Raw genomic sequence first — 57,671 nt, 5'->3', positions numbered from 1 at the left:
TCTGCGGCAATGTCGTGGAACAGACCTCCGACATCTTCTGGTTCACTATGGTATCGATGTAGTCCTTGAACTTCTCGTCTTTATGAATATTATACACTTCCATCCAGCCGCACCGCGAGCCGGGCCAGGGGAACTCTTTGGAGATGCCCTTCATGCTGATGCCGGGCACATCTTCGATGATATCTGCCAGGTTCACCGTTTTTTTCCCGTTGTAGACGATATTGATATACGTCTCATCAAAAATCAGGAAGAGGTTATACTCCTTGGCAATATCCACAATCTGTTTGAGTGTCTCCGGAGAATGCACAAAACCGGTGGGATTGTCCGGATTGATAACCAGAATACCGACGATTGCTTTGTGGCTTCGCACTTTCTGTTCGAGTTCACGGATATCCGGAGACCAGTCCCGATACGGATTCATCCGGTAGGTATTCGGCGGGAAGGAGGCGTGGAGAACTTCCGCCAGGAGATGGGTTGAATACGTCGGTTCAGGCATGATGATCCGTGCATCCACACGGATGGAACTATAAGCACGGGCGATCGCATCACCTAAACCGTTAAAAAATACGATATCGTCAGCGGTTATCTGCACGTTTCCCTTTTTATTCACGCGATCTGCGAGGAATTCACGGGTTTCGTCCACGCCTTTGGTGGGACAATATCCGTAGGAATGGTCGTCCCTGAGAATTTCAATGAGAACCTCTTTCATCCAGTCAGGTATTTTTTCACCTTTATGAATGGGGTCGCCAATATTTTCCCAGGTTACTTCTATGCCATACTCTTTTAGCTTGTTGGCCACATTGACGATCTGTCGTATTTCATACACCAGACCACTGCCGCCTTTCGCAATATCGAATCTCATACACACCTCATTGGCACTTTAAAAGCTAATATACATTTTTGTATAATACAGTTCATATAAAATAGCCAATATTTTTTGATTGTAAGGCTCTCATGAATGTTGATGCCAGGTATATTTACTCATACCTCAGGGCATCTATGGGGTTGAGAAGAGAGGCTTTGTAGGCGGGGTAAAATCCAAAGAATATTCCCACGAGTCCGGAAAAGCCGAACGCCATAAATATGGAGAGCAGTGAAACGATGGTGGACCAGCCGGCAAATGCTGCAATAATTTTTGAGCCGGTAACACCGGCGATAATTCCGATGATCCCGCCGATCAGAGAAAGGGTGAGCGCCTCAATGATGAATTGCAGCCTGATATCCCAGGTTTTGGCGCCGACGGACATCCTGATTCCGATTTCTCTTGTCCGTTCCGTCACCGAGACCAGCATGATGTTCATGATCCCGATGCCGCCGACCAGAAGCGATACCGAGGCAATGGCGCCCAGAAGAAGGGTCATCACCTTTGTCGACTGCTCTGCCACCTGCATAATCTGGGTCAGGTTGCGTACTGTAAAGTCATTATCCTTTTTCGGACCGATATGGTGCCTCTGCCGAAGCAATTCGATGATCTGTTTCTCCGCCGCATTCAGATCCTCCGAGCTTTTTGCCTTCACCATAATGGTACGGACCATACCGGGGAAAGTGGTCCCGAATATCTTTTTCTGTGCCGTGGTAACGGGGATGTAAATAGTATCATCCTGATCCTGCCCCTGCGGGGACTGACCCTTCCGATCCAGGACACCAATCACCGTAAAGGGGACCTTTTTTATCCTGATGACCTGGCCTACCGGGTCTATGCTTCCAAAGAGATTCTCCATAACAGTCATCCCCAGGAGACAGACCTTTGTGGCGCTCCTTACATCCTGCTCCGTGAAGGGCCTCCCTGAAGCAAGCGGCCAGTCTCTGATGTTCAGCATACCCGGTGTGGTCCCGTAAACACCTGTCGACCAGTTCTGATTGCTGTAGACAACCTGGGCGGCGCCGTTGAGGACGGGCGCCACATCTTGAACAGCCGAGCATTCCTTGAGGATGGCATCGGCATCGTCCTTGGTAAGGGTGGGCTGGCCGCCCGATCCCATTCTCAGACCGCCCGATGTTGTACTTCCCGGAAGGATAATGATGAGGTTGCTCCCGATGCTCGCAATCTGCTGTGATATTCTCTCGCTCGCCCCTGTGCCGACGGCAAGCATGGCAATGACTGCGCCCACGCCGATGATAATCCCGAGCATGGTAAGCGCCGAGCGCATCTTGTTGACCCTGAGTGCACGGAGGGAGATTTTTAATGTCGACGGAATGTTGATCATATTTTTTACCCGGTCATGATACCTTTTTCTTCGACAGGCTCTTTTCTTTCGTCGCTGACGACCCGTCCATCGAGGAAACGGATGGTTCGCCGACTATAGGTTGCGATATCCGGTTCATGGGTGACGAGGACGATTGTAATATGCGATTCCTGATTCAGCCTGACCAGGAGCTCCATGATCTCAATGCTTGTCTTTGTATCCAGGTTTCCCGTCGGCTCATCGGCAAGGATAAGGGGTGCGTCATTTACCAGTGCCCTGGCAATGGCAACCCGCTGCTGCTGCCCGCCGGAGAGCTGATTAGGGTTGTGATGTTCTCTCCCCTCCAGTCCCAGGGTTTTCAGGGCTTCCAGGGAGCGTTTTTTTCTTTCGCCGTGCGAAACATTATTATACAGCATTGGCAGCTCCACATTTTCAAGCGCCGACGTTCTTGGAAGAAGGTTGAACCCCTGGAAAACGAAACCGATCTTCGCGTTTCTGATAGACGCCAGTTCATCACGATTGAGACTGCCGACATCAATCCCATCAAGCAGGTATTGACCCTTCGTTGGTTGGTCAAGGCACCCTACGACATTCATGAAGGTCGATTTTCCGGAACCCGACGGACCCATAATGGCGACAAACTCTCCCTGTTCAATCTTCACGGACACCCCATCGAGGGCATGGACGGCAGTCTCGCCCAATTCATAAATTTTATATAGATCCGCTGTCTCAATCAGTGCCATTTTATCGTATAAATCCCGGACCGGCCGGCGGTGTGTTACCCTTTTTCCCGCCGCCTGTTTCTTCCACAATTATTTCATTACTCTCTTTCAAATTATCGGAAATGATTTCGGTATAATTCCCGTCACTGATACCTAAGGCCACACTGATTCGTTTTGGCTTTCTGTTTTCCAGAACCCATACACCGGGTCCCTTCTGGGCAAGTGCTTCCTTTCCTCTTTCAGCTCCTTTTTCAGCGGGCCTGAACCTCAGGGCCGCATTGGGTATTCTGAGAACCCCCTTTTTATCCGCCAGTATAATCGAGACATTAGCCGTCATCCCCGGCTTCAGTTTGAGATCGGGGTTGTCTACCTTGACCACCACGTCGTAGGTTACCACATTCTGAACGGTGGTAGGAGCGCTTCGGACCTCAGAAACCTTTCCTTTAAAAGTTATATCGGCGTATGCATCAACGGTAAACTCCACGGGCTGATCAACCTTGATTTTGCCGATATCCGCCTCGTCGACATTGGTGTCGATCTGCATCTTTGTAAGATCCTGGGCGATATTAAAGAGAGTCGGCGTTTGGAAACTTGCGGCTACTGTTTGGCCGACATCCACGTTTCTTGATATGACCGTCCCGTCCACAGGTGAGACGATCTTTGCGTACCTCAAGTTGATCTCCGCAAAATCGAGGGCTGCCTTTGCCTGCTCAGCTTGGGCTTTCGAGGCTGAAAGCTGGGCTACAGCCGATTGATGATTTGTTTCCGAAGTATCAAGGTCGCTCCTTGCAATGAAATTCCTGGCAAAAAGGACCCTGTTTCTTTCCATGATTCTCTTTGCATCAAGGCGGGCAGCCTCTGACTTCTGTACGTTTGCCTTCGCCAGGAGAACATTGGCCCTTGCCTGTTCGACCTGAGCCTGAAATGTTGCAGGATCTATCTGGGCCAGAATCTGGCCCTTTTTAACAGGAGAATTGAAATCGACGTAAAGGGTCTTGATCGTTCCCGAAACCTGTGTCCCGACGAGGACCGTTACGACGGCATTCATCGTCCCTGTCGCAGTCACCGTTGCCTTAATATCTCCTTTTCCCACCTTTTCCGTTCTGAATTTCGGGCCATTTTCTTTATTGTTAAAAAAGAAAAACGCGCCTGCTGCCAGTATTATAAGGACGATGGTGATACCAATGATGATTTTCTTTTTCATTTTCCTTCTCTTGCGCACCCTTTCTTATTTCTCGCCCATGGCTTTCTCCATGCTTGCCTGAGCGACCTTATAGTCATAAAGCGCAGCAATATAGGCTGTTTTCACGTTGGAGTGTGATACAAGGGCATCGGTGACCTCTATAGGACTGCCCACACCGGAGGCATACCTCCCATTGGCAAGCTCAATGTTTTCCGTTGCCTGCCGCACCGCGAGTTCGGCAGTGGAAATACTCTCACTTGCCTGCTGTAAATTCAGGTATGCCTGCTCCACATCGAGGTGGATTGCCTGCCTCAGAGACTCTTCATTGGCCCTCAGAATGTCCAGATTTGCCCTGGCTTCCTCTACCTGGTATTTTGTTGAAAGACCACTGAAAAGGGGAAACGTGAGTGTCGCCCCAACGTTCCATCCTCTATCAAGGGGAAACTCTTCCCCGCCGAAGCCATAGCCCGCATTACCTGATAACGTCGGATAGTAGCCTTTTTTTTGCAGTTCAATAGTTTTTTCCGAAGCTTCCTTTTTTGTAATGATAGACTGGAGGTCGGGTCGGCCGGCATAGGCCTGTTTCAGGGCATCATTGAAAGACATTTGATACTTCTGGAAGCCAAAGTCGTCGACTATGTTGTACTCCGGCGCCTCCGGAATACCGATTGCGTTGTTAAGATTCACTCTTGCGATTCGGTGAGCGTTTTCCCCTTTGATGAGATTCAGTTTCGCATTACTTAAATCGACCTCTGCCTTTGTCACATCAAATTTCGGCTTCGTACCTACCTCAAAAAAACCCTTTGCCTGGTCTAAATGCTGCTGGAACTGCTGAACCGTTTCTATAGCGACATCCCGGTTCCTTTTCGCCTGCAAAACAGTAAAATATGTTTGTTTAACACCGAAAACGATCTGACTTGAAACATTTTCAAGATCCCTTCGGGATGAATCGAGGTTCAGATTCTGAATCTTTACCTGGGTTGATGTCTTTTCAAAATCATAGATGTTCTGGCTCAGCGTCACGTTACTCTGATATTGGTCATAGGCATCACTTCCCCCGGAAAGGCGGGGCGAGACAGTAGCGTTTTTGCTGTAAATTCTGCTGTAATTGGATGACCAGTTGATCTGCGGGTAATAATTCGCTTTTGCTTGACCGATCCTGCTCTGGTAAATATTTACGCTCCCCATCGCTGCAACGATATTTGGCTGTTTTTTGAGGGATATTTCAATACATTGTCGGAGGTCGAGTGTATCGCCTTTTTTTATGAGTTCCTCTGCACCTGCGTTGAGAGGTACTATCAATACTATGGAAAGCAAGAAAAAAATGATTTTTTGCATATAACCAATCTATACTTCTATCTTTTCGATGAAAGATTTTAAGGCTTCAATAAATTTTGCCGTACCTTATCATCAAAATATCAAAAATATAATTTATTTCTGTCAATCATGTCATGGCGATATTATTTTCATCAGAACAGCAATTACCATACCAGTCGCCTCAATGGCGATGTAACGATTTGATATTATATGGTTATTTAAAAGCACATGGATATTGTATGATCTTTAACACCTCTTTTATCAGCGCTCATTATTCAGAGAGAATGTTTTATAAACAGCGCCCCTTGGGTATTGGCGGATGGCGCCTGTTAGATAGAAACCTCAGTCTATCAGGTCCATTTCTTATTTCATATTTTTGGTTCATCCGGTTGATGCGTACTTCCTGAAGGTGACGTTTGACAAAGCTTGTGGAAAGGTGTAGATTTCCACTGCAAATCCTCAATATTTTGAAATCGTTTTGGGGGATAAAACCTAGTACAGTGTTCCCAGATTCGCCTATCACGATCTTACCTATATGAGACTTTATTATATGAATAATAGGCTAAAAGGGAGACTCAATGTCGCACAAAAATGAACCAGCGCATGATCTCAACAGTCAAAAAGATCAATTCGTAAAATATCTTGATAGCGAAATAATATATTTAGATAAAACATTAATGCGCCCAGGCTGGACGAAATGGGCAATTATCGGGAGTATTGCAACTGTAATATGGATTATCATCAACCGACTGGATGCTGGTAAATACTTAATTGGGAATATCGTTATAATTACTGTCTCAATTTCCCTATGTATAGATATATACCAAATTATCAAAATATTCGTGCCAAAGATCAATTTACCTTTACATGAAAAGAGGTTTAGCTTTTCGACTTATGTATTAGGAAGTAACAGGGCATATTTAACACTGCATCTCATGCGTGCTTCACTAGTAATCATAATAATTTATTTAATGAGTAATATCCCTTCACAGATAACAAAATACTCCATCTATATCTCCAATATCATGCAAGGTACGGCGATACTTTCCCTTATCTTATGCAGCTTTTTCATGCTCCCCATGCCACTATACGAATCAAAAAATATGCGTTCTAAGAGTATAAATTTTATCTTATTAGTGATGTTATTATGTTCAATTGTAGGTCTTTGGGGATTAATAGAACTCCTTAGAGTAAGTCGAGATAGTATATCAATAGAGGACATCCAAATTCCCTTTCTTGTTTACGCTATATACTATCTGTTTATGTTGTTGACTTACTGTAGCCAAGAATATCCTCTTATAAATAAATTAGTTAATATTAAGAGGTTCCTTGTTTTTAATAAGATTTCTTTGGAAGATGCGAGAAAACAAGCTGAAATAGCAATTACCGGGCTAAAAATATCAGAGATATTTCAGGATATAATAAATGAAATAATATCAGACTTCCAACTATTCAATGAATGCGTTGACAAGCTATCTATGAAATTTGAAACATCAAACGATCTTCTAAGTGAGCCAGAAACAGATGTGAAAATAAGAAACTTAGATATTGTTAAGACAAGCGCAACTGACTACGAAGCAAAAACATTAATGAAAAATGCGGATAGGCTAATAGATGATATATCGATAAAGGTGAAAAAATTTCACTTCACAACAGACTTTGTGGTAGGTGTTGACAAAAACATGAGTAATGACATCAATAATGTGCTAAATCAAATAACGGAGATAATGGAAGTATCGGGGCTTAGATTTAAGCAATTAAAACAGAAAATCGAAGATTTCTATAAAGTACTGGAAGAAACGGAACAAGGTTCCTCCCATACAAGAGAGCAATAGGTAACGTCCACGTTCTTGTCATATCGAATGTTTTAAAAGGCATTCCTTACCTTTTAAGGATTGAGTAGCTTGCGGACTTGTAGGTGAAGTCAGTCAAGGCTCAATTCAACAGATTATCAACTCAAAAGTGCGCATCAACCGGATGAACCATATTTTTATTGACATAATAAATATATCAACGCAATATCCCTGATATGATTGTGACAAAGAAAGCAGAGAAAAATGCCGAACCTGTCTCTTAAACCGACCCACAAAGTTATCAAGACCTATTACAGCGCTATTTCAAATCTGACACAACTCGATCTATTATCTGAAGGAGCCGTTGCTCCGGCTTTTGCCGCTCTCCTCCGGCATTGCGCTCACCAGTTTCAATGGACATTGGCCGAGCAGTTCACCCTCAGACGAGAGAAGAAGACCATCCGCGTGGATGGCGCCCTGATCGACGCCTTTAAGCTGATTCACGGTGTCTGGGAGGCAAAGGACACCACCGATGACCTTGAGAAGGAAATCGCGAAGAAATTCAGGACGGGCTACCCGAAGGACAACATCCTTTTCCAGGCCCCTGAGCGTATCATTCTCTATCAGAACAGCCAGGAGGTCTTCAACGCCTCCATCACGAGGCCGGAAAAGCTCATAGAGGCTATCCAGACTTTCTTTTCCTGGCAGCCCCCGGCGTATGAGGCCTGGGAGCGGGCTGTCGAGGAGTTTAAACTGAAAGTGCCGGAACTGGGGGCGGGGCTTCTCAAACTGATCGAAAAGGAACGGATCAATAACCAGCCCTTCCTCCGGGCCTTTAACACCTTCGCCGCCCTGTGCCGTCAGACCCTCAACCCGAATCTTTCCGATCAGGCTGTAGAAGAGATGCTCATCCAGCACCTCCTGACAGAACGTATCTTCCGGAAGGTCTTTGACACCCCCGATTTTGTGGAGCGCAACATCATCGCCCATGAGATCGAAAAGGTCATCCAGACCCTGACCTCGGCCTATTTCAACCGGAAGGAGTTTCTGAAATCACTCGATCATTTCTATGGGGCCATCGAATCGGCCGCCACCACCATCGACGACTTCTCGCAGAAGCAGGCTTTTCTTAATACGGTTTACGAGAAGTTCTTCCAGGGCTTTTCCGTCAAGGTAGCGGACACCCACGGCATCGTCTACACCCCCCAGCCCGTTGTGGATTTCATGGTCCAATCCGTTCAGGATATCCTCAAAAAGGAATTCGGACGCTCCCTCTCTGATCCCGGAGTACACATCCTCGATCCCTTCGTGGGAACGGGGAATTTCATCCTGCGGATCATGCGGGAGATCAGGCGGAGCCGGCTAACCCACAAATACGCTTCCGAAATTCACTGCAACGAGGTGATGCTGCTGCCCTACTACATCGCCGCCATGAACATCGAGCACGCCTTGTACGAACTCACGGGAACCTATCAGCCATTTCCCGGCCTGTGCCTGGTCGACACCTTCGAGCTGGCGGAGGCGAAACAGAGCGAGATTTTCACAGAGGAGAATACTGAGCGCATCCTGGCCCAGCAGGCGGCGCCCATCTTCGTCATCATCAGCAATCCGCCCTATAACGCCGGGCAGGTCAATGAAAACGACAACAACAAGAACCGGAAATACAGGGTCATGGATAAACGGGTTGCCGACACCTATGCGAAAGGCTCCAAAGCCACAAACAAGAACGCCCTTTCCGACGTCTATGTCAAGGCCATCCGCTGGGCGTCCGACCGGATCGGCGACGAAGGGATCGTGGCCTTCATTACAAACAACAGCTTCATCGAGGGGATCGCTTTTGACGGGATGCGGAAACACCTGGCGCAGGATTTCGACGCCATCTACGTCCTCGACCTGGGAGGTAATGTTCGGAAAAACCCAAAACTCTCCGGCTCGATGCATAATGTCTTCGGCATTCAGGTGGGCGTAAGCATCAACCTGTTTGTGAGAAAGGGCAACACGCTGCCGGGAAGTATAAAAATTCATTATTCCCGACTGGATGAATACTGGCGGAAAGAACAGAAATACGACTTCCTGGATCAGAAACAGCAGCGGATGAATATCGAATGGCAGGAAATTACACCCGACAAAAACCATACCTGGCTCACCGCCGGTCTGGACAACGCCTTCGGGACGTTTCTGCCGATGGGGTCAAAGGGATCGAAGACAGACACTGAACATGCGGTAATTTTTGAAATTCACGGCAGCGGCGTAAAGACGAACCGCGACACCTGGGCATATCATTTCCGGCGGGATGAACTGGCCCAGAATATCGCACGGATGATCGAAACCTATAACGACCACGTCGCCCGCTGGGGCCGTCTGACAACGAAACCCAACGTCGATGATTTTGTAAACAATGACGAACGGAAGATCAGTTGGAGCAGGGACCTTAAACTGGATTTGAAACGGGGCCGTTTTGCCGAATTCAACGAGGACAAAATCCGCCACTCTCTCTATCGCCCCTTTGTTAAACAACATCTTTTCTTCGACCGCATCTTGAATGAAGAGGTTTACCAGATGCCCGCCATTTTCCCCGACTCTGCTACGGAAAAAGAGAACCGTATCATCTGCGTCAGTGGCATCGGCAGTACCAAACCGTTTCAGACATTAATGACATGCAAGATCCCTTCTCTCGACTTTCTTGAAAAGACACAGTGTTTTCCTTTCTACACATACAATGAAGACGGGACAAACCGAAGAGAGAACATCACGGACGGAGCACTGGCGCAATTCAGGGAACAGTACGGCGATGCGGCCTTAACGAAATGGGACATCTTCCACTATATCTACGCCCTGCTCCACCATCCGGCATACCGGGAGACCTACGCCGCCAATCTCCGGCGGGAACTGCCCCGCATCCCCTTCGCCCCGGACTTCCGGGATTTTGCCAGGGCAGGGGCAAAACTGGCGGACCTTCATATCCATTACGAAGACCGGCCTGAACATCCCCTCCGGTGGATCGAAAACCCCGACGCCCCCATGACCTATCGTGTCGAAAAGATGAAACTCACGAAAGACAAGACCGCCGTTATCGTCAATGATTTTCTGACGTTGAGCGGTATTCCGCCCGCCGCCTCCGAATACCGCCTCGGCAACCGCTCCGCCCTGGAATGGATCATCGATCAGTACCAGGTCAGCACCGATCCCCGCAGCGGCATCGACAACGATCCCAACCGCCCCGACGACTCCCAGTACATCATCCGTCTCATCGGCAAGATCGTCACCGTCAGCCTGGAAACGGTGCACCTTGTCAAAACTATGCCAGCATTGACACCTTAAAATGGAGAACAAGAAATGAAATCCCATCCAGATTATGGTCGAAAGGCTGTTCTGATCGATGGCTGCCGTATCCCCTTCCTGAGGGCCGGGACAGGGTACAGAGACCTCATGTCCTACGACCTGGGAAGACTTGCCATAAGCGCTCTCGTCAAACGAACCCGGATCGAACCGGAAAAGATCGACCGGGTTATCATGGGATGCGTGATTGCCAATCTTGCAACGACCAACGTCGCACGGGAGGCCGCCCTGGGCGCAGGTCTTCCCGTTAGCATTCCTGCCTTTACCGTGACGCTCGCCTGTGTTTCCGCCAATGTGGCAATCACGACCGGCGTAGATCTTATCCGCACGGGTCAGGCCGACGTGGTGATTGCCGGGGGAACGGAAAGCATGTCCGATATTCCCATCTGTTACCGAAAGCCCTTTAGACGGAAACTCATGGAGGCTCAGAAATACAAAGGGATGAAGGATTACCTGGAATTCCCCAAAGGGCTCGGTTTTAAAGACCTCCTGCCGGAAATCCCTGCCATTGCCGAGTTTTCTACGGGGCGCTCGATGGGAGAGGACTGTGACCGTCTTGCCGCCCGCCTGCAGATCAGCCGGGAGGAGCAGGATCGTTATGCCGTCCGTTCTCACTTAGCCGCTGCACGTGCAACGGTCGAAGGCATCCTGCGCTCTGAAATAGAACCCGTCCGGGTGCCTCCGGATTTTCAGCCCATAGATAAAGACAATGGCTTCAGGGGTGACACCTCCTTCGAAAAGATGAGCAGCCTGAAACCGGCCTTCGTGAAAAAGTACGGAACGGTAACGCCCGGGAATTCCTCTTTTCTCACCGATGGGGCCGCCGCTGTTCTGCTTATGGCAGAGGACGTCGCCCTGTCGCTTGGGTTTACCCCCAAGGCCGCGATCCGCGCATATGCTTACACGGCCCAGGACCCTTATGAAGAACTTCTTTTAGGACCTGCCTACGCGACACCGAAAGTCTTAGAATTGGCCGGACTCACACTCCAGAATATAGATATCTTTGAATTTCATGAGGCATTTGCCGGACAGATCCTGGCGAATTTGAAATGCCTTGCCTCGGATGATTTCTCCCGTGATAAACTTGGCCGTTCTGAAAAAGTTGGGGAGGTCCCCCTGGAAAAATTCAACACCCTGGGCGGTTCCCTGTCCCTGGGGCACCCCTTCGGGGCTACAGGAGCCAGATTGGTAACGACGGCAGCCAATCGTCTCATCCGGGAAGACGGGACATTCGCCCTCATCGCTTCCTGTGCCGCAGGGGCTACAGGAAACGCAATTATTTTGGAACGCTGGAAGTAGAAAACTTGCTAATTAAACTCCCCCTTTTGTAAAGGGGGATGCAGGGGGATTTTACGTGGCTGAACAAATCCCCCCAGCCCCCCTTTATTAAGGGGGGATTAGCAACAAATTCTATTTTCATAATTAATGACAAAAGTGACAATGGAGGCGGCAATGCCCGACACACAGATCGAGAAAGAAAACGGTGTGGCAATAGTCTGGTTGGATCAGCCGGGCGAGAAGGTCAATACAATATCCCTCGACCTCGTGGATACATTCACAACAATCCTTAACAATCTCGAAGATGACGAGACAGTCAAAGGGGTCGTCCTGATCAGCCGGAAACCGGACAACTTCATCGCCGGTGCAGACATCGAAAAATTCAAAGATATGAAAAGTCCTGAAGAAGCAGAAATGCTGAGCCGTCAGGGGCATGTCCTTTTGAACCGGATGGCGGCTTTTCCCAAACCTATTGTGGCAGCCCTTCACGGGGCAACCCTCGGGGGTGGCCTCGAAGTGGCCCTGGCCTGCCATTACCGCATCGCCAGTGATGATCCAAAGACGGTTCTTGCCCTGCCGGAAGTAAAGTTGGGGCTCCTCCCCGGCGGAGGGGGTACCCAGCGTCTCCCGCGCCTTATCGGATTACAGGCCGCTCTTGATATGATGCTCACGGGGAAAAATATCTACCCCCAACAGGCGAAGAAAATGGGGCTTGTGGACGATCTCATCCATCCTTATGGCCTTCTCCAGGCGGCAAAAAAGGTCGCCCTCGAACTTGCCGATCACCCTCCGGAGCGCAAAAAAAGACAACCCTTCCTGGCTAAACTATTGGAAAGCACATCCTTCAGCCGAAACGTCGTTTACAAAAAGGCAAAGGAGCTGGTTCAAAAACAGACGTGGGGAAACTATCCTGCCCCCTTCAAAATTATTGAATGTGTACAAGCGGGAATGGAAAAAGGTCTGGAAGCAGGGCTCGAAGCGGAAACAAAAAAATTTGGCGAGCTCATGGTAAGCCCACAGTCCCGGGAGCTGGTGCAGATATTTTTGAGCATGACGGCCCTGAAAAAGAATCCCCTTAAAGATCGGGTACGTCCAGTCAAGAAAATCGGCATTCTGGGAGCAGGACTCATGGGATCGGGGATCGCTAATATAAGCGTCACAAACGGTATGGAGGTTCTTCTCAAGGACATCAGTTACGAGGCCGTCGGGCAGGGAGAAAAGGCGATCTGGCAGGATATGGACGGCAAGGTAAAAAAGAAAGCTCTTTCACCCTTCCAGCGGGACCTTACCTTAAGCCGGATTACGGGAACCGTTGACTATCGAGATTTCGAAAGGGCGGATCTCATCATCGAGGCGGTTTTCGAGGACCTGGATATCAAGAGGAGCATTCTCGCGGAGACAGAAGCTGTTACAAGAGAGGATGCGATCTTTGCCAGCAATACCTCCTCGCTTCCCATCGGGAGCATTGCCGCGGCAGCGAAACGCCCTGAACAGGTCATCGGGATGCACTACTTTTCACCCGTTCCCAGGATGCCGCTCCTGGAGATCATCGTCACGGAAAAAACGGCGGACTGGGTCAGGGCGACGGCGCTTGACGTGGGCATCCGGCAGGGAAAGACGGTCATCGTCGTGAACGACGGGCCCGGTTTTTACACAACACGCATCCTGGCGCCCCTTTTGAACGAAGCTTTAGAGCTTCTTGATGAAGGCGGCGACATTAAAGAAATCGACAGGGCAATGCGCCAGTTCGGTTATCCCGTCGGACCCATCGCGCTTTTGGATGAGGTCGGAATTGATGTGGGAGCGCATGTTTCAAATGTCCTGAGCCCGCTCTTCATTGCCAGAGGCGGTACACCGAATACAGCCATGGCAAGGCTCTTTGCAGCCGGCTACAAAGGACGGAAAAACAACCGGGGATTTTATCTCTACGGTAATCCGGCAAGCAGGAAAAAGAAGGAAGTTAACGAAGAGATCTATTCCTTCTTCGGTGGACCGAAGCGGAGAAAGTTCGACTTGCCGATGATCCAGAACCGCTTATCCCTCGTCATGGTAAATGAGGCGGCCCTCTGTCTTCAGGAAGGTATCCTGCAATCACCGCGGGATGGCGATATCGGCGCCGTTTTCGGGCTGGGCTTTCCCCCTTTTCTCGGGGGACCTTTCCGTTTTATAGACAGCCTGGGGCTCCCGAAGATTCTTTCCCTTCTTGAGAAACTGGAACGGCAATGCGGACAGAGATTTACCCCGGCGCAGATACTCCGTGACCGCGAGGCAAAGAATCAGCATTTCTATGCGTAAAGCTACCGGGTGATAACGATTTGGAAGTTGAGGTCCCTATGACATTCAAAAATTTTAATCAGGTTCTCTTGAATAGCTTTTCCCGGTATGCCCAGGCCCCGGCTTTAATGTTCAAATCCGTAGGATATTACCGGACCATATCCTACGGTGAATTCAAAGACATCTGTTTTCGCGTGGCTTCCGGCTTGATGAAGAAGGGCCTCCAGCCCGGCGACCGGATAGCCATCTTTTCACAAAACCGCCCGGAATGGGCCGAGGCCGATACGGGGGCGCTTTTAGCCGGCGCCGTCAATTCGGCAATTTACGCCTCTTCTCTCTCCGACGAAGCCGCATTTATCATTCAAAACCTGGACGCTTCCTTCCTCTTTGTAGAGGATAATCTCCAGCTCGAAAAAATCCTTGCCGTCAGGGATACAATTCCCAGCGTCAAAAATGTCTTTGTTTTTACCGAACCCTTCTCCGGGAGCCATTCTTCCTGGGTTTTACCCTTTTCAGAGCTTCTGCAGGAAGAGCCTTCACCGGAAGCGATTGCAAGAATCCATGGACTCGCCGAACATATCAGAGGCGAAGACACCATGTGCATTATCTATACAAGCGGAACAACCGGAAACCCGAAGGGTGTCGTCCTCACCCACAATAATTACATCAAAACAATCGAAATACTCATTGAGCATGTACAGGATACCGGCAAACTGAAACGCAACATCAGTTTTCTTCCCCTTGCCCATGCCTTTGAGCGTTTTGCCGGTTATTACATGCTTCTCTCCATGGGAATTTGTATCGCCTACGCTGAAAGTCTCGATAAACTTCTTGAAAATTTCCGGGAGGTTAAGCCTAATTTCTTCGTTGCCGTTCCCCGTGTCTTTGAAAAGATTCATGCCAGGATCACCCAGGGCGTCCGATCAGCCTCTCCTGTCAGAAAGGCAATTTTCTTCTGGGCTCTGGGTATAGGAAAAAAAGTGGGGCGCTCCAAAATGCTCGGGCATCCTCTCCCATGGTATCTTACAATATGCCATCGCCTGGCAGATGCCCTCCTCTTCAAAAAAGTAAAGGGATCCTTCGGCGGGCAATTAGAATTCTGCGTCTCCGGCGGGGCGCCCCTCAGCAAAGAGGTTGCAGAGTTCTTCGATGCCATGGGTATCCTGATCATGGAAGGATGGGGAGCCACGGAAGCGACAACTCCATCTACGCTTAATAGTCCCTATGACTACCGCTTCGGCACGGTGGGAAAGCCTCTTCCCGGTGTTGAAGTGCGTGTCGCCCCGGACGGTGAGTTAGAAGTGAAAGGCCCCAATGTCTTCAGGGAATACTGGCGAAACCCGGAGGAAACAAAAGCTACATTCACTCCCGACGGATTTTACCGGACAGGCGATATCGGGGAAATTAATGAGGAAGGCCGGATAATCATTACGGATCGGAAAAAGCAGCTTATTATTACCTCAAGCGGCAAGAATATCGCACCGGCTCCCATCGAAAACCTGCTTCTCGGCGGCAGGCATATCGAGATGGCCTACGTCCATGGCGATCGGCGCAATTATCTCACAGCACTTCTGGTGCTGGATCAAAACGCCGTTAAGGCGACAGCCGAGTATCATGGGATTAAAGATTGCCCCTGGCCGGAATTGATCAATCATCCCCTGATCGCGGAAAAAGTACAAAAAGAGGTGGACCGGACGAACGATCAGCTTCCGCGGTTTATGCAGGTCAAGTATTTCCGTATCCTTCAGGAGCCTTTTTCCATCGAAGGCGGTGAAATGACCCCAACGATGAAACTGAAAAAAAGGGTTGTTGAGGAGCGATACAAAGACCTTCTTGATAGTATGTATACGGAAGGTTAAAGGGACAAGGAACAAGGTGCAAGGGAAAAGGAGTGTTTATGAGATCGTTATATTTTACCACGGATCATGAAATGTTCAGGCATACGGTGCGGCAGTTTATTGAAAAGGAGGTTGTTCCGAACGCGGAAGAATGGGAGAAGAACCAACGCATCCCCCGTTCGATCTGGAACAGGATGGGAGATTTAGGGTTTCTCGGCATCAATTACCCTGAAAAATACGGCGGAACGGGGGCGGACTTCTTCTACTCTGTCGTCTTTCTCGAAGAAATACCCCGCTCCACTCTGGGAGGATTCGCTGCCGCTGTCAGCGTCCATGAGTATATGGCGGCGGAGTACATATATCGTTTCGGAAGTGAAGAGTTGAAGCACAATTACCTGATCCCCTCCATCATGGGAAAGAAGATCGGAGCGCTGGCCATCACCGAACCGAATACGGGCTCCGATGTGGCAGCCATCCGGACCAGGGCGGTCAGGCAAGGCGATCACTATATCATCAACGGATCAAAGACATTTATAACCAACGGTGTATTCGGGGATTTCATTGTGACGGCGACAAAAACGGACACTGAGGCCGGGGCAGGCGGGATCAGCCTGATACTTGTGGACAAAGATACACCGGGCTTCTCATCACGGCAACTCCATAAGATGGGCTGGCACTGTTCCGACACAGGGGAACTCACCTTCGAAGACGCCCGCGTACCCGTCACGAATCTGATCGGCGAAGAAAACAGGGGATTCTATTACATCATGGAGTGCTTCCAGTTGGAGCGTCTGGTCAGCGCCATCGGCTCCATCAGCGGCGCCTTTCTCGGACTGGAATCGACCCTGAAATACATCAAAGAGCGGCAGGCTTTCAACCGGCCCCTGGCAAAGTTCCAGGTTATCCGGCATGCGCTGGCAGACTTGAAGACGGAACTCGAAGCGGCCCGGCAGCTCACCTATTACACGGCCTGGCTCCACAGCCAGGGCGAGACGGCTGTCGATTATTCCTCCATGGCCAAACTCCTCACGAGCGAGCTTGCCAAGAAGACAGCCGATGTTTGCCTCCAGTTCTTCGGCGGCTATGGCTATATGGATGAATATCTGATCTCCAGGATGTATCGCGATGTCCGGGTCGGTACGATCGTCGGCGGCACCTCCGAGATCATGAGGGAAATTATATCCCGTATCATGATCGACCAGGTGGATTATCAGCCCGCTCAGGAAAGAAAGGAAAAGAAGGAAGCACAGCCCGAAGCGACAAAGGCAGAACCGGTCGTTCCTATCCCACAAACGGCGGCTGAAATCATTCAATCCCTGCCGAAACGGTTTCGACCCGAAAAGGCCGGAGACTGGGAAACGATATTTCATTTTGACATCTCCGGACCCGAAGGCGGACCGTTCACGGTAAATATCAAGAAGGGACAATGCACCGTGGATCCCGGAATCACGGGTGAGGCAAAGTGTACCGTAACAGTCTCGGACAAGGTATACCAGGATATCGAACTGGGTAAAATGAAAGCGGAAGTGGCTTTCATGACGGGTAAAATCAGAATGTCAGATTTAGGAGAGATGATGCAGTTTACAAAAGTGTTTCAGAGATTTGAGAAGATGTGAGGATAAAACTTTGCCCCCCACTTAGCGTGGTAGATTTTCAAAGATTTCATTTTATATCCCGCCTGAGTCTTACTACAGTTGTACACTGCTCAGGGCTACAGCCACCAGGACCGGGATAATCTCCGTAATCTCGCAAATGGCGCCCAGGGTATCACCGGTATATCCGCCAATCTTCCGAAAACAATACACTGAAAACAGCGCCGCTGTGAGAAGTGCCGCAAAGCATACAGCAAGGCCCATCCATTGTCCCACAATCCATCCTGCCATGACGAGAAACGCCGATGCCCACAACACATTCAACCATGATTTTCCCCTGCCGAAAGCGGTCGCGAGGCCGCCTTCGCTCCTGACATAGGGCAGGGCCGTCATCATCATGACCAGGGAACATCGCCCCGCCAGAGGCATCAGGATAATGATGCCAAGACGGAAAGGCAGGGGGAGAGACATCAATAGAGAAACCTTCAGTACAATCATAAAAACTACGGCGATGACACCCATGACACCCGTCCGGCTGTCTCTCATGATTTCAAGAACTTTTTCACGTGGCCGGGCACTGAAAAAACCGTCTGCCGTATCCGCCAGGCCATCCATGTGCAGCCCACCCGATATGCCTGTCATGGCAATCACGGTGATCACACTTGCCGGTAACGGCGGAAGGATAAAGCCGATAATGTGATCAATTACCGCCACGATAATTCCGATAAATAAGCCAACGACAGGGAAAAACGGCACGCATCTTTCAAGTTCCCTTTCTCCCACAACAAAACTCTTCGGAAAAGGGATCACCGTCAAAAACTGGATGGATGCCAATAGTGATTTCATTTATCCGCCTTGGAAACGGCCGCTTCCTCAAAGGTGGCCACTTCGGTAAGTATCCGGACAGCTGCCTCTACGAGATTCATGGAGAGCGCCGCCCCTGTCCCCTCACCGAGCCTGAGATCCAGATCCAGGAGAGGTTTTTTCCCAAGGCAATCGAGGGCAATTTGATGCCCCTTCTCCATACTTCGATGGGAAGCGATCATGTATTCACGGGCAGTCGGAGCTAAATGAGCGGCAATCAGCGCACCGGCTGTGGAGATAAATCCATCGACAAGCACGGGCTTTTTCATGGAGGCGGCGCCCAGAATCAAACCGGCTATACCGCCGATTTCAAATCCCCCGACTTTCGCAAGAACATCAAGGGCGTCACCGGGATCGGGTCTATTTATCTCAATGGCTTTTTCGATCATCGCAACTTTATGCAAAAGCTGACTGTCATCAATACCCGTACCGCGGCCTGCGATCTCAGAAACCGGCAAACCGCTGAATATGTTAATGATAGCGGCGCTGGAAGAAGTGTTGCCGATCCCCATATCGCCCGTCCCGAAGACGTCAGTCGCCAAACCCAATTCCAGGGCCACCTCAATCCCTCCTTCCAGGGAGCGAATTGCTTCCTCACGGGACATAGCCGGCCCGGTCAACATATTTTTTGTTCCCGCCCCTGTCCGTTTGGAAATAATCTTCCCCATAGTAACCAGTTCACTCAGGTCGCCTGCCACCCCCATATCGACAACCACCACCCGCGCGCCGACAAGCCTTGCAAGGGCATTGATACCCGCACCACCGCGCACGAAGTTGTACACCATCTGAACGGTTACCTCCTGCGGGTATTTGCTCACACCCGCCGCCACAATTCCATGATCACCTGCCATGGTTACCACGGTCTTTCGATCTACAGGCGGCTTTATCGCACCCGTCATCCCCGCCAATTCTTCCGCCAGATCCATCAACCGGCCGAGCGCCCAGTAGGGCATCGTAAGCTGTTCAAGCCTTGCCCGGGCACGGGCACGGGCATCCATGTCCTGGGGAACGATCTGATTAATCGTCGATTCAAGTAAGTTCATTCGATTTTCTCTCCTTTAATATTTATCGGAATGCCGCTGATCATGAAAATGACGATATCGGCACGACCCGCTATGATCTGATTGCACCGCCCCGCAATATCACGGAACAGCCTGGAGGCGGGATTATCGGGAATGATCCCCAGCCCTACTTCATTGGTTACAAAAATAACCGTGCCGGGAAGATCATCACAAACTCCAAGGACTTCTTTGCACAACCGTGCACTATCCTCCTCGGTAATATCCTTCCCTTGCTGCTCAGCTTCATACATGAGATTGTTGATCCATAACGTAAGGCAGTCAACAAGGATCACCTGGCTTGCCTTCGCTCTTTGCAGGGCGCCGGCAAGTTCTGTCGTCTCTTCGATGGTCTGCCAGGACGACGATTGACGTGCCTCTTTATGCTTCCGTATGCGTTCCTCCATTTCCTCATCGATGCAGGGACAGGTTGCAATATAAGTCCTGATACCGGAAATGGATTCGGCGACACCCTGGGCATAAGTACTTTTACCGCTTCTGCTTCCCCCCGTAATGAGAATGATTCTGGCCATGCTCTCCTACCTTAATACTTTATTATACCCGTTACCCAACTTCATTCAGTCCCGAAAGGACACCGGAACCGTCAAATAGTTCTCTCGTCGTAACCGAATAAAAAAATCCACGGACCGTTAACTGATCCGTGGATGCCGTTTTTCATCTCCGGTGAATTCAGCTTTGACTGTACCGCGCAGAGGTCAAAACTATCTTCTGTTCACAGGCAGGTCTTCTGACTTCCGGCTCTCCCTACTTGCCGCGCCTTCCCATCCTGAGAGGAAAGTGGCTCTTGCGGTTTTCGTCCCCGGTTACAGCGGCGGGCCCGTGGCGGATTTGCACCGCCTTCCCTCACGTCCTTCCGGACTACCCGTGTTGGAGTGATGCGTAACACAGGTATGAGGGGCTTGTCAAGAGAATCGCTTGTCAGAAATAAATGTATTTTTGTTAAAACGGGGGATAGAATCGTATTTCTGCCAAAAATATCCGGTTGAGATGATTCTGGCTGACCACCGGTATAAAACTGTCGGAATTTTTTACAATTTATTGCATAAGAAATATTACCGACAAATTTCTCTTCTTATCGCCATATTTTTTTAATGAAGCATATTAACTGATTGCGAAGAAAATCATCAATGACAGGGCAATAATGATTCTTCAGGCATGTTTTATGCTATATCTTATTTCAGTTGAAAACTTATTAAAAACATCAAGGGATCATTATGAAAAAAAACAGCATCATATGTTTTCGTGCGAGCAAGGATTTACATGAAGCCCTGGCGACAATTGCTCAAGACGAAAAGAGGTCCGTATCGTCAATAATTGAAATTGTCCTGACCAGATACGTAAGCGAGAGTAAGTTATTTAAGGGTGTCAAAAAAGAGAGGCGTCAGTATCAGAGAAAAGATATTCTGGCCCCGGCTTTAATTAAACAATTGGGTTCAGGAGAAACAAAGTTAGATACCGGATCAATAAGAGATATTTCCCTCGGTGGTTTACAAATTACAATCCCCAGAGATGCGAAATGTGAGATATCGGCTGATCCGCAAACATCCAAATTTGAAATAATTTTCACTTTGCCCGATGAGAACAGGCCGATATATTTGACGTGCGAGTCGCGCAGAGTTATTGATTCCGAAGAAAGTATCCATGTTGGGGCATCTTTTATTGATGCCAATTTTCACAGCTATAAAGCACTTCAAACATACCTGATGTAACCAGCATCCTTCCTCAAAAAAAATAACTATACTTCTCATGTCATTCCTGCGGCGGCAGGAATCCAGACTCCGTCCCCGCAGAAGTGGGGAATCATACAACAAAGATGGGATACCGCATCAGGTGCGGCATGACATAAGATAATAAGTGGGAACATAAAGAAAAGCCAACTCGGTATTCTGCAAGATAATGCTTACGTGATAAAAGAGGCCTCAGAGGTGTGGTTATTGTGGAGCGGATTTAACAATTAATTCTTTCGATAACAACATTACCGTCAGGCAAACGCAATAAAGCATCTAGAATCTGCTGGCATATCATTCTTCCATCGGCGTCTGAATCAAGGAATATCTGATATCCGTTCGATATTCTTGCATGACTTAACAGCTTAGGTGAAAACCCATTGTTTGCCAGCTTGATTGTTTCTTCAATATGGCACTGTTCCGTCGTCTTAATTCTAATGACACGTGCTTTGATATAACTTTCACGACTAATTACGCAAATTCCGTTCATAAAATTCTCCGTGGCGATACCGCATATCGAGACGCGAGGTTAAATTCATTTAGCATTACCCTGGAAATATTTAGCCAGAGCAGAGAGGATGAAAGACTCCTCCTCTTTCACCGGGAAAGACCCTGATTTACCTTTAAAATATACTGATATGCATGAATTGAGGGTTTCCATTTCTTCATGAGGATTCAATTCCTTCAGACCTAAAGTCACATCCTTGTCGCTTCTCTTCATAGTGTTTTCTCCTTCCTTAATGGATAGAACTTTCACACTTTTAAACAACGGGACACATGAAATACTACAACCCTTATTTGTATACAATCATTGCCTTTATAGTATACGATGTAATACAATATTTGTACCAGCTTTACTCCCTGTGAAACATCAAGCATATAAGTCTTTGAATATAAAGCATATAAATAATTTCAGGGTATTGCAGGGAATGATCTAAATCCAGATTTTCTCATGGAATTGTAAAGAATCCCGACGATCATGCTTATGAACAAGCATTATGAAGTAAAAAAGTATAGATCATAGAAGTTATATTGATACAGTTTGCTGCAAAATGAATACATGTTCGGGAAATAGAGACTGGATGCCACATCAAGTGTGGCATGACATACCATAAAATGTAGTGAACTATTAGTGACACGACACTGGAGATAAAAACGACTATGTGCTATAAATGATTAATATTATATGAATATTTTGAAATCTAGATTTATTGCCCTGACGGGTGTCGGTATTCCTTACAACATCGAAATATTAATGTAATACGTTGCAATATATAGAATTTTACCATTTTCCTCTCAAGTAACGCATTAAAATCGTCGGGATTCTTTACAAATTATATTGTGTTAAGAAACTGAAACTATTCTGGTACATTTGAGATACGTGATAGAGATCACATTATTCTTAATGAAATAAAGATGTTATATAATGCAACACATACTTTGAAAAAAATTAACGGCATGGTATATCGTTTGCTTATATAAAAATGTAAGAAAAAATAAATGGTAGCGGTTATAAGTGGAATTGGGTATTGTCGAGTAGGTCTTGCAGGATTAAGAAGGAAGTTTAAAGGGTAAACTCATTTTTTAACGTTCAGCAGAAAGGCAGGGTGAGATCACCCTGCCTTTCTTATTCTCAATGTTCTCTATCCTTATCTGGATACTGCGATCATGACGTTTCTTGCCCTTCCCCACCATGTCTTGAAATCATCATAGGAGATGGTTAATTCACGGCCAAAAGAGGGATCGGCCACGATGACCGTCTTGTACACATCATCATAGCCTATTATTACTGACATGTGCCGCGACCCTTCCCATTTTCCCGGCGCAACATGACCCCACATGACGGGCACATTATTATCGATATACTTTTTTACCGTTTCCAGATCACCCCCTTCGCGGTGATCGACGTTGAATCCCGACCTGCTTAAGAAACGCGCCGCCGTCCTGTCATCAAGCCCCTCTCCTTCCCTTACTCTGCTTTTCCTGCCCTTCATCTTCTGGAAAATCATATCCTGATCCACATCATAGCCGTAATATCGAAAAATCATCTCCATACTGGCCATGACACACCAATTGTGCTTCTGAAATATCAGAGGGAAATTCTCCAGCTTCTGCTGCGTTCTCGTAAACGCTCTCCTCGTGTCTTTTCGCGGTTTCGGTTGCGAAACTGTAACTGTTTTCTCAGGCACTTCCGGTTTTTCGGCAGAGACTTCCGTTTGCAGATCCGAATCCTGCACCCTCAGCCGTTTAACCTTCCTTGTCTCCTCCGGCTGGTCATCGGAGAAATGCACGACTCCGTCATTATCAACCCACCTGTACATATCAGCAGCGCGCACGGGTAGTGATAATCCCGTAATCACCAGAATGATTATCAGCTTTTTTAAATGAGGCGTTCCTTTCACACTTATACCTCTTTAGCAAAAAGATCGGTTCTCTTGATAATTTGATTTGAAAAACTAAATCAAGTAAACTAGAGTAATAAGGCAACCCAAGAGCGACAAATTATCATATAATAAAACGTTATCCCGCCATACACATATGCTTTATCGGAAGAACCATGGATATCTTTATTCACATGCATAATGCAATGGATCAGCGGCATATAGATCAATCATGGAAAGTTAAACAGTCCTCAGAAGATCAAATCGAAGCCGTCTGCACGAAAATATTACAGGAAACGGAAACAGAAAAAGAGAAACAGTCAATCCTCTGCAAAAATTGCAAGAGCGAGATCACAACCGTCGAACATTCCGCCGTTGTCAACGGACAGCATGCGCACATTCTTAAAAATCCCGCGGGCATTACTTTCCACATCGGGTGCTTTTCAAAAGCCTGGGGATGTATTGTCTACGGTATTCCCACGGACGAATTCACCTGGTTTGCTGGATTCAGTTGGTGTGTTGCGTTATGTGCACATTGTTTCACCCACCTGGGCTGGTATTACCAGTCAGGTGGGGATAGTTTTTTCGGTCTTATCCTGGCCAACCTGGCGAAAGATTCAAAAATCAATTGATATGTCAGTAGGTTACCTTCACTATTTATCTACGGTACCTGAAATTCGTCTCACCATGGTGAGACGACAATAGAGCTTACATACTTCGCCTGAATATACGGACATCCACAACAGAGACGCCTTGCTCGTAAACCAGCACCGGGTTAAGATCGATCTGGTCAAGATCGGGATTGCCGACCGCCAATCGGGAGACTCCTTTCATAACCTCTACAAGTGCCGCCTGATCCCTGGGCGGTTGCCCCCGGACACCGGCAAGCAAAGGGTACCCGGTGACAGAGCGGATCGTCTGCCGCAGTTCCTCCTCTGACGCAGGCAGCAGGCAGAACTGTACATCTTTATATATCTCGGTAAAAATCCCCCCCAGGCCGAACATCAGGGTAGGACCGTACTGAGGGTCAGTAAAAACTCCAACAATAACTTCCATGCCGCCGGGCCTGGCCATAGGGGATACGGTTACCCCTTCCAGCCGGGCATTGGGGGCATGTGAGGCGGCGCCGGCCATAATTTCCCGATACGCTGTGTGCACTTCTTCATCAGTGGATAGATTGAGACGTACACCGCCTACATCGCTTTTATGGGCTATATCTAATGAGGCTATCTTGAGTGCGACCGGCGCGGCAACATCGCGAGCCAGCGCCACAGCCTCTTCGGGTGAAGTAGCCAGTAGCGCGGCAACCGCGGGGATACCGGCTTTATCCAGCAATGCCAATGACTCACCGGCGGGCAACAGATGCAAACCGGAAGTCGATGCATGGGGTAAAGAAGGAGAAATGGGTCGGCTGTCAAACCGGAAGAATTGATGCAATGCCTTGAGACCACGTTCGGGAGCAGGAAAAACCGGAATACCTCGCTCGTGGATAAGAAGACGTTCCTCCCGTTCGACATCGGCGCCGCCTAAAAAAATCACCAGTTCAGAGGCATCCGGGGTAACGATTTTAGAGGCCCCGGAAATCGGGTCGCCAAAAATAATGACCATAGTATCGTAGTCAGCCCTGGCGGCATCAATCACTTTGGTATACAGGGTCGGATCGCCGATGACGTCTCCGGTAAGATCTATAGGATTATCAACTGCGCAGTGGGCGGGCAAGATCGCACGCAAACGTTCTTTGAGGGCGGTACTCGGTGTTGGCGTCTCGAAACCCAGTTTTTCCGCCTGGTCGATTGCTATTATCGCGGCTCCTCCCGAACTGGTGATATTGAGTAACCTTCTTCCGGGAGGCTTTGACATATGGGCCAGTGCTTTGGCATAATCGTAGAGTTCTTCAATGGTATCGGCACGGTGCACGTTGTACTTTTTGAAGATAGCGTCATAAACGGCATCCACTCCCGCCAGTGATTTGGTGTGTGACTCCGCCGCGATACGGCCTCTCGGGGTGCGCCCGGATTTGAGAATGACAACAGGTTTAGTGGCTGCGGCCAGGGCGTTTTGGAAGTCGACCGGTCGCTTTACACCCTCGATATAGAGGGCGATTACCCTGGTATGAGGATCCTGGTTAAAATACCGGATGCAATCTGCTTCATCGACATCGGCTCGGTTGCCCAGACTGACAAAAACGCTTACGCCGAGATGTTCCTCGCTGGCCCAGTCCATGAGTGCCGCACCAACCGTCCCGCTCTGGGAAATGAAGGCCATTCGACCCTTCATGGTAAGCAACGGCCAGGAGGCACAGAGATTATGGTGCGGATTATTTACCCCCTGGCAGTTGGGGCCTACTACCCGAATACCATAGCGGCATGCCGTATCGGCCAGCTCTTCCTGGAGCTTTGCACCATCTTGGCCTGCTTCAGCAAATCCCCCGGTTATAACGACAGCGGCCTTGACCCCCGCTATACCACACTGATCGATGGCGCCGGGTACCGCCTTTGCCGGAATAATCACGACTGCGAGGTCCGGTGGGGGTGAAATATCACCGATCTGCTTGTAAACTGAAAGACCCAGAATCTGATCCGCCTTCGGGTTGACCGGATATATCGGCCCGGCAAAGCCTGCATGAATCAAGTTGTAGACGACATCATAGCCGATTTTACCGGCAGTAGGCGAAGCGCCTATCACCGCCACGCTTTTGGGTTTATAGATAGCATCCAGTTGGTTTATAAGGTCCATGGCTCCTCCTTTTTTACTCTGGGTTAATGGACACCTGATTACATTTATGACGATGTTATCACGGGTATGGAGCGTCAATAAAAATATTTTGATGAAAGAAAAAATTAATGATCGAATCCGCTTTTGATCAGGGTGAGTATAAGGAAAATATATGTATGTGTCAATTGGAAAGAGGCAAAATATTCGGATGAAAAAAGGATTGAGTTCGACAAGATTCCCTATTACAATAAACATAATGGAACAATCATTCATTTGAGACTCATTACTATTTATATGTTCCTCATTTTACCTTGTGCATGAACAGTCAAATTACATTCATCGTCTCCATTTGTGCTGCCGAGATATTCTCCATGGCGGGAACGATGTATTTCCCCGCCCTATTACCTGCATTTCAGAAGGAATGGGGACTCAGCAATACCGAGGCTGGCTGGATTAACGGTATCTTTTACGGGGGATACGCAGCTTTTGTTCCCATCCTTGTGAGTCTCACCGACCGAATTGACCCGCGTCGGATTTACCTGTATTCAGCCTCTTTCGGAGCTGTTTCCATGCTTTGCTTCGGAATGTTGGCCGAGGGCACTGCGACAGCGATGATATTCCGATTCTGCTCAGGCATCAGCCTCGCCGGTACTTTCATGCCCGGCCTGAAAGCGCTCAGTGACCACATCACGGGAAATAACCAGAGCCGGGCTATCGCGTTCTACACCTCGTCGTACGGCGTCGGCACAGCTATCTCGGTATTCCTGTCCGGGTGGTTTACAACCTGGCTCGACTGGCGTCAGGCTGCCGCACTGCTGTCTCTGGGATGTTTGGGAGCCGTTTTGATCTGTGCTCTTGCCATTAAACGGAAGACGTCCGATTCGCCCCGAAAAGGATCTTCACTTTCACCTTTTGACTTCCGGGGGACCATCCGAAATAGATCGGCCATCGGGTATATGCTCGGATATGCCGTTCACTGTTGGGAGCTCTTCGGATTCCGCTCGTGGATGGTAGCTTTCCTCGCCTTCAGTTTAAGTATCCAGGCAGGGCATGACCAATTTCTCAGTCCTCAGAACGTGGCAACGCTTGTTTTACTGGCGGGTGTCCCTGCCAGCATTCTGGGCAATGAAATGGCGCACCGTTGGAATCGCAGGCGGGCGGTCGCAATTTTCATGCTGCTGTCCGGCGTTATAGGATGTTTCCTCGGCTTCTTAGCGCACCTGCCGTACACAGTCGTCGCCGTACTCTGCACCATCTATGGGATCGCCGTAATGCTGGACAGCGGATCACTCACAGCCGGAGTTGTCGCCTCGTCTTATGATGCCGATCGCGGAAGGACACTGGCGCTGTATTCATTCGCCGGGTTCGGTATGGCATTTATTGCACCGCTTGCCTTCGGCTTCGTTCTTGACATCGCCGACAACGCATTGCACGGGTGGGGTTTTGCCTTTGCAATACTGGGATTAGCCTCCATGAGCGGGCCACTATGGTTAAGGCTGTTTCGCTCCAATGAATAAAGAAGCGTTTACCTATAAATAGAGCTGACTTTTACATTACATTCGAAAAAGGAGACTCACGTCATGAAATCGTACCGGGAGGAACTGTGGTTTAATACCCCCAGCCGACGGGCTTTCGTTAACATTACATCACAGGTAGAACAATGCCTCAAAAAGAGTGGCATCAAAGAGGGACTGGTCCTGGTCAATGCCATGCACATCACGGCTTCAGTCTTCATCAACGATGATGAATCAGGCCTGCATAAGGACTATGAGGAATGGCTTGAAGAGCTGGCGCCTCATGAACCCGTCTCACGCTATCGCCATAATAGGACGGGAGAGGATAACGGCGACGCCCACCTGAAACGGCAAATAATGGGAAGAGAGGTCGTCGTCGCTATTACAAACGGCAGACTTGATTTCGGCCCTTGGGAACAGATCTTCTATGGTGAATTTGACGGCAGAAGAAGAAAAAGGGCGCTGGTAAAGATAATTGGAGATTAGAGTCTTGAATAGTGCTTGCATTCACAGGTGGTATAATTTAAATAGCGCAATCACATCTCACTATAACGAGGAGGGTAGTATGAAATCACGTTTCGCATATAGCTTCCTTTTCTCAGTAATCATAATCATTTTCTTTGCTCTCATGGCGCCGACGCCAATACCGGCAGCAGACACGATCAAGCTCGGTGTCGCCGGTTCCCACAGCGGTGATCTGGCTTCCTATGGTATTCCTTCCGTGAGGGCGGCGGAACTGGTAGTCAAGGACATCAATGAAAAAGGCGGTATTCTCGGCAGGAAGGTAGAACTCCTTATTGAAGACGATGCCTGTAAGCCTGAAATTGCCACCAATACCGCAACGAAGCTTGTTTCCAAAGGAGCTCATGTAGTTCTTGGACACATATGCAGCGGGGCCACCAAAGCGGCACTTGGAATGTATAAGGAAGCTAAAATTATCGTTCTTTCTCCCTCTGCCACAAATACGGAGCTGACGCAAAGCGGCAAATATCCCAATTTTTACCGGACAATCGGCTTCGATAAGAACCAGGCAAAGATGGCAGTGGACTTTGCCGTTAACAAACTCAAGTTAAAAAAGATAGCAGTTCTGCATGACAAGGGAGATTACGGCAAAGGTTTTGCGGAATACGCTAAAAATTATATCACTGCTTCGAAAAAGGCTGCGGTTGTCCTGTTTGAAGGTGTCACTCCCGGTGCAGTTGATTATTCCGCGGTGGTTCAAAAAATCAAGCAATCCAATGCAGAAGCGGTAATATATGGTGGTTATCACCCGGAAGCGTCCTCAATAGTCTCTCAGATGCGTAAGAAAAACATGAAGACCCTGTTAATATCTGATGATGGGGTTAAGGATAACACCTTTATCAAAGTGGCGGGGAAATATGCTGAGGGAGTTTATGCGACGGGACACAAAGACACGTCGAAAAACCCCCTGGCCATCGCCGCCGTAGAGGCGCATAAAAGAACGTACGGAACTGAGCCAGGCGCCTTCTTCCTGAATGCTTATGCAGGAGCGCAGGCGTTACTGAACGCTATTAAAAAGGCCGGATCTACAGATTACGGAAAGGTAAGCAAAGCGCTTCGTACCTATTACGTAGACACTCCCTTAGGAAAGATCAAATTTGACAATAAAGGAGATGCCATCGGCGTAGGATTTTCCATGTACCAGGTCCGTAAAGGGGTGTATGTGGAAGTAAAATAGTATTCGACATGGATTATTTTTTAGAACTGTTTATCGGCGGACTGACACGCGGCAGCATCTACGCCCTTATCGCCCTGGGCTACACCATGGTCTATGGCATCATTGAACTGATCAATTTTGCCCATGGTGAAATCTATATGCTCGGCGCCTTTACAGCCCTGATCATTGCGAGTGTCCTGACTATGTCGGGGATGAACGGCCTTTCCGTCTTGATTATGGCGTCGGTTGTAGCGGTAATCTACTCCGCCGCCTACGGGTTTACGGTAGAGAAGGTCGCCTACAAACCAATTCGTCAGGCGCCCCGCCTTTCGCCCCTGATCAGCGCCATCGGCATGTCCATCTTTCTCCAGAATTACATCCTCCTGGCTCAGACATCGGACTTCCTCCCCTTTCCCAACCTGATGCCGGAACTCAAATTCATGGAACCTTACGCCAGTTTCATAGGCTCCACGGAATTTATTATCATACTGACTACTGCGGTGATCATGGTCCTGTTAACAATCCTGATAAAATTCACGCGCATGGGGAAAGCTATGCGGGCCACCGCCCAGGACAGGAACATGGCCATGCTGGTGGGTGTTAACGTAAACCGTGTAATTTCCAACACCTTCATTATCGGTTCAGCCCTGGCCGCTGTCGGAGGGGTACTGATTGCCTCCCATATAGGGCGGATCAACTTCTACATCGGTTTTATTGTGGGAATCAAGGCATTTACCGCTGCGGTTCTCGGAGGAATCGGCAGTATTCCCGGAGCGGTACTGGGAGCATTAGTGCTGGGATGCACGGAAAGCTTCGCTACCGGTTATGTATCGAGTGATTACGAAGACGTCTTCGCCTTTATCCTTCTTATCCTTATTTTAATATTCAAGCCTTCAGGGCTCTTAGGCCATTCAACAGAACAGAAAGTATGAGTAATTTGTACACCGCAAAATACATCGAAGGGCTGAAGCAATCCATCGTCATTTCGCTGTGGTTCATGTTTCTCACTTTTCCTGTTATGGCAATACGGGTCAATACCATTGAAAATATCATCGAATGGCGCTTGATGAACATGGTTTACGTCGGCGCCGGCAGTTTCATTCTGTCATTTCTCTGGCGCTCTCTGTCAGGAAAAGAAATAGCTAAATGGAAACCGATCACAAATGTACGAGAGGGAGACAGATCTCTCACGCAGCGTATCCTCGGCGAGCGAAGGATTTTCCTTCCCGCACTGGGAATTATTGCCGTTTTCGCAGTCATTTACCCCTTTGTCTTTTCCATTTATCAAACAAATATTATGACTACCGCCCTCATGTATATTGTTCTGGCTCTGGGTCTTAATATCGTTGTGGGTCAGGCGGGCCTTCTGAACTTAGGCTATGTGGCCTTCTATGCAGCGGGCGCGTATACCTACGCCCTTTTGTACCATCATTTTGGTATTGGTTTCTGGATGGCACTGCCCCTGGGGGCGCTTGCGGCTACTCTCTTAGGCGTTCTCCTTGCTCTGCCGGTGCTGCGCCTGCAGGGCGATTATCTGGCTATCGTCACCCTTGGCTTTGGAGAAATCACCCGGCTGATTCTCGAAAACTGGAACGAGTTTTCCTTAGGCCCAAGCGGCATCTCAGGAATCCCCCGGCCCGGCCTTTTCGGCATGGAGATGAGCATTCAAAATGCCACTATATACATATATTTTCTCATGATTATCCTCTGCATCATTACGATCTTTGTCGTGAACCGCCTGCAGGATTCACGGATAGGGAGAGCATTGATCGCTCTCCGGGAGGACGAGATTGCCTGCCAGGCCATGGGTATCGACAAAACCAGGGTAAAATTGACCGCTTTTGCATTAGGTTCCACCTGGGCCGGCCTTGTCGGTGTTATTTTTGCGGCGAAGACCACCTTTGTCAACCCCGCAAGCTTCACCTTTTTGGAGTCAGCCATGATACTTTCCATTGTGGTTCTCGGTGGAATGGGTTCTATCACCGGTATTATCATCGGCGCCTTCATTCTGATCCTTCTGCCGGAATACCTCCGGGCATTCAGTGATTATCGGATGCTCCTTTTCGGAATCATTATGGTGATCATGATGATTTATCGCCCCCAGGGAATCGTCGCCGGCGTCCGCAGGACCTACGAATTTCGCGTGGAGGATAAGTAAAGAGAAACTTTTGAATTTTAATTCCTATTGTCATTATTATGAAAATAAAACCATACGGGGTTAGAAAACTCCGTCTATCGACCGTCGGGTAATCCCGTCTATCGATAGGCGGTACATTCCTGTGCCGCCAGTCATGCATTATTTTCATGCCTTCGTGGTACCCCACGGGGCATGAGGATTTCCCGAATAAACGGGAATCCAGCTTAAAAAATAAATTATGGATTCCATACTCGAAGTAAAACAGCTCAGCATGAATTTCGGCGGTTTGAAGGCATTAGACCGGGTCGACCTCGATGTCATTCCCGGAGAGATTACCGCCCTCATCGGTCCCAACGGCGCCGGTAAAACGACTTTTTTCAACTGCGTTACGGGCATTTACTCTCCTTCAAAAGGCGATATCTTTATTACTCCTCCCGGAGGCAGACGCCAGAAGATCACCGGTCTTACCATACACAAAGTGACGGAACGGGGAATAGCCAGGACATTTCAGAATATCCGTCTCTTCCCTGATATGACCGTACTGGAAAATGTGATGATCGGCCGTCACTGCCGGACGAATGCCGGTATCCTTGGCGCCATCCTCAGGGATAAGGCCACGAGGGAAGAAGAAAGTGCCATTGTTGCCGGAAGCTATGAAATCCTGAAAAAGATCGGTCTTGCAGAGCATGTCAACCTGCTGGCCAGGAACCTCCCTTACGGAGCCCAGCGTCGCCTTGAAATCGCTCGTGCTATAGCCACAGATCCGTTCCTGCTGCTCCTTGATGAACCTGCCGCGGGAATGAATCCCCAGGAAACAAAGGAGTTGGAAACACTGATTATCGGCATCCGTGATGAAGGGAAAATCTCCATACTGATCATTGAGCACGATATGAGGTTGGTCATGAGCCTCTCGGACTGCGTCTACGTTATGGACTACGGCGAAATGATCGCACGGGGAACTCCGCGGGAAATCAGAGAGAATCCAGAGGTGATCAAAGCCTATTTAGGAGAAGACGTTAGTGCTTAGGTTGAATAATGTGCAGACATTTTACGGAAACATCCAGGTGCTGAAAGACATCTGCATCGAGGTAACTCAGGGGGAAATCATCACCCTCATTGGGGCTAACGGCGCCGGCAAAACCACCACCCTCATGTCCATCACCGGGATCGTGCCTTTGCGGACCGGCGAAATTATGTTTCTCGACAAACCCATCCACAACTTAAGTCCCGATGAGATTGTCGCATTGGGGATTTCTCTGGTCCCCGAAGGCCGCCGAATATTCCCGCGTCTGACGGTTATGGAAAATCTGGACATGGGGGCATTTCTTCGCAGGGATAAGGCGGACATAAAAAAGGACATAAATCATATTTTTGAACTCTTCCCGATCCTCGCAGAACGGCGACAGCAGCACGGGGGCACTCTGAGCGGTGGGGAACAGCAGATGCTGGCCATTTCCCGTGCCCTCATGGCGAGGCCCCGTCTACTGCTCCTTGATGAACCATCTTTGGGTCTGGGTCCAATGGTGGTGAGGTTGATCTTTGAGATCATCAAAAAAATCAACCTGGAAAGCGGTACTACCATTTTCCTGGTTGAACAGAACGCCCATATGGCCCTCAAGGTTGCCCACCGCGGCTATGTCATGGAAAACGGCCGGATCACCCTGGAAGGAACGGCCGACAGTCTCCTCCATAATGAGGAAGTGAAAAGGGCCTATCTGGGAATATGAGACGGTGAAATCGGGAACAGCCATCAAGGAGTGAAAGAGTCAAGAGCAGACTTGACCCCTCAGCACCGCCAGTTTCTTTTCTCTCGGGAGCCGCTTGATCCTGTATTCCAGGCGGAAGGCCTCTGCCTTTCCCATGGCCCTGCCTGTCGCCAGCAGCGTCACGGGCAGCCGCGCCCGGGTAAATCTGGACGCAATCCCCCGGTTGTGGGCATCCAGCCTCTTTTCGATATCGTTGGTGACGCCGCAGTATATCTTCCCGTCGGCGCAAAGAAGGAGATAGGTCATCCATGATTCGCTCATTCAGGATTCCCGCCTTCACCCCGGCCCGCTACTGAATTTCGCCGCTTCGTTCTCCAGTTCATTCCAGCGCCCGTAGGCCTCATCCAGTTCCTTTTCCAGTACTTCCAGACGGTCATAGGCCTTGTTTATTTCAACCGCGTCTCTGCCGACATAGAATGCGGGAGAATTCAGGGTCTCCATCAGGCGCCGCTTCTCCTCCTCCAGGACTTCGATTTTCTGCGGCAACGCCTCCATCTCCCGTGTCTCTTTAAAGGACAACTTCTGCTTCTCTTTTGGGGGTCTGTCCTTCTTCTGTTTCTGTTCCTTCGGCGCCGTCGGGAGCGGCTTATCCTGCACCGTCCGCTGCCGGAGCCAGTCGTCATAACCACCAACGTATTCCTGCAGCCGCCCGTCGCCTTCGAAGACAATCGTCGAGGTCACCACGTTATTGAGGAACGCCCGGTCATGACTGACCAGGAGGATCGTGCCGCTGTATTCCAGGAGCCGGTCTTCGAGGAGTTCGAGCGTTTCGGCATCGAGATCGTTGGTAGGCTCATCCAGGACCAGGACATTGGAGGGGAGGATGAAGAGCTTCGCCAGAAGGAGGCGGTTGCGTTCACCGCCCGAGAGAGAGCTGACCGGTGACAGGATCTGTGCCGGTGGAAAAAGGAAATCCTGGAGATACCCCACGATATGCCGCGAGACGCCGCCTACGATGACCATGTCGTTGCCGGCGGCGATAGTATCCTTCAGTGTCCTGTTTTCATCGAGCTGGGCGCGGAGCTGATCAAAATAGGCGATCCGGACTCCGGTCCCCAGGCGGACCCTGCCCTGTTGCGGTTCAATGTTGCCGAGAAGGATATTGAGGAGCGTGGTCTTGCCGGAGCCGTTGGGCCCGATAATGCCCACCTTATCGCCGCGGATGATAACGGTGGAGAACCCTTCCATGATCTTTTTATCGTCGAAGGCGAAGCTGATCTTTTCCGCTTCCGCAACCAATTTACCGCTGCGCTCCGCCTCCTGGATCGTCAGCCGGACATTGCCCGCCTGCTCCTGCCTGCGCGCCCGCTCCTGACGCATCTGCACCAGCGCCCGCACCCGTCCCTCGTTCCGTGTGCGACGGGCCTTGATCCCTTGCCGAACCCAGGTCTCTTCCCTGGCCAGTTTCTTGTCAAATTCCTGCCACTCCTTCTCTTGCGCCTCCAGCACGGCCTGCCGGCGTTCGAGGTACGTACCGTAATCGCAGGGATACGACATCAGGCGGCCCCGGTCGATTTCCACGATGCGTGTCGCCAGTCGCTGGAGAAACGCCCGGTCATGGGTCACGAACATGAGGGTCTTTTCGAACTTCAGGAGGAACTCCTCGATCCAGAGGATGGCGTTGATGTCCAGATGGTTTGTGGGCTCGTCCAGAAGCAGGAGGTCCGGGTCGTTCACCAGGGCCTTGGCCAGAAAAACCCGGCGTTTTGTCCCCGCCGACAGAAACCGGAACTCGGCATTCTCATCCAGGTCGGTCCTGGCGATCACTGTTTCCACCCGCTGATGATAAAGCCAGGAGCCGGATGCTTCCAGCCGGTGCTGAACCCGTTCGAGCTTTTTCAGCAGGCCGTCATCGCCTCTCCGGGCCATTTGCAGGGTAAGATCGTGGTATTCCCGGAGCAGATCCAGATGTTCCGGTCCGCCGGAGGCCACAACATCATAGACCGTCCCCGGCAGGTCGTCGGGAATATCCTGGGGCAACATGGCGATTCTTACCTCACCGCTTCGGATGATCCCGCCGGTATCCGGGGTGATATCGCCCACGAGCAATTTCATGAGGGTGGACTTGCCCGAGCCGTTCCGGCCCAGGAGTCCTATCCTTTCGCCCGCCTCGATCTGGAGCGTAACGCCATCCAGCAGTCGCGGCCCGCCGAAGCTGACCGAAACCTCATTGATCCATATGAGTCCCATAGCATCTCGCCTGTAAATGACCTTTTCCGTTCGGGGAGCACCCCTTGATCAATCCCCGAAAAGAGAAGGCAACCCGGACAAGGATCGGGGTTGCCTTCTTCTTTGTATCGTTTCAATCCATCATCAACGGTTTGACAGCGCCTTCTGAAAAGCGTCGCGGACGGATAAATGTATTTTTTCATCACAAATGGGCAGGTTGTAAGGGATAACTGGGTCAGACTTGATACTTGATATTAAATTTTCAAATTTAAAGCCTGACCCCATTATGCAGGTGCATCAGTGCTGCATTATGAAAGTACAAAAATACCTATGCGCTGACAGGCTCCAACTCCAACTTGTAGAGATTCTTCACAGGAAACCTTTTGCTGGAATCGAGTATTTCAATTCCTACGATCTCATTTTTTTTTGTTGTATGAAGAACTACACCCTCTGAAATCTCTACACCGCCATCCGGTTTCTTTGAGGATAATTGAATATAGGCAACGTCGGCTTGTTTATCATATCTAATCTTCATGGCTTTCCTCCCAACGCTTTTTTTAATGGATACACCGTAATGATAAAGATGTCTTGTCCTGATTTCTCATAAACGACCTTTAAAGGATATTCCGTAAATCTCTCCGGTAAAAATTTGACGGCGATAAGCTTGCTTTCTTCTGCATCTCTATAATCGGCGGATTCAATTGCCTTATATAGATCATCAACGCGTATCCCGTACAGCCTCATATTATTTCTGGCATGTCTTGAAATCTTCAATGATGCGTTTCCCTTTGCCTCGTTATGAAATGTGCCGATATGAATATTATATTAACACAATCATGTCAGGTTTTCCATAGACATAATCGGGTGAAAACCCATCTCACGTCATTCACTGGCTTGACCAGGGAATCCAGAGTTTCCTGTAATCAATGGATCCCCCCGTATCAAGCCTGTCCTCGCGGAGGCGGGGATACGGGGCAGGCTCTTCGTTGTGCTTCGCTTGCACGGAATGACACATGAAGATTTTTCCGAAGGTACGAAGGCAAAAAATCGAAAGCTAAAGACTGCTGAGAAGGCAACCCGGACAACAGGATCGGAGTTGACTTCTCTTTGTATCGTTTCAATCCATCATCAACGGTTTGACAGCGCCTTCTGAAAGGCGTCGTTCGCGGACGGATAAATGTATTTTTTCATCACAAATGGGTAGGTTGTAAAGCGCCCACACCGTTTTTCCTTCATGAATATAATGAATGCCGCGAACAGGACTTTGCCCTGGACCCGAAAGAAAATGAGCGAACACCCTATTTGTTAGAACGCACCGGGAGAGCGCGTATTCCTGATCCCTCCCCTTGAAATCTCCAACCCCGCTTGTCACCCAAACAGCCAAAAAGTATGTAGTATGCTTTATAACCACGCGTTTCTGATGCCCATACCCCACACATTGTTAAACGAATAAACCGAGGCATATGAATTCCATAAAAGAAGAGAATCGTATAATTTGTGTCCTCGTCATACAAAGTATCTAGCTCATCCTTAGTGGGCATACGCCAGTCCGTATAGCCACCCCCTTGATAATTTTCACAATATCTCTTGGCGTCTACCCAGCTTATATTGCCACCGTTGTCCTTTGCTGCCCACATCAGGTTCGTCCGTGTGTCCAAGACTGTTCCATCGTTATAAGCGATAAACCGACCGTCACTTTCGATCTTTATATGTGCGTGCGCAATTGCTGCCTTCTCATGTGACACCTTCGCCGTTGCTTCCTCCTTTTTAAATTTCCTTAACTGGTCAATCTCAACGAATATTCTTGGCTTCTCCAAACTGAATTCTTGCGTTTCTTTCATCCCCATATGGGTGACCCGCGCCATTGTCAATCTCGGGTGGATTTCCTCTGCTTCCTCAATTTGAAAGAGCCCCTCGGCCTTCAGATATGTCCTTGTCCGGTAAAAATCTCTGGCTCTATTGACATTCCTATAATTCCACCATTTTGACCACGATTTACCATTATATTTAAGAATGATGGGAAATCGGTTATTGTCCGCATCAGGTTCACCCAAATCCACCATCACGGTGCCTCCCTCGGGAAGGGTAAATTTGCGATTCTGCAAGTCCTGCAGACGTTGAACGAAAGGCGTCAGAACCCGGAGCTGTTGTCCCATATAGTCCACCTTCACCTGGGCTGTTTTCAAATTCTCCTTTTTTTTGAGAATTTCCAACGTTTCACCGTTTTCTTTCTCCACCTTTTTCACCTGCTGTTCATATGCCAAGATCCGCGCATTATAATCAATCATCTTTTCAAAAACGTCTTTCGGAGCCGGTTCAGGCGGCAATTTCTTGGTCATCAAAGCGTATTGTTGGACGTAAGCGGCCTTCAAATTTTTTATATTTTCCTCATACTGGTAATCAAGACGGCCCTTTAGGTTGGCGATTTCCCGTTTCAGGTCATTTACTTCTACCATAGCCTGCTTTAGAGAAAGGCTATCATCGATGGCCACCCAGGAGTCCTGGGAGAGCTTCGCCTTTCGGGACAGGTCGTTCCACCGCTGCTCATTCTCCAACTGGGCTCGTTTAATGCGGTCCTGTTCGGCGGCCAGGGCAGTCGCCTCATCCCGTTTTGCTTTCTCCTGTTCCGCCAGGGTCCGGTTGATCCGATCCAGCATCTCCCGCTCCTTTTTGAAGCGGTCCGCCTCGGCATTGCTCAGCTCGCCTCTTGCTTTGATCGCCTGCTCTTCCCGGAAGAGGCGCTGGCGATCCCGCTCCCGCTCCAGGGCCAGGGCTTGGGTGTTCAGTTCCTCCAGTCGCTTCACCTCGGAACTCTTCAGATTGGCCAGTTTTTCTTCCAGTTCCTTGTTCTTCTTTCGCTCCTTCTCCAGCTTCTTCAGGGTACCCTTCTCCTTCATGATCTCCTGTACCTGGCGGTCAAGGATACTCGTATCCACATCGATCCGGGCCTTCACCTTGACGTGGACGACACCGTTTTCCACCCGTACGGCGGGAATGCCTACAATTTTCGCCTGGACGACGCCAGAGGCGAGGGCGGTCACTTCGTCTGACTGGAGCTGATAATTCCTGACTACCGTCAGGGAGGAGATATAGGTCCCCGCCTCCTCTACGGCGAGGCGCTTGGCCTTCTGGAGAGCGAATGCTTCCACCTGCTCCTGACTCTGTCCCCGGCTGACAGACTCCTCGACTTCCTGTTCGAAGACTTTAACCTCCGCAAAAGCAGGATATACAAAAATAAATGCACCCAAAATGAATACACAGAGCAACAGCCAAAACCTATCTTTTTGAACCATAGCGATCGGACCCTCCGCATATTTGATCTGGAAAATTGATTTTAAAGTGGCTGTATATACATAGATTTTACTAAGACGTCAAAGAAATACGCATCAACCGGATGAACCAAAAATGAAATATCACCATATGATGATTGTCATAACTATTTTTGAATTGCTAAGGATTTAAGGATTCAAGGAAGAACTTCTTCTCAACTACTATCGAATCCCTGAATCCTCGACCCCTCGAATCCTTTGTGCATAAAAGATCAGACTAAAGTCATCGCCAAAAGGGGAAGGTTTTTCTCCCAATCCCCAAGCGGGACATAAAATCATTCTCAGCTATATCTGGATCCGGAGGCGAGAGTCTTTTATGGTTTCATTGAGGATATCACCTGATCGCTCCATGTCGCGGCATGATGTTTCCTTTTTTCGGTAAAGAAACAAGTGTCCTGAATCTAAATTTATGGTATCATAATAACCAATAATGGAGGGATGTTATGAATGCCCATGACATGATAGAGACCAAACCGGAAGTGATGCTGGGGAAACCCGTCATCAAAGGGACCAGGATACCTGTCGACCTCATCGTAAGAAAATTGGGTGAAGGCGCCTCTTTTGAAGATTTACTGGATGCTTATCCAAATCTGTCGAAAGAAGCCATCCAGGCGGCGTTGATTTACGCCGCCGATATGATCCGCAATGAAACAACTATCTTTTTAAAGACAGGCACTGCCGATTGAATACAAAACCATTGAGTATTTTGGCAGACGAAAGTTGCGATTTTTCCGTCATTCGCGCACTGCGGACAGTAGGCTATTCCGTCAATGCAATCGCCGAAATATCCCCATCATTACCAGATGAAGCGGTATTGGAATTGGCGGTGGCGGAAAACCGGCTATTGATAACGGAAGACAAGGATTTTGGTGAGTGGGTTTTTGCGCATCAACATGCGATAACGGGCGTACTGCTAATCCGCTATCCGGCGAGCATGCGCTCCTCAATGGTTGCAGCCGTGATCGATCTGCTTGGGGGACATGCTACAGAACTTGACGGCAGCTTTACTGTTTTAGAGCCTGGAAGAGCGCGAATTAGGAAGAAAAACAAGGAATGACCCTCAAGAAAATTGGGGGATAACAGCCACTTATTAAGAGAAAGCATGATAATCGGTAGCTGTTTCTGATTAAGCCGATATTGACTGTATTGGCAGGTACCGTACTCGGATGAGCCCTTCATCAACACTTATGACGGCACCCTTTTCAAGTGCTTCGAACGAACTCCCGCTTATACTTCCACAACAAAAAAGCAAGTTCTCATTAAAAAATGAAAATCAGATGCGGCCGGCTGAGAAAGAACGCTAAGGGCGTAATGTGATTGATAACAGAGAGACAGTAGAGGAATTCCGGCAACTGTTGGAGGAATATGTACCAGAAAGACAGGAGCAAGGAGATGACTGAAAAAAAGCGTGTGATAAGGCGTGTTGCACGTCCGGCCAGTGAACGGAAAACATCAATGAACTGCTTTGCAGCAGTACCGCGAGGAGCCGAAGAGATCGCCGCAGCCGAGTTACAGGCTCTGGATATTCAGGGAGCAAGCGCAGGACGAGGCGGTGTGTCATTTGTTACCGACCATGCCGGTCTGTATCGTGCCAATCTCTGGTTGCGTACCGCCAGTCGGATATTGGTAACTATGGCCACGTTTCCCTGTGCATCGCCTGAGGACCTCTACGCCGGTGTGCACGGCATTGTCTGGCATGATTTAATAAGGCCCTCCATGACGCTTGCAGTGGACTGTACGTTACGGGATTCGGCCATCACCCATTCGGGATTTGTCGCTCTCAAGACCAAGGATGCCATTGTCGATCGTATTCGCAAGCATTGTGGCACCCGTCCCAACGTGAACACATCATCACCGAATGTTCGTATAAATATTCATTTGGCAAAAAATGTCTGTACGGTATCTTTGGACAGTTCCGGCGATGCGCTTGATCGTCGCGGCTATCGTCTTGAGCGCACTGAGGCTCCCCTGCGGGAGACCTTGGCATCTGCCATTATTGCCCTGACCGGTTGGGACGGCACAATGCCCCTGGCTGATCCCATGTGCGGATCGGGTACCATTCCCATTGAAGCAGGTTTTTTTGCAGGACGGGTGGCTCCGGGGCGCAACCGGTCATTTGGTTTCCAGCGCTGGCTGGATTTCGACGCCGGATTATGGGATCTGATTTTGGCTGATGCTGAAAAGGGTATTCAGAAGCTGCCTGTCGGGCTCATTACGGGATATGACCAGGATAGCCGTGCGCTTGCACTGGCACGCCGCAACGCTGATGCAGCAGGTTTTGAAGGGCAGATATACTTCTTTCATTCGGCCCTGGATGAGTTTACGCCGGAAGGTGATAAAGGAGTCGTGATAATGAACCCCCCTTACGGCAAGAGGTTGGGTGATGTTGAGAAGCTCAAGGATCTTTATCGTCAGATTGGTGATATAATGAAGCAGCGTTGCCGGGGATGGACAGGCTTTGTATTGACCGGGAATATGGAACTGGCCAAACACATCGGCCTCAAGGCATCACGTCGGTTTGTGTTATTCAATGGGCCGATTGAATGCCGTCTCCTCAGGTATGAGTTGTATTAATGTGGTCATTTTTTCTTGACACTCACTTTACTTTTCCTTACACTGCCCGCAGTAAAATGACGGGTTTCACTCATAAGGATCGGCAAATACAGCTTTGATGGAGGACAGGCGATGAAGAAAACAGCAATTATCTTTTTACTGGTGATTACATTTGCATTTACCGGTTGTGCGACGATGGATGAACTCACGGGTTCGATCTCCGCGAAGGTGACATCGATCACCTCAAACGTTGATCCGAAAATCGTAGCGAAGGTCCCGGAAGACAAACGGGGTGGATTCCCCAAGGCTGAGTTTGCGGTCAAGGTCGCTGAAGAGAAACTGAAGCTGGCGCAATTGAAAACTGAACTGGCTGTAAAGCAGAAAAAGTTAGCCGAATATGAGGAAGAACTGGTTAACATTGACCTGAAGGACGCAAGCCTCGATTACGACATCGTAAAGCAGGAGGCTATTGATGCGACGCCCGGCCTCGGTAAAAAAGAAGACAATATCAAGGCGCTCACCAGTTTGAAGTTGAAGAAAAACGACCTGCAGGGCGATCGGATCAAGGCTAATGGGAATATTGACTCCACGAAACAGCAGATAAAGGATATGGCCGACAAGATCAAGGCTCAGGAAGAAAAAATCAAGGAATTAGCAGTGGATAAGGCAAAGCCTGAAGAAAAAGCCGCTGTTTCGACTGAAAAAGAGAAAGCAGATAAAGGTAAAGTAGCGGAGGCAACGCCTAAAGAAGAAGCCCCCGCTGCTCCTGCAGAAAAAACAAAATAAGAGGCCTTGCCGTCAGTCAATTATAGACAAATCCACAGTAGGGGATATCCTGTTGGAATACTAATATTTCACGGATATCCCTTATTTTTTACACCATTTTTCAGTCATTCCAAATCAATGCATTTCCATCTTGACAACCATCTGCATATAAAATATAAATACCCTAAAAGTGAATAGTTTAGCTTTGGGGTGCTGCAAGGCTGAGAGAGAATAATCTCAACCCTCTGAACCTGATATGGGTAATGCCATCGTAGGGAAGCAGAAGCTGTATTGCCGATTGACTTAAACAGTCAATGGCAATTAAATGATCAGAAAGCTTACCCTTGGCGGTAGGCTTTTTTTTATGAATCTCTTCTTGGAGGTGACTCTTTGAAAATTACCTTAAACGGCAAAAAAGAAATTATTGAAGAAGGTGCAACGGTGGCCGGTCTCATTGCATTAAAAAGTCTAAATCCCGATGCAGTTATTGTGGAATACAACCACGATCTGATTAAGAAGGGAGAGTGGACCGATATAGCTCTGAAAGAAAATGACCGGTTGGAGATTTTGAGGTTTGTGGGAGGAGGTTAAGCCAGTGAGTGACATTTTAAAGATCGGAGACCGGGAATTAACCAGCAGGCTTTTTCTGGGAACCGGCAAGTTTTCTTCCAACAAATTGATCCCCGAAGTTGTCAAGGCCTCGGGGGCGCAGGTAGTAACCGTGGCGTTAAGGCGGGTAGACATGGAATTCGAGGAGGAGAATATTGCCGCATTTGTGCCCAAGGACTGCATCCTGATGCCCAACACCTCGGGGGCCAGGAATGCCCAGGAAGCGGTCCGGATCGCCAGACTGGCCAGAGCTGCCGGTTGCGGCAACTGGGTCAAGATTGAAGTAATCACCGACAACAGGTACCTGCTTCCGGATAATTTCGAGACAATTAAAGCCACCGAAATACTGGCTGCGGAAGGTTTTGTGGTGCTGCCCTATATGAGTCCGGACCTGACGGCGGCAAAGAAGCTGGTTGACGCAGGTGCGGCTGCGGTGATGCCCCTGGGTTCTCCCATCGGCAGCAACCGCGGGCTCAGAACCAAGGAGATGGTGAGGATCTTGGTGGAAGAGATTTCTCTCCCCATCATTGTGGACGCCGGAATCGGGCGCCCCTCCGAGGCGGCGGAGGCCATGGAAATGGGTGTGGCGGCAGTGCTGGTGAACACCGCCATAGCCACAGCCGGTAATCCGGTGGCCATGGCCAGGGCCTTCGGCATGGCCGTTGAAGCCGGACGCATGGCCTTCCTGTCAGGGCCGGGGGAAATCATGGACATTGCCCGGGCATCTTCACCGCTTACGGGATTTTTGAGGGATTCTTGAAGAGTTTAAGAAATCCCCCTTTCCCCCCTTTTGACAAAGGGGGGACCAAATTCCAGACCCCCCTTTGTCAAAGGGGGGAATTATAACTACTCCTGCTCCCCCTTTAGTAAAGGGGGTTGGGGGGATTTTGAGAGGCTTAATTCAACTTCCTTGACGGTTAGTACAGAGATGTAGCTTGACATAAGGTAAGGGATTACTCATTAATGAGTTTCTACGAAGAAATACAACGGTACGGCACATTCAATTTCGAGGGTTTTTTTGAACGGATTGCCGGCGCCGATATCGAAAAAATTATAGCAAAATATCGTCTTAATGAACGGGATTATCTGGCACTGCTGTCCCCTGCGGCGGAAACTTACTTAGAGGAAATGGCCCAGAGAGCCCACCGCCTTACCGTTCAGCACTTCGGCAGGGTGATCCTTCTTTATACCCCGCTTTACCTCTCCAATTATTGCGTAAATCATTGTGTGTATTGTGGATTCCAGGTAAACAACAAACTGGAAAGGAAAAAGCTGACTCCTCTCGAGGTAGAGAAAGAAGCGGAAATTATCGCGGTAACCGGCCTGAAACACGTTCTCATTCTCACCGGGGAATCAAGGCAGCATTCGCCGGTTTCCTATATCAAGGAATGTGTTGAGATCCTGAAAAGATATTTCACGTCTATCAGCATCGAAATCTACCCGCTGGAAGAAAGCGAGTATGCGGAGTTGATAGCCGCGGGTGTGGACGGATTAACCGTCTACCAGGAGGTTTATGACGAGGAGGTTTATGCCCAGATGCATCCGGCAGGCCCGAAACGAAATTACCGTTACCGCCTGGAAGCCCCGGAACGCGCCTGCAAGGCGGGGATAAGGACAGTCAATGTGGGCGCCCTGCTCGGGTTGAACCGGTGGCGAACCGAGGCTTTTTTCACGGGACTGCACGCCGACTATCTTCAGAACAAGTTTCCGGAAGTTGAGGTAAGCATCTCACCGCCCCGAATGCGTCCGCACCTGGGTGGATTCCAGCCCAGGGTTGAGGTAAGTGATAGAAACTTATTACAATACATGCTGGCGTTCAGGCTTTTTATGCACAGGGGCGGGATTACCATCTCTACCAGGGAGCGTTCCGATCTGCGGGATCACCTGGTCAAACTGGGAGCTACTAAAATGTCTGCCGGTTCCTGTACCGCCGTGGGCGGCCGGTCGGAATATTGTTCTACCGGTCAATTCGAGATATCGGACGGGCGGAGCGTATCTGAGATGGCAGGGATGCTCTACTCCCAAGGTTACCAGCCGTTATATAAAGACTGGCAGATTTTGTCCGGAGGAAATTATGACTGTACATAGGCGGTCCCTGGCCGGTCTGCTTGAGGCGGATATTTATGGGATTACGGCAGAGGAATACTCCCTGGGCAGGAGCAACATTGAAGTGGTGGCGCGGATGATTGACTCCGGAATCAGGGTCATTCAGTACCGTGAAAATGAAAAGAGTGACCGGCAGCAGTACGAAGAATGCCTGATAATAAGGAAAATGACCAGAGATGCCGGGGTTACTTTCATCGTCAACGACCGTCCCGACCTTGCCTTGTTGGCGGATGCGGACGGGGTGCACCTGGGCCAGGATGACTTACCCCCGGAAAAAGTCAGGAAACTGGTGGGGGGGGAAATGTTCATCGGTCTTTCTACGCATTCTCCCGCCCAGGCCGAGGCCGCAGTACGGTTGGGCGTTGATTATATAGGGGTCGGTCCCATCTTTGCTACGAATACCAAGAAAGACGTGTGCGCCCCGGTGGGACTGGAATACCTTGATTATGTTGTGAGAAATATCAGGTTACCGTTTGTGGCCATCGGCGGAATCAAAGAGCACAATATAGCCGAGGTATATCGGAGGGGAGCCGGATGTATCGCGCTTGTGACAGAAATTGTTGGAGCTCCCGATATAGGCGCCAGGGTGCATGCCCTAAGAGCAGCCATAGGGAGTGCATCTCTCTGAATGTGAAGACTGCAATTTCTCCGGCGCCGTCCTCCGGTCGTGTTCAGTGGAATGCCATCGCAAGAACTGCACTCTATTTCAGCTTTTTTTCAATCTCCTCCCAACCTTCAACAACCTCCGCTTCCTCAACTGAATCAAAACTAAAGGCAAGCGGTTTATACATCTGTGCGGATCCAATCACCTCCGCCCCCCCGACTATCGCCTTAATTTTCAAACCTTTTTCGCTGATTTCTTTAAATACTTCGCCCTGACTCCAAGGCAGTACAGGTGCATCGGGAAAGTCATTTTTCTTCAGCCATGATCTAACGGTTCTCACACTAAGATAACCTTTCTGGAGAAAAACTATCGGAAATTTCTTATGGATTTTTTTTATGGCCTTATTGCTTCCGGGTTTTGCGTTTCCTACAAATGGCCCTTCCAGCAAACTGCCCTCAACATCAATAAAAACAATTTTCGTCTTTCTCTCCAGCGCCAGGAGGAGCCCGCTGTCTTTATCATCGCCGGATCTTACGTGTATTTTATACTGACCTGTTTTTACCGGCACAAAGCGCTTGACTGCAAATCCATCTCTGCCGGAAAGGTTCTTTCCGATAGACTTTCCATCAATAATGAAGTCCACAACCTCCCCACCTTTGCCGAAGAATGTTCCCCGAGTCTCGGCTCTGACCATGACCTCCTTACCCCTCAGCGCTACGACGTCATAGACGATAACCTCCGATAGCGCAGCATTGGGAAATGTACTGAAGAGAGTAGCAAAAAAAATGAATGCGGTCAGAATTTTCATGTACTCATCCCTTGAGAGAAACATTTACAAAGCGGCACGATAACTTACACCAATTCGTTTTCAAACAATACATAGTGTCGGGCGAGACGCCCAACCTGCGTAAACGGTAGGACAGGCGTCCCGCCTGTCCTACTAAATGGTGTGAGATATTTCCCCAAATAATGTATCATTATTCCCATTCTTTTATTATAATAATACAGTTTGAAGCAAGATGAAAAATGGAATGCATTGACATTGATCCATTTCTGTAATACTTGAGGGGCAAAATTTTACTCTCTTACTGATGACGTCATTATGGACCAATTAATCGTTAGAAATATAATCGAGCCAAACGGCAGGAAAACATACAGATGTCTTGCCTGCGGTAATGTTGTAACTATCGGCAGGCGTAGGTACTGTTCCCTGGAATGCCGGAAACGGCTCCTTTATAAGTTGGACGTAAGAACAGGTTTAATAAAAGCACTGAACACAAAGTATGCAACATTTTATTTTTCCGATGTCATGATTATTATGGACATGCTCCCCTATGGCTCCGAGGAGATATTTAGCTTTTTCTATCCACGATCCCCCGGAAAAAAACCTGCTGAAGACTTCAGCACGATGGCCGATATGTTAGGGAATATTTGGTGGGCGGAAAAAAAACGAACAAATAAAAGATACGTAGCCTCAAACCATGTACTTGAACAAGCCGTCAGGAATAATGCACAGGTGCTTTCTGTCAAACCGACAATGTTAAAAGTTCCTTCCATTAAAGCAGCTTACTTGTCTCACCTAAAACTTGACAAATCAGCGTTGAAAGCCGCTGAATTACAGAAGGACATAAAAGACGCCTACCGGCGCCAGGCAAAGATACACCATCCTGATATCGGAGGCGATACCGCGACCTTCAGAAAAATCCACCAGGCTTATATGGAACTCATTACGTGGGCAAAGAAACCCACGTATATAAAGCGCCGTGGATTCCCCGATAAGTGGTTTTATGATGGAAGTACGAATAAGTGGACACAGCCGACACCGGGGCAGGTACAAAGATAATACTCTCGTATAAGCCGCAAACGGATTAAAAGGGATGTTACCCTGTGTCATGGTTTTTTCTTTCTTTACTTGCCGCTCTCGGTCTGGCCACATCAGACGCCGTCACAAAAAAATATTTCTCTGATCAGTCACCCTATATGATGGGGCTCATCCGGTTGGGTTACGCTCTGCCCTGGCTCTTGACAGCCCTTTTTTTTATACCCTGGATCATCCCCGATACAACATTCTGGCTCTGTGTACTCATTGGTTTGCCTATGGAGGCATTAGCGTTTTATTGCTACATGAAGGCCCTTAAGGTTTCACCCCTGTCTCTGACAGTACCGTTTTTAGCTTTTACCCCCGGGTTCATCATTGTAACGGGATGGATAATTTTAGGTGAAAAAATCAGTCCCGGTGGACTCTGCGGAATAATCCTAATTATAGCAGGGGCATATTCTCTCAATCTTTCAAAGACTGAGTACGGGCTCCTGGGCCCCCTGAAGGCTATATTCAAAGAACCGGGATCACGTCTGATGTTGTTCGTTTCCTTTATCTATGCTTTCACATCAACCATCGGCAAGCTTGCCATCATTCATTCCAATCCCTATTTTTTCGGCATCATTTACAACGTAGCCCTCACTATGGTAATGATTGCTTTTATTCCCGTGGCAGTGAAAGCCGAACCTTTAAAAAATATGATTAAAAAGCCTCTTATCGGTTTGATTCTCGGTGCAATTGTGTCCATAGCGATCTTTAGCCATATGCTGGCTATATCGATGACAAATGTCGCCTACATGATATCGCTGAAACGTACCAGCATTCTCTTCGGAGTTCTGTACGGCGCACTGTGGTTTAAGGAAGAAAAAATCGCGGAGAAAATTATGGGAACTATCATCATGTTATCAGGTGTATTTTTGATAGGCTGGGCCGCCTGAAGGATGGGGAGAAATATATCATGAGAATGATGAGGATTTGCTTTCTGGCAACGTTGTTATGGATTACTCTTTCCGGTACCGTTTTTCCCGCACCGCCGGAAAGAATTGTTTCCCTGGCCCCCTCTGTTACAGAGATCCTCTACGATCTTGGCCTCGGAGACCGGATTGCGGCAGTTACCACCTTTTGCGACTATCCGCCGCAGGCGCTCGATAAACCGAAAATCGGCGGTTATTCGAATCCATCTATCGAAGCCATCATCGCTATGAAACCTGATCTGGTTGTTATGATCGACGATGGGAATCCGATAGAAATCCGAAATAGGTTAACGAAACTCAATATTAAAACGTATGTATTCAGGGCTAAACGCCTTACGGAGCTTCCGCAGGGAATCCGCGATTTAGGAATCGTACTCGGTATAAAAGATCGGGCCTCCAAACGGGCGGACAGGATTGAGACAGCGATTCGTAAGTACGAAAGGAAGATTCAGAAATCCCCTCCCCGCTATCTTAAGAAAAAGGCGATTTTCATAATTCAAGCAGAACCATTAATTGTCGCAGGAACGAACACGGTCATTGATGACGCCCTAAAACTCTTAGGATTACAAAATATCGCCTCCGATACTGCTTCACCTTACCCAAAATATTCTATTGAGGAGGTAATCCGGCGATCTCCCGATGTTATCTTTATGGGGCAAGGTCCGATGACCAGGGAAACGTCAAAGGGTTTCTTGAAAAGATTGGGCAGTCTCGACGCCGTCAAGAAAGGACGTGTCTATTACACGAGTGAATCACTGTACAGGCTGACGCCGAAAGCCATTTCCGGGATCGAGGAGATAGCGGGTTATCTCGGCAGGTATTAGGACTAACCCTGCTTTGGATCAGAATTTAACAAGAAAAATTTATATGATTCTGATCACGAGTTTTTGTTTGTTTTAACAGGAATAATCTTGTAAAGAGACACACGGTATGATAAAAATCCACCTATCTGTAACATTAATGAATGAAGCTAAAAGAAAGAAGAATTGTATAAGTGATGACGAAAGCAGCATTAAAAAGCTGCCATTAAGAATGGAGCACACATGATACGCATAGTCCATCTTGTATTTATTGGGATTTTTCTGTTGATTGCCTCTGTCTCTTTTGCCGCCGAAGATAGCCGGGATGCGATACCTCGCTTTTCTATCATGCGTTACCAGGTGGAAGGGAATACGCTTATTGCCGCTGACAAACTTGAAGCTATCCTTTCCCCCTTTACCGGCATAGAGAAAGATTTTGGTACGGTGCAGGAGGCGATTGAGGAGCTTGAAAAAGCCTACCGTAACCGCGGCTTTACCATGGTCGCGGTGATGCTGCCGGAGCAGGAGTTGGAAAAAGGTGTTGTTCGCCTGAAAGTCATTGAGAACCGTATAGGAAACATTAATATTAAGGGGAACCGTTTTTTTAACCGGGAGAATATTCTTGGCAGTTTGCCGGGGCTGCGTCAGGGCGAGACTCCCAATATCAATGCCGTATCTCGCAGTATCAAGCTTGCGAATGAGAACCCTGCAAAAAAGATAGACCTGCAACTGAAAAACAGCGACAAAAAGGAAACCGAAATTGACGCGAACCTTACGGTGAAGGATGAGAAGCCCTGGAAGGCAGGTATTACCGCGGACAACACGGGAGACAAGCAGACCGGCCGATCGCGCATGGGCTTCCTCTTGCAGCATGCCAATGTCTTCAACCTGGATCATCTCCTGACACTTCAATATATTACCTCTCCGGAGAATCTGAAAGATGTCAATATTTACAGCATCGGTTATCATGCGCCGTTCTATTCATTAGGGTCGTCCATAGACCTGATCGGCGCCCATTCGAATGTGAATTCCGGGACGATAAACGTGTCCTCATATAATATGGACGTAAGCGGCAAGGGAACAATACTGGGTTTGCATTACAACCAGAATCTCACCAGGATCGGCATTTATGAACATAAGGTAACCTTGGGCCTGGATTACCGGGCTTATGAAAACAATGTAGAATTTATTGGGTTCCAACTGGGTAATAATGTCACGGTGCATCCCCTCAGCCTGACGTACGCCGGGACATTGACTTTTTCAAAAGTCAATGCCGGCCTTTATCTGATGGGCATACAAAATCTGGCGGGCAGTTGGGACGGGAGAGACGGTGCAGAGGATTTCGAAAATGCCCGAACCGGCGCCCGGCGGAGTTACAATATGCTGCGATATGGCGTGAATTTAGGGTATGCCCCTGGCGGCGACTGGCAGGTACGTGCGGTATTTAACGGGCAATATACCAATGACCCGCTTGTGCCGGGTGAACAGTATGGGATTGGCGGAGCGAACTCTGTCCGTGGTTTTCAGGAGAGGGAGTTCTCCAACGATCGGGGATATTCTGGGAGTTTCGAGATATACTCTCCGGACCTGTGCAAGTTGTTTAATGTCAGTGCTTTTCAGTCCCGCATACTGGTGTTTTATGACAGAGGGTATGTTTCCCGCAAAGACCCTTTGCCGGGCGAGACGGTCAGCACTGAAATTGCCGGCATTGGTCCAGGCTTGCGCATAACGGATGGTAAAAGATTCTCCCTCTCGGCTGATTGCGGCTTCGTGGTTGATCCCCCCGATGAGAACACAGCACGATGGAGCAATGTCTGGCATTTGTCGGCAAGTATATTGTTTTAATGAATGGCATATTCGTGAAGGAGTGTAAAATGAAAGCAAATCGGTGCAGAAAAAGGAGGCTTTTCCTGACAGCCAATAAGCTTGTTTCTTTAATCACATTGATTTTCTTCAGCGCAAGCACAGTTTTTGCCCTTCCTGCCGGGCAGCAGGTTGTGAACGGACAGGTTAGCATGAATACCCAGGGCAACAACCTCACGATCACCAACAGCCCCAATTCGATCATCAACTGGCAGCGCTTTTCGATCAATACCAATGAGGCCGTGCGCTTCATCCAGCAGAGCAGCACAAGCGCCGTCCTGAACCGGGTAATCGGCCAGGACCCCTCCCGGATTCTCGGCATGTTGCAATCCAACGGCAGGGTATTTCTCATTAACCCCAACGGTATACTCTTCGGCCAGGGTGCACGGATCGATGTGAACGGGCTTGTTGCTTCGACGCTGAACATCAGCAATCAGGATTTTCTGGCCGGAAAATATAACTTCACCGCAGGGGCCTTTGCCGGGCCTATTCAGAACCAGGGCGCCATAACAACACCCGAGGGGGGAAAGGTATACCTGATAGCGCCGGATGTCGAGAACAGCGGGATTATCAATTCTCCCAAAGGTGATGTGATCCTTGCGGCAGGGCATAGCGTATACCTTGTCGATTCCCTTGATCCCGACATATCCGTTGTGATCAGCGCCCCTGAAGACAGGGCGATAAACCTGGGCCGGATCGTCGCCGAGAGCGGCAATGTCGGGATTTACGGCGGACTGATCCAGCAAAAGGGCGTCGTAAGTGCCAATAGCGCCGTCGTCGGAGAAAACGGCAGGATCTTTTTCAAGGCGAAGAAAGACGTCACGCTCGATAAGGGAAGCGTTACCAGCGCACAGGGCGCGGGCACAATAAAGATACTGGGCGGAATGGATAGCGGGACCGTCACGGTGAACGGCACCCTTGACGCCTCGGCGCCCAACGGCGGGGACGGCGGGTTCATAGAGACTTCGGCCGCAAAGGTGAGTATCGGCGATAAAGCCGCAATTACTACCCTTGCGCCTTACGGCAAAACCGGAACATGGCTGATTGACCCTACAGACTTTACGATTGCCGCAAGCGGCGGTGATATGACCGGCATCACCCTGAGCACCAATCTTGGCTCCACAGATGTAACCATCTTGAGCAGTTCAGGCGCAACTGACGGGAGTGGCGATATCAACGTTAACGATACGGTGAGCTGGACGAGCAGCCACAATCTGACGCTGAGTGCCTACCGCAATATTCAAGTCAATGCCGCCCTAAGTCACAGCGGCGGCAATGCCGCCAGCCTGACTTTGACCCCGAATACCGGCGCCGGCGGCGGATCGGTGATCACCGGAGCGAACGGCTCGGTGAACCTGGCTGCCACTGATTCGCTGACCATTGCCGGAAACGCCTACACCCTGATCGGCGACGCGACCGCCCTGCAGAACATGAGTTCAGGTCTTACCGGATACTATGCCCTCCGCCAGAATGTAGACGCCAGTGCGACATCCACATGGAATGACAATGGCTCAGGGGGCTATTACGGTTTTGCGCCTGTGGGTTACGACCCCGATTGGAAATTTACCGGTGTTTTCGACGGCCTTGGCCATACCGTCAGCGGCCTGTATATTAACCGGCCATTGACCGACTATGTCGGCCTGTTTGGATTTACCGGCAATTCCTCAACCATCCGTAATGTCGGGCTGGTGAATGTGAACATAAATGGTTATGGATCTGTCGGCGGCCTGGTGGGATATAACAACGGCAGCATTGATAATTCATACAGCACAGGTACGGTGACCGGATCCACCGATTTTGTCGGCGGTCTCGTGGGATTCAATAGGACTACCGGCGGCATCATCAGCAATTCCTATAGCACTGGGACGGTGACCGGAAACAATAATTATATCGGTGGCCTCGTAGGGCGCAATTATGAAGGAAGCATTATCAACGCCTACAGCACGGCAGAGGTAACCGGAATCTATAACGGAACAGGAAGCGTCAGTGGTATCGGCGGTCTGGTGGGGGAAACTTTTGACGGCAGCATCGACAATTCCTACAGCACGGGGACGGTAACCGGAACGAGCAGCGATGATGTCGGCGGTTTGGTGGGGCATCAATATTCTAGCAGCACCAATAATCCCCTTAGCAGCATCAGCAATTCCTATAGCACGGGAGCGGTAAGTGGAGCCAGGCACGTAGGTGGCCTGGTGGGGTATGAATATTACGGCAGCATCAGCAATTCCTATAGCACGGGGGCGGTAACAGGAATAACGAGTAATGTGGGTGGCCTGGTGGGGACTAATCAAGGAATTATTGGCAGTTCCTACAGCACGGGGGCGGTAACGGGAACATCTACTTATGTGGGTGGGCTGGTGGGGTATAATTGGGGCAGCATTACTGCCAGCTACTGGGACAAAGAGACTTCCGGGCAGGCGACAATCGGTGTTGGTGGAGGCACCACTACAGGCGTCACCGGTCTGACGACTGCTCAGATGATGACACAGGCAACGTTCACGGGTGGTCAAGTCCCATGGGACTTCACCAATACCTGGTGGATGTCCGGTGCGAATACCCGTCCCTTCCTGCGCTCGGAGTACAGCACCACTATCAACAATGCGCACCAGTTGCAGTTGATGGGAATGAGTGCGACGACGCTTGGCGCGAGCTACACCCTTGCTGCGAACATCGATATGAGCGAGCTTACGCAGGCGTCCGGATTGTGGAATACCGCAACCGGCTTTGTGCCTGTGGGTAACTACCCTGCGTACTTCACTGGCGCTTTTGACGGAAACGGCCATACCATCACCGGACTCACAATCAACCGCCCGACGACGGACTATGTCGGACTATTTGGATTTACCGGCAGTTCCTCAACCATCCGGAATGTCGGGCTGGTGGATGTGAACATAGCCGGCCTGAGATGGGTCGGCGGCCTGGCGGGGGAGAATGATGGCGCCATCGACAATTGCACCAGCACGGGTACGGTAAGCGGAATCGCCGGCGGTCCATTAGGCGGCGCATATATAGGCGGCCTGGTGGGTGATAATTACGGCAGCATCAGCAAGTCCTCAAGCACGGCTACGGTAACCGGCACCGGCACTATCGGCGGGCTGGTGGGAGGTAATAATGGCGGCACCATCAGCAGCAGTTCCCATAGCACGGGGACGGTAACCGGTGACGATACTGTCGGCGGCCTGGTGGGGGATAATGGCGGCACCATCAGCAATTCCTACAGCACGGGTAATGTGACCGGAACCGCGAGCAGTTACTATGTTGGCGGACTGGCAGGGGTTAATGAAACTGGTGGCGGCAGCATCAGCAATTCCTACAGCACGAGTGCGGTAATTGGAGAGGGTTGGTTAGGCGGACTGGTAGGAGAGAATGGCGGCACCATCACCACTTCCTCCAGCACGGGGACGGTGACCGGAACCGGCGACATTATCGGCGGACTGGTGGGAGGTAATTACGGAACTATCGATAATAATTCTTACAGCACAGGTGATGTAACCGGTAACTCTTATGTCGGAGGGTTGGTCGGGGGTAATTTTTCTGGCGCCGGTATCAGCAGTTCCTACAGCACGGGGACGGTAACCGGAACCGGCACTTATGAAGGCGGAACCGATTCGTATGTCGGCGGACTCGTGGGGTTTAATGATACGAGTAGTACCATCACCAGTTCCTATAGTACGGGTGCGGTAACCGGCAGCGGTTATTATGTCGGCGGACTCGTGGGGAAGAATTTAGGCGGCATCGATGGTTCGTGGAATGAGGGCACGGTAACCGGCAGCAGCTATTATGTCGGCGGACTGGTGGGGTGGAATGACGGCAGTATCGACAGTTCCTACAGCACGGGTACGGTAATCGGTCTCAGTGATTATGTCGGCGGTCTGGCGGGGGATAATTGGGGCACCATCAGCGATTCATACAACACGGGAGCGGTAATCGGCAACGCGAGCAGTTACTATGTCGGCGGGCTCGTGGGGTATAATCAAGGCGGCGGCACCATCAGCAACGCTTACAACACAGGCAGCGTGGACGGTTATTTCTATGTCGGCGGGCTGGCGGGCGTCTGCGAAGGCGGCGTCATCAGCAATTCCTACAACACAGGCAATGTGACCGGCGACTGGATTGTCGGCGGGCTGGTGGGCCAACTGTCATCCGGCGAAACATCCGGCGCCATCAACGACTCTTACAACACCGGCGGCGTGAGCGCCCCTGATGTTGTCGGTGGGCTCGTGGGCGCTAACTACGCCACTATCAGTAATTCATACAGTACCGGCAACGTGAGCGGCAATACCTGGCAGATCGGTGGGCTGGTGGGGCTTAATGATACCAGTGGCAGCATCACCAATTCCTACAGCACGGGTATGGTGAGTGGATCCGGCAGCTTGGTCGGCGGGCTGGTGGGCAGGAACGACGGCACTATCAGCCTTTCCTACTGGGACACCCAGACATCTAACATGTCTAACTGCGTAGGCACAGGGAGCAGCAGCGGCTGCACAGGTCTGACGACTGCCCAGATGACGACGCTGGCCTCATTTAGCGGCTGGGACTTCGAGACCACCTGGGGAATCACGCAGGGCACGACCTATCCATATCTCCTATGGCAGTCGCCCGGCACCTACCCGGTGCCCCCAGTCGCCACACCGCAGACAATATCCGGCATGCTCGACGTGGCTTTGGAAGGAAAGGTCATTTATTTCTATGTTGATGGAACACTATTTCTTGGTCAAACTACCACCGAAGCCGGCGGTCTTTACTCTATTGCGCTTTCCGGCAACCCCGTTCCCAGCAACAGTGCGCTTCTTGCCTACGTTGACGATGCCAGCCCTTGGGGCGCTTCGGTGTATCTGTCCGGCGGCGGGGATATCACCAATCTCTTGATTGGCTACAATACCTTGATCGCAGGCAGCGCTGGCGGGACGATGTCCAACACCACACTTGTAACCGCGAAGGGAGGTCTTACATTCACCGAAATCCCGTATAGTTTTTCCGGTACAAACCTGACGCTAAGCCCTAACTTCAATTTCAAGACGGCAATTGGGACAACCTATTCATTAAACGGCACGATAACAACGACTAACGGCTCCCAGACATACAACGGCCCGGTGACGGGAGCAGGGCTGCTTAGTGCAGGCGCGGCGAATGACATTACCTTAACGAATGCGAGCAACAGCTTCAGCAGCATAGGAATTCTGGGCGGCAGGAACGTCACCCTGACTAATATGGGCGCCTTTGCCCTGAACGCCTCGACAATAAGCGGGACACTTGGCGTTACATCTGGTGGCAATATCACCCAGACCGGTCCACTTTCCGTCACCGGAGCGGCGACGTTTGTAGCGGGAGCCGGAAACAACATCACCCTTGCCGGCGCTAATGACTTCACGACGGTGAAGATCACAAGCGGGAACGATGTAGCATTGAATGATGTGAACACAATTGATCTTGGCGCCTCGACGGTATCGGGTAACCTTAGCGTTACCGCTACCGGTCCGATCACGCAGCATTGAATGATGTGAACACAATTGATCTTGGCGCCTCGACGGTATCGGGTAACCTTAGCGTTACCGCTGCCGGTCCGATCATGCAGAGCGGTGCGATTACGGCAAATGTAGTTGGGAAGACGGCCACTTTTGCAGCGGGCGCGGGAAACAACATCACTCTGGCCGGCGCCAATGACTTCAGCACGGTGATGATCACCAATGGGTATGATGTAACATTGAACGATATTAACGGCATTGATCTCGGCAACTCGGCGATAGCGGGCAACCTGAATGTAACTGCCGCCGGTCCCATCACGGAGAGCGGCTATATTACGGCGAACGGCGTTGGGAAAACGGCGACGTTTGCCGCAGGGGCTGGAAATAACATCACCCTGGGCGAAAACAACGACTTTTCAACACTGACGGTGGCGAGCGGGAATAATGTATCCGTAAATGATGTCACTGCCATTAATCTCGGCGTCTCGACGGTAAGCGGAACTCTTAACGTTACTGCCTGTGGCACTATCACCCAGACGGGTCCTCTTTCCGTGACGGGAGCAGCGACATTTGCTGCCGGCTCCACAAACGATATCATTCTTGCTGACAGCAACAACTTTAGCAGCGTCGGGATCACGAACGCAAACGACGTGATTCTGAACAGCACGGGTGCACTTGCCCTGAACAACTCAACAGTAAGCAACAACCTGACTGCGATAGCCAGCGGAGATTTAACGCTAAACGGTCTTATTAATGCGGGCAGCATCGTGACGATTAACTCCACTGGCGGCGCAATTATCAACGGCATGGGAAGTTCTATAAGCATTTCTGCAAATATGCTCGATGCCATAGCAGTCAACGGCATCGGCAGCGGCGATCCCCTCATGACCGGTGTGTGCATTATCAATGCCGTTAATACCACCGCCAACAACATCGAAATTGACAACACCGGCGTCCTTGCCGTAGGCGGTCTCAGCAACGGCGGTACAGGAAATGTCATACTCCAGAACATCGGGGAAATCACTACCGATGGATCCACTATTACATCAGGTGGAGCTGTTTCCATAATCGCTAATAGCCCTCTCACGATCGGCGCCGGCGGTGTTTCTGCGAATGGTAATATAACATTGGAGGCCTCGGCGAGCGGTGCTTCTGATGACCTTACGATCAATGGAATGGTCTCATCATCAAATGGAAATATTATCCTGAAGGCCGGCAGCAGCATCATTCTT

General features: G+C 49.5%; 47 protein-coding genes, 1 pseudogene and 2 riboswitches (1 of these 50 running past the window's edge). Of the genes and pseudogenes, 30 read left to right on the top strand and 18 right to left on the bottom strand.

The window, feature by feature from the left end; genetic code table 11:
* The 5 genes from NTW12_13000 to NTW12_12980 form a co-directional block, all read right to left on the bottom strand.
* Positions 1-862, bottom strand: partial view of a pyridoxal phosphate-dependent aminotransferase gene (locus tag NTW12_13000; protein MCX5847252.1) — the 5' portion only. It extends 443 nt beyond the left edge of the window; 862 of the gene's 1,305 nt are visible here — the first part of the coding sequence; the start codon lies at positions 860-862; its stop codon lies beyond the left edge, outside the window.
* Positions 863-977: 115 nt separating this feature from the next.
* Positions 978-2,207 carry an ABC transporter permease gene (locus NTW12_12995; protein ID MCX5847251.1) on the bottom strand — a complete coding sequence of 410 codons (1,230 nt, stop codon included), beginning with the start codon at positions 2,205-2,207 and terminating at the stop codon, positions 978-980.
* Between the two features lie 5 nt (positions 2,208-2,212).
* Positions 2,213-2,929, bottom strand: coding sequence for an ABC transporter ATP-binding protein (locus tag NTW12_12990; GenBank protein MCX5847250.1), 717 nt, complete (start codon positions 2,927-2,929; stop codon positions 2,213-2,215).
* A gap of 1 nt (position 2,930) precedes the next feature.
* Positions 2,931-4,112, bottom strand: coding sequence for an efflux RND transporter periplasmic adaptor subunit (locus NTW12_12985; GenBank protein MCX5847249.1), 1,182 nt, complete (start codon positions 4,110-4,112; stop codon positions 2,931-2,933).
* A 24-nt stretch (positions 4,113-4,136) separates the two neighbouring features.
* A complete protein-coding gene (locus NTW12_12980) occupies positions 4,137-5,429 on the bottom strand; it encodes a TolC family protein (GenBank protein ID MCX5847248.1) in 1,293 nt (430 codons plus the stop codon).
* 557 nt (positions 5,430-5,986) lie between these two features.
* Between NTW12_12980 and NTW12_12975 the strand changes: the two genes are divergently transcribed.
* The 7 genes and pseudogenes from NTW12_12975 (at position 5,987) to NTW12_12945 (ending at position 17,546) form a co-directional block, all read left to right on the top strand.
* Positions 5,987-7,243, top strand: coding sequence for a hypothetical protein (locus NTW12_12975; protein MCX5847247.1), 1,257 nt, complete (start codon positions 5,987-5,989; stop codon positions 7,241-7,243).
* 222 nt (positions 7,244-7,465) lie between these two features.
* Complete coding sequence (locus NTW12_12970) at positions 7,466-10,522, top strand: N-6 DNA methylase (protein MCX5847246.1); 3,057 nt, start codon at positions 7,466-7,468, stop codon at positions 10,520-10,522.
* Between the two features lie 15 nt (positions 10,523-10,537).
* Positions 10,538-11,839 carry an acetyl-CoA C-acyltransferase gene (locus tag NTW12_12965; GenBank protein MCX5847245.1) on the top strand — a complete coding sequence of 434 codons (1,302 nt, stop codon included), beginning with the start codon at positions 10,538-10,540 and terminating at the stop codon, positions 11,837-11,839.
* A gap of 153 nt (positions 11,840-11,992) precedes the next feature.
* A complete protein-coding gene (fadJ, locus tag NTW12_12960) occupies positions 11,993-14,113 on the top strand; it encodes a fatty acid oxidation complex subunit alpha FadJ (GenBank protein MCX5847244.1) in 2,121 nt (706 codons plus the stop codon).
* Positions 14,114-14,151: 38 nt separating this feature from the next.
* Positions 14,152-15,951: a long-chain fatty acid--CoA ligase gene (locus NTW12_12955; protein ID MCX5847243.1), complete on the top strand. Its 1,800-nt coding sequence runs from the start codon at positions 14,152-14,154 to the stop codon at positions 15,949-15,951.
* Positions 15,952-15,989: 38 nt separating this feature from the next.
* Positions 15,990-17,150 (top strand): annotated as a pseudogene (locus NTW12_12950) (acyl-CoA dehydrogenase family protein).
* Positions 17,133-17,546, top strand: a complete 414-nt coding sequence (locus tag NTW12_12945) for an SCP2 sterol-binding domain-containing protein (GenBank protein MCX5847242.1) — start codon at positions 17,133-17,135, stop codon at positions 17,544-17,546. Before NTW12_12950 ends, NTW12_12945 begins: the two are co-directional and overlap by 18 nt.
* Before the next feature lie 72 nt (positions 17,547-17,618).
* On the opposite strand, the gene cobS is transcribed toward NTW12_12945, so the two are convergent.
* Genes cobS through cobU form a run of 3 tightly spaced genes read right to left on the bottom strand, consistent with a single transcriptional unit; the run spans position 17,619 to position 19,977 of the window.
* Positions 17,619-18,368, bottom strand: a complete 750-nt coding sequence (gene cobS, locus NTW12_12940; GenBank protein ID MCX5847241.1) for an adenosylcobinamide-GDP ribazoletransferase — start codon at positions 18,366-18,368, stop codon at positions 17,619-17,621.
* On the bottom strand, positions 18,365-19,429 hold the full coding sequence (gene cobT, locus NTW12_12935; protein ID MCX5847240.1) for a nicotinate-nucleotide--dimethylbenzimidazole phosphoribosyltransferase: 1,065 nt from the start codon (positions 19,427-19,429) through the stop codon (positions 18,365-18,367). The genes cobS and cobT overlap by 4 nt, the downstream gene beginning before the upstream one ends.
* Positions 19,426-19,977 (bottom strand): bifunctional adenosylcobinamide kinase/adenosylcobinamide-phosphate guanylyltransferase, encoded by a 552-nt coding sequence (gene cobU / locus NTW12_12930; protein MCX5847239.1) that lies wholly within the window; start codon positions 19,975-19,977, stop codon positions 19,426-19,428. Before cobU ends, cobT begins: the two co-directional genes overlap by 4 nt.
* A gap of 187 nt (positions 19,978-20,164) precedes the next feature.
* A riboswitch (cobalamin riboswitch) is annotated at positions 20,165-20,346 on the bottom strand.
* 333 nt (positions 20,347-20,679) lie between these two features.
* On the opposite strand from cobU, the gene NTW12_12925 reads away from it, so the two are divergent.
* The gene (locus NTW12_12925) at positions 20,680-21,174 is read left to right on the top strand and encodes a PilZ domain-containing protein (GenBank protein MCX5847238.1); all 495 of its coding nucleotides are present in this window, start codon (positions 20,680-20,682) and stop codon (positions 21,172-21,174) included.
* Between the two features lie 238 nt (positions 21,175-21,412).
* Here the strand turns inward: NTW12_12925 and NTW12_12920 are convergent, their stop codons facing one another.
* The 3 genes from NTW12_12920 to NTW12_12910 form a co-directional block, all read right to left on the bottom strand.
* On the bottom strand, positions 21,413-21,682 hold the full coding sequence (locus NTW12_12920) for a hypothetical protein (GenBank protein ID MCX5847237.1): 270 nt from the start codon (positions 21,680-21,682) through the stop codon (positions 21,413-21,415).
* A 45-nt stretch (positions 21,683-21,727) separates the two neighbouring features.
* Complete coding sequence (locus NTW12_12915; GenBank protein MCX5847236.1) at positions 21,728-21,913, bottom strand: hypothetical protein; 186 nt, start codon at positions 21,911-21,913, stop codon at positions 21,728-21,730.
* A gap of 928 nt (positions 21,914-22,841) precedes the next feature.
* Positions 22,842-23,594 carry a C39 family peptidase gene (locus tag NTW12_12910; GenBank protein ID MCX5847235.1) on the bottom strand — a complete coding sequence of 251 codons (753 nt, stop codon included), beginning with the start codon at positions 23,592-23,594 and terminating at the stop codon, positions 22,842-22,844.
* A 155-nt stretch (positions 23,595-23,749) separates the two neighbouring features.
* Here NTW12_12910 and NTW12_12905 point away from each other — a divergent pair, with 155 nt between their 5' ends.
* Complete coding sequence (locus NTW12_12905) at positions 23,750-24,205, top strand: cereblon family protein (GenBank protein ID MCX5847234.1); 456 nt, start codon at positions 23,750-23,752, stop codon at positions 24,203-24,205.
* A gap of 76 nt (positions 24,206-24,281) precedes the next feature.
* Here the strand turns inward: NTW12_12905 and NTW12_12900 are convergent, their stop codons facing one another.
* A complete protein-coding gene (locus tag NTW12_12900) occupies positions 24,282-26,309 on the bottom strand; it encodes an acetate--CoA ligase family protein (GenBank protein MCX5847233.1) in 2,028 nt (675 codons plus the stop codon).
* A 296-nt stretch (positions 26,310-26,605) separates the two neighbouring features.
* Here NTW12_12900 and NTW12_12895 point away from each other — a divergent pair, with 296 nt between their 5' ends.
* The 7 genes from NTW12_12895 (at position 26,606) to NTW12_12865 (ending at position 33,344) form a co-directional block, all read left to right on the top strand.
* Entirely contained in the window at positions 26,606-27,805 is a 1,200-nt protein-coding gene (locus NTW12_12895) for an MFS transporter (GenBank protein MCX5847232.1), read from the top strand.
* Positions 27,806-27,868: 63 nt separating this feature from the next.
* Positions 27,869-28,288 (top strand): secondary thiamine-phosphate synthase enzyme YjbQ, encoded by a 420-nt coding sequence (locus NTW12_12890; GenBank protein ID MCX5847231.1) that lies wholly within the window; start codon positions 27,869-27,871, stop codon positions 28,286-28,288.
* 142 nt (positions 28,289-28,430) lie between these two features.
* Positions 28,431-29,501, top strand: coding sequence for a branched-chain amino acid ABC transporter substrate-binding protein (locus NTW12_12885; protein ID MCX5847230.1), 1,071 nt, complete (start codon positions 28,431-28,433; stop codon positions 29,499-29,501).
* Between the two features lie 8 nt (positions 29,502-29,509).
* Positions 29,510-30,412 carry a branched-chain amino acid ABC transporter permease LivH gene (locus NTW12_12880; GenBank protein MCX5847229.1) on the top strand — a complete coding sequence of 301 codons (903 nt, stop codon included), beginning with the start codon at positions 29,510-29,512 and terminating at the stop codon, positions 30,410-30,412.
* Positions 30,409-31,638 (top strand): high-affinity branched-chain amino acid ABC transporter permease LivM, encoded by a 1,230-nt coding sequence (livM, locus tag NTW12_12875; GenBank protein ID MCX5847228.1) that lies wholly within the window; start codon positions 30,409-30,411, stop codon positions 31,636-31,638. Before NTW12_12880 ends, livM begins: the two co-directional genes overlap by 4 nt.
* A gap of 217 nt (positions 31,639-31,855) precedes the next feature.
* Positions 31,856-32,644 carry an ABC transporter ATP-binding protein gene (locus NTW12_12870; GenBank protein ID MCX5847227.1) on the top strand — a complete coding sequence of 263 codons (789 nt, stop codon included), beginning with the start codon at positions 31,856-31,858 and terminating at the stop codon, positions 32,642-32,644.
* A complete protein-coding gene (locus NTW12_12865) occupies positions 32,637-33,344 on the top strand; it encodes an ABC transporter ATP-binding protein (GenBank protein MCX5847226.1) in 708 nt (235 codons plus the stop codon). Before NTW12_12870 ends, NTW12_12865 begins: the two co-directional genes overlap by 8 nt.
* A 39-nt stretch (positions 33,345-33,383) precedes the next feature.
* On the opposite strand, the gene NTW12_12860 is transcribed toward NTW12_12865, so the two are convergent.
* From NTW12_12860 to NTW12_12840, 5 genes are all read right to left on the bottom strand, one after another.
* Positions 33,384-33,644 carry a GIY-YIG nuclease family protein gene (locus NTW12_12860; protein MCX5847225.1) on the bottom strand — a complete coding sequence of 87 codons (261 nt, stop codon included), beginning with the start codon at positions 33,642-33,644 and terminating at the stop codon, positions 33,384-33,386.
* Positions 33,645-33,659: 15 nt separating this feature from the next.
* Positions 33,660-35,573, bottom strand: coding sequence for an ATP-binding cassette domain-containing protein (locus tag NTW12_12855; GenBank protein ID MCX5847224.1), 1,914 nt, complete (start codon positions 35,571-35,573; stop codon positions 33,660-33,662).
* A 307-nt stretch (positions 35,574-35,880) separates the two neighbouring features.
* Entirely contained in the window at positions 35,881-36,087 is a 207-nt protein-coding gene (locus NTW12_12850) for a DUF2283 domain-containing protein (GenBank protein ID MCX5847223.1), read from the bottom strand.
* The gene (locus NTW12_12845; protein ID MCX5847222.1) at positions 36,084-36,326 is read right to left on the bottom strand and encodes a DUF4258 domain-containing protein; all 243 of its coding nucleotides are present in this window, start codon (positions 36,324-36,326) and stop codon (positions 36,084-36,086) included. Before NTW12_12845 ends, NTW12_12850 begins: the two co-directional genes overlap by 4 nt.
* A gap of 524 nt (positions 36,327-36,850) precedes the next feature.
* Positions 36,851-38,845: a DUF1566 domain-containing protein gene (locus tag NTW12_12840; protein ID MCX5847221.1), complete on the bottom strand. Its 1,995-nt coding sequence runs from the start codon at positions 38,843-38,845 to the stop codon at positions 36,851-36,853.
* A gap of 479 nt (positions 38,846-39,324) precedes the next feature.
* On the opposite strand from NTW12_12840, the gene NTW12_12835 reads away from it, so the two are divergent.
* The 8 genes from NTW12_12835 (at position 39,325) to thiE (ending at position 45,542) form a co-directional block, all read left to right on the top strand.
* The gene (locus tag NTW12_12835; GenBank protein ID MCX5847220.1) at positions 39,325-39,567 is read left to right on the top strand and encodes a DUF433 domain-containing protein; all 243 of its coding nucleotides are present in this window, start codon (positions 39,325-39,327) and stop codon (positions 39,565-39,567) included.
* The gene (locus NTW12_12830) at positions 39,564-39,938 is read left to right on the top strand and encodes a DUF5615 family PIN-like protein (protein MCX5847219.1); all 375 of its coding nucleotides are present in this window, start codon (positions 39,564-39,566) and stop codon (positions 39,936-39,938) included. The genes NTW12_12835 and NTW12_12830 overlap by 4 nt, the downstream gene beginning before the upstream one ends.
* Positions 39,939-40,273: 335 nt before the next feature.
* Entirely contained in the window at positions 40,274-41,455 is a 1,182-nt protein-coding gene (locus tag NTW12_12825) for a THUMP domain-containing protein (protein ID MCX5847218.1), read from the top strand.
* A 111-nt stretch (positions 41,456-41,566) separates the two neighbouring features.
* Positions 41,567-42,220: a hypothetical protein gene (locus NTW12_12820; GenBank protein MCX5847217.1), complete on the top strand. Its 654-nt coding sequence runs from the start codon at positions 41,567-41,569 to the stop codon at positions 42,218-42,220.
* 175 nt (positions 42,221-42,395) lie between these two features.
* Positions 42,396-42,493, top strand: a riboswitch (TPP riboswitch).
* Between the two features lie 96 nt (positions 42,494-42,589).
* A complete protein-coding gene (gene thiS, locus NTW12_12815; protein ID MCX5847216.1) occupies positions 42,590-42,790 on the top strand; it encodes a sulfur carrier protein ThiS in 201 nt (66 codons plus the stop codon).
* Positions 42,791-42,803: 13 nt separating this feature from the next.
* Positions 42,804-43,568: a thiazole synthase gene (locus tag NTW12_12810; GenBank protein MCX5847215.1), complete on the top strand. Its 765-nt coding sequence runs from the start codon at positions 42,804-42,806 to the stop codon at positions 43,566-43,568.
* A gap of 203 nt (positions 43,569-43,771) precedes the next feature.
* On the top strand, positions 43,772-44,896 hold the full coding sequence (gene thiH, locus NTW12_12805; protein ID MCX5847214.1) for a 2-iminoacetate synthase ThiH: 1,125 nt from the start codon (positions 43,772-43,774) through the stop codon (positions 44,894-44,896).
* Positions 44,883-45,542 (top strand): thiamine phosphate synthase, encoded by a 660-nt coding sequence (gene thiE, locus NTW12_12800; GenBank protein MCX5847213.1) that lies wholly within the window; start codon positions 44,883-44,885, stop codon positions 45,540-45,542. The genes thiH and thiE overlap by 14 nt, the downstream gene beginning before the upstream one ends.
* A gap of 73 nt (positions 45,543-45,615) precedes the next feature.
* Here thiE and NTW12_12795 read toward each other — a convergent pair whose 3' ends face one another.
* The gene (locus NTW12_12795; protein MCX5847212.1) at positions 45,616-46,326 is read right to left on the bottom strand and encodes a hypothetical protein; all 711 of its coding nucleotides are present in this window, start codon (positions 46,324-46,326) and stop codon (positions 45,616-45,618) included.
* Between the two features lie 294 nt (positions 46,327-46,620).
* Here NTW12_12795 and NTW12_12790 point away from each other — a divergent pair, with 294 nt between their 5' ends.
* The 6 genes from NTW12_12790 to NTW12_12765 all read left to right on the top strand — a co-directional run.
* Positions 46,621-47,361, top strand: coding sequence for a DnaJ domain-containing protein (locus NTW12_12790; protein MCX5847211.1), 741 nt, complete (start codon positions 46,621-46,623; stop codon positions 47,359-47,361).
* 44 nt (positions 47,362-47,405) lie between these two features.
* A complete protein-coding gene (locus NTW12_12785) occupies positions 47,406-48,275 on the top strand; it encodes an EamA family transporter (GenBank protein ID MCX5847210.1) in 870 nt (289 codons plus the stop codon).
* Between the two features lie 20 nt (positions 48,276-48,295).
* A complete protein-coding gene (locus NTW12_12780) occupies positions 48,296-49,135 on the top strand; it encodes a helical backbone metal receptor (protein MCX5847209.1) in 840 nt (279 codons plus the stop codon).
* A gap of 219 nt (positions 49,136-49,354) precedes the next feature.
* A complete protein-coding gene (locus NTW12_12775; GenBank protein ID MCX5847208.1) occupies positions 49,355-50,956 on the top strand; it encodes a BamA/TamA family outer membrane protein in 1,602 nt (533 codons plus the stop codon).
* A gap of 29 nt (positions 50,957-50,985) precedes the next feature.
* Complete coding sequence (locus NTW12_12770; protein ID MCX5847207.1) at positions 50,986-56,469, top strand: filamentous hemagglutinin N-terminal domain-containing protein; 5,484 nt, start codon at positions 50,986-50,988, stop codon at positions 56,467-56,469.
* A 5-nt stretch (positions 56,470-56,474) separates the two neighbouring features.
* Positions 56,475-57,671 (top strand): hypothetical protein (locus NTW12_12765; protein ID MCX5847206.1); only part of this gene is annotated, 1,197 nt, incomplete at its 3' end.

It is taken from the genome of Deltaproteobacteria bacterium (assembly GCA_026388545.1).
Taxonomy (GTDB): Bacteria; Desulfobacterota; Syntrophia; order Syntrophales; family UBA2185; genus JAPLJS01.
Note: the sequence above shows the minus strand (reverse complement) of the source record. Positions and strands in the feature narration are given on the sequence as shown.

Bases quoted from the DNA above. Each gene is read 5' to 3' on its own strand.
- NTW12_12995 (MCX5847251.1), bottom strand. From the start codon at position 2,207: ATGATCAACATTCCGTCGACATTAAAAATCTCCCTCCGTGCACTCAGG.
- NTW12_12990 (MCX5847250.1), bottom strand. From the start codon at position 2,929: ATGGCACTGATTGAGACAGCGGATCTATATAAAATTTATGAATTGGGC.
- NTW12_12985 (MCX5847249.1), bottom strand. From the start codon at position 4,112: ATGAAAAAGAAAATCATCATTGGTATCACCATCGTCCTTATAATACTG.
- NTW12_12980 (MCX5847248.1), bottom strand. From the start codon at position 5,429: ATGCAAAAAATCATTTTTTTCTTGCTTTCCATAGTATTGATAGTACCT.
- NTW12_12975 (MCX5847247.1), top strand. From the start codon at position 5,987: ATGTCGCACAAAAATGAACCAGCGCATGATCTCAACAGTCAAAAAGAT.
- NTW12_12970 (MCX5847246.1), top strand. From the start codon at position 7,466: ATGCCGAACCTGTCTCTTAAACCGACCCACAAAGTTATCAAGACCTAT.
- NTW12_12965 (MCX5847245.1), top strand. From the start codon at position 10,538: ATGAAATCCCATCCAGATTATGGTCGAAAGGCTGTTCTGATCGATGGC.
- fadJ (MCX5847244.1), top strand. From the start codon at position 11,993: ATGCCCGACACACAGATCGAGAAAGAAAACGGTGTGGCAATAGTCTGG.
- NTW12_12955 (MCX5847243.1), top strand. From the start codon at position 14,152: ATGACATTCAAAAATTTTAATCAGGTTCTCTTGAATAGCTTTTCCCGG.
- cobS (MCX5847241.1), bottom strand. From the start codon at position 18,368: ATGAAATCACTATTGGCATCCATCCAGTTTTTGACGGTGATCCCTTTT.
- cobT (MCX5847240.1), bottom strand. From the start codon at position 19,429: ATGAACTTACTTGAATCGACGATTAATCAGATCGTTCCCCAGGACATG.
- cobU (MCX5847239.1), bottom strand. From the start codon at position 19,977: ATGGCCAGAATCATTCTCATTACGGGGGGAAGCAGAAGCGGTAAAAGT.
- NTW12_12925 (MCX5847238.1), top strand. From the start codon at position 20,680: ATGAAAAAAAACAGCATCATATGTTTTCGTGCGAGCAAGGATTTACAT.
- NTW12_12920 (MCX5847237.1), bottom strand. From the start codon at position 21,682: ATGAACGGAATTTGCGTAATTAGTCGTGAAAGTTATATCAAAGCACGT.
- NTW12_12915 (MCX5847236.1), bottom strand. From the start codon at position 21,913: ATGAAGAGAAGCGACAAGGATGTGACTTTAGGTCTGAAGGAATTGAAT.
- NTW12_12905 (MCX5847234.1), top strand. From the start codon at position 23,750: ATGGATATCTTTATTCACATGCATAATGCAATGGATCAGCGGCATATA.
- NTW12_12900 (MCX5847233.1), bottom strand. From the start codon at position 26,309: ATGGACCTTATAAACCAACTGGATGCTATCTATAAACCCAAAAGCGTG.
- NTW12_12895 (MCX5847232.1), top strand. From the start codon at position 26,606: ATGAACAGTCAAATTACATTCATCGTCTCCATTTGTGCTGCCGAGATA.
- NTW12_12890 (MCX5847231.1), top strand. From the start codon at position 27,869: ATGAAATCGTACCGGGAGGAACTGTGGTTTAATACCCCCAGCCGACGG.
- NTW12_12885 (MCX5847230.1), top strand. From the start codon at position 28,431: ATGGCGCCGACGCCAATACCGGCAGCAGACACGATCAAGCTCGGTGTC.
- NTW12_12880 (MCX5847229.1), top strand. From the start codon at position 29,510: ATGGATTATTTTTTAGAACTGTTTATCGGCGGACTGACACGCGGCAGC.
- livM (MCX5847228.1), top strand. From the start codon at position 30,409: ATGAGTAATTTGTACACCGCAAAATACATCGAAGGGCTGAAGCAATCC.
- NTW12_12870 (MCX5847227.1), top strand. From the start codon at position 31,856: ATGGATTCCATACTCGAAGTAAAACAGCTCAGCATGAATTTCGGCGGT.
- NTW12_12860 (MCX5847225.1), bottom strand. From the start codon at position 33,644: ATGAGCGAATCATGGATGACCTATCTCCTTCTTTGCGCCGACGGGAAG.
- NTW12_12855 (MCX5847224.1), bottom strand. From the start codon at position 35,573: ATGGGACTCATATGGATCAATGAGGTTTCGGTCAGCTTCGGCGGGCCG.
- NTW12_12850 (MCX5847223.1), bottom strand. From the start codon at position 36,087: ATGAAGATTAGATATGATAAACAAGCCGACGTTGCCTATATTCAATTA.
- NTW12_12840 (MCX5847221.1), bottom strand. From the start codon at position 38,845: ATGGTTCAAAAAGATAGGTTTTGGCTGTTGCTCTGTGTATTCATTTTG.
- NTW12_12835 (MCX5847220.1), top strand. From the start codon at position 39,325: ATGAATGCCCATGACATGATAGAGACCAAACCGGAAGTGATGCTGGGG.
- NTW12_12825 (MCX5847218.1), top strand. From the start codon at position 40,274: ATGACTGAAAAAAAGCGTGTGATAAGGCGTGTTGCACGTCCGGCCAGT.
- NTW12_12820 (MCX5847217.1), top strand. From the start codon at position 41,567: ATGAAGAAAACAGCAATTATCTTTTTACTGGTGATTACATTTGCATTT.
- thiH (MCX5847214.1), top strand. From the start codon at position 43,772: ATGAGTTTCTACGAAGAAATACAACGGTACGGCACATTCAATTTCGAG.
- thiE (MCX5847213.1), top strand. From the start codon at position 44,883: ATGACTGTACATAGGCGGTCCCTGGCCGGTCTGCTTGAGGCGGATATT.
- NTW12_12795 (MCX5847212.1), bottom strand. From the start codon at position 46,326: ATGAAAATTCTGACCGCATTCATTTTTTTTGCTACTCTCTTCAGTACA.
- NTW12_12790 (MCX5847211.1), top strand. From the start codon at position 46,621: ATGGACCAATTAATCGTTAGAAATATAATCGAGCCAAACGGCAGGAAA.
- NTW12_12780 (MCX5847209.1), top strand. From the start codon at position 48,296: ATGAGAATGATGAGGATTTGCTTTCTGGCAACGTTGTTATGGATTACT.
- NTW12_12775 (MCX5847208.1), top strand. From the start codon at position 49,355: ATGATACGCATAGTCCATCTTGTATTTATTGGGATTTTTCTGTTGATT.
- NTW12_12770 (MCX5847207.1), top strand. From the start codon at position 50,986: ATGAAAGCAAATCGGTGCAGAAAAAGGAGGCTTTTCCTGACAGCCAAT.